The sequence below is a fragment of the Sediminibacterium sp. KACHI17 genome (assembly GCF_040362915.1).
GTDB lineage: Bacteria > Bacteroidota > Bacteroidia > Chitinophagales > Chitinophagaceae > Sediminibacterium.
The window spans coordinates 115,344-173,014 of record NZ_AP029612.1 but is presented as its reverse complement, the minus strand read 5'-3'; the positions used below and the strand labels follow the sequence as shown (position 1 = coordinate 173,014).

The 57,671-nt window shown below is 42.3% G+C and carries 39 protein-coding genes (2 of these 39 cut by a window edge); 2 read left to right on the top strand and 37 right to left on the bottom strand.

The window, feature by feature from the left end; all coding sequences use genetic code 11:
* The 25 genes from ABXG83_RS00575 to rpsJ all read right to left on the bottom strand — a co-directional run.
* Positions 1 to 1,590, bottom strand: partial view of a zinc-dependent metalloprotease gene (locus tag ABXG83_RS00575; RefSeq protein ID WP_353549563.1) — the 5' portion only. Its footprint begins 1,002 nt before the window's first position; 1,590 of the gene's 2,592 nt are visible here — the first part of the coding sequence; the start codon lies at positions 1,588 to 1,590; the stop codon falls past the left edge of the window.
* Positions 1,591 to 1,720: 130 nt separating this feature from the next.
* Positions 1,721 to 2,947, bottom strand: coding sequence for an NAD(P)/FAD-dependent oxidoreductase (locus ABXG83_RS00570; protein WP_353549562.1), 1,227 nt, complete (start codon positions 2,945 to 2,947; stop codon positions 1,721 to 1,723).
* Between the two features lie 63 nt (positions 2,948 to 3,010).
* Positions 3,011 to 3,835, bottom strand: coding sequence for a type I methionyl aminopeptidase (gene map / locus ABXG83_RS00565; RefSeq protein ID WP_353549561.1), 825 nt, complete (start codon positions 3,833 to 3,835; stop codon positions 3,011 to 3,013).
* Positions 3,836 to 3,935: 100 nt separating this feature from the next.
* Positions 3,936 to 5,285, bottom strand: a complete 1,350-nt coding sequence (gene secY, locus ABXG83_RS00560; protein ID WP_353549560.1) for a preprotein translocase subunit SecY — start codon at positions 5,283 to 5,285, stop codon at positions 3,936 to 3,938.
* 77 nt (positions 5,286 to 5,362) lie between these two features.
* Positions 5,363 to 5,812, bottom strand: coding sequence for a 50S ribosomal protein L15 (rplO, locus tag ABXG83_RS00555; protein ID WP_322195715.1), 450 nt, complete (start codon positions 5,810 to 5,812; stop codon positions 5,363 to 5,365).
* Between the two features lie 167 nt (positions 5,813 to 5,979).
* A complete protein-coding gene (gene rpmD / locus ABXG83_RS00550) occupies positions 5,980 to 6,162 on the bottom strand; it encodes a 50S ribosomal protein L30 (protein WP_178889646.1) in 183 nt (60 codons plus the stop codon).
* Between the two features lie 81 nt (positions 6,163 to 6,243).
* On the bottom strand, positions 6,244 to 6,765 hold the full coding sequence (gene rpsE / locus ABXG83_RS00545) for a 30S ribosomal protein S5 (RefSeq protein WP_178889645.1): 522 nt from the start codon (positions 6,763 to 6,765) through the stop codon (positions 6,244 to 6,246).
* A gap of 29 nt (positions 6,766 to 6,794) precedes the next feature.
* Positions 6,795 to 7,145 (bottom strand): 50S ribosomal protein L18, encoded by a 351-nt coding sequence (gene rplR, locus ABXG83_RS00540; protein WP_178889644.1) that lies wholly within the window; start codon positions 7,143 to 7,145, stop codon positions 6,795 to 6,797.
* Between the two features lie 93 nt (positions 7,146 to 7,238).
* Positions 7,239 to 7,793, bottom strand: coding sequence for a 50S ribosomal protein L6 (gene rplF, locus ABXG83_RS00535; protein WP_353549559.1), 555 nt, complete (start codon positions 7,791 to 7,793; stop codon positions 7,239 to 7,241).
* An 89-nt stretch (positions 7,794 to 7,882) separates the two neighbouring features.
* Complete coding sequence (gene rpsH, locus ABXG83_RS00530; RefSeq protein WP_178889642.1) at positions 7,883 to 8,281, bottom strand: 30S ribosomal protein S8; 399 nt, start codon at positions 8,279 to 8,281, stop codon at positions 7,883 to 7,885.
* A 68-nt stretch (positions 8,282 to 8,349) separates the two neighbouring features.
* A complete protein-coding gene (rpsN, locus tag ABXG83_RS00525; protein ID WP_026770706.1) occupies positions 8,350 to 8,619 on the bottom strand; it encodes a 30S ribosomal protein S14 in 270 nt (89 codons plus the stop codon).
* Between the two features lie 68 nt (positions 8,620 to 8,687).
* Positions 8,688 to 9,263, bottom strand: a complete 576-nt coding sequence (gene rplE / locus ABXG83_RS00520) for a 50S ribosomal protein L5 (protein ID WP_353549558.1) — start codon at positions 9,261 to 9,263, stop codon at positions 8,688 to 8,690.
* Positions 9,263 to 9,601 (bottom strand): 50S ribosomal protein L24, encoded by a 339-nt coding sequence (gene rplX, locus ABXG83_RS00515; RefSeq protein WP_178889640.1) that lies wholly within the window; start codon positions 9,599 to 9,601, stop codon positions 9,263 to 9,265. Before rplX ends, rplE begins: the two co-directional genes overlap by 1 nt.
* 113 nt (positions 9,602 to 9,714) lie before the next feature.
* Positions 9,715 to 10,083, bottom strand: coding sequence for a 50S ribosomal protein L14 (rplN, locus tag ABXG83_RS00510; protein WP_133475583.1), 369 nt, complete (start codon positions 10,081 to 10,083; stop codon positions 9,715 to 9,717).
* Positions 10,084 to 10,208: 125 nt separating this feature from the next.
* Positions 10,209 to 10,469, bottom strand: coding sequence for a 30S ribosomal protein S17 (gene rpsQ / locus ABXG83_RS00505; protein ID WP_133475584.1), 261 nt, complete (start codon positions 10,467 to 10,469; stop codon positions 10,209 to 10,211).
* A gap of 97 nt (positions 10,470 to 10,566) precedes the next feature.
* Positions 10,567 to 10,779, bottom strand: a complete 213-nt coding sequence (rpmC, locus tag ABXG83_RS00500) for a 50S ribosomal protein L29 (protein ID WP_353549557.1) — start codon at positions 10,777 to 10,779, stop codon at positions 10,567 to 10,569.
* A 17-nt stretch (positions 10,780 to 10,796) separates the two neighbouring features.
* On the bottom strand, positions 10,797 to 11,216 hold the full coding sequence (rplP, locus tag ABXG83_RS00495) for a 50S ribosomal protein L16 (protein ID WP_178889638.1): 420 nt from the start codon (positions 11,214 to 11,216) through the stop codon (positions 10,797 to 10,799).
* Positions 11,217 to 11,271: 55 nt separating this feature from the next.
* On the bottom strand, positions 11,272 to 12,066 hold the full coding sequence (rpsC, locus tag ABXG83_RS00490) for a 30S ribosomal protein S3 (protein WP_250685060.1): 795 nt from the start codon (positions 12,064 to 12,066) through the stop codon (positions 11,272 to 11,274).
* Positions 12,067 to 12,081: 15 nt separating this feature from the next.
* Positions 12,082 to 12,426 carry a 50S ribosomal protein L22 gene (gene rplV / locus ABXG83_RS00485; RefSeq protein ID WP_133475588.1) on the bottom strand — a complete coding sequence of 115 codons (345 nt, stop codon included), beginning with the start codon at positions 12,424 to 12,426 and terminating at the stop codon, positions 12,082 to 12,084.
* Between the two features lie 71 nt (positions 12,427 to 12,497).
* Positions 12,498 to 12,767, bottom strand: a complete 270-nt coding sequence (gene rpsS / locus ABXG83_RS00480; protein WP_353549556.1) for a 30S ribosomal protein S19 — start codon at positions 12,765 to 12,767, stop codon at positions 12,498 to 12,500.
* Between the two features lie 42 nt (positions 12,768 to 12,809).
* The gene (gene rplB, locus ABXG83_RS00475; protein WP_178889635.1) at positions 12,810 to 13,649 is read right to left on the bottom strand and encodes a 50S ribosomal protein L2; all 840 of its coding nucleotides are present in this window, start codon (positions 13,647 to 13,649) and stop codon (positions 12,810 to 12,812) included.
* 122 nt (positions 13,650 to 13,771) lie between these two features.
* On the bottom strand, positions 13,772 to 14,071 hold the full coding sequence (gene rplW / locus ABXG83_RS00470; protein WP_322195711.1) for a 50S ribosomal protein L23: 300 nt from the start codon (positions 14,069 to 14,071) through the stop codon (positions 13,772 to 13,774).
* A 29-nt stretch (positions 14,072 to 14,100) separates the two neighbouring features.
* Positions 14,101 to 14,733 carry a 50S ribosomal protein L4 gene (rplD, locus tag ABXG83_RS00465; RefSeq protein WP_353550748.1) on the bottom strand — a complete coding sequence of 211 codons (633 nt, stop codon included), beginning with the start codon at positions 14,731 to 14,733 and terminating at the stop codon, positions 14,101 to 14,103.
* A 21-nt stretch (positions 14,734 to 14,754) separates the two neighbouring features.
* Positions 14,755 to 15,372: a 50S ribosomal protein L3 gene (gene rplC / locus ABXG83_RS00460; protein ID WP_353549555.1), complete on the bottom strand. Its 618-nt coding sequence runs from the start codon at positions 15,370 to 15,372 to the stop codon at positions 14,755 to 14,757.
* A 327-nt stretch (positions 15,373 to 15,699) separates the two neighbouring features.
* Positions 15,700 to 16,005, bottom strand: a complete 306-nt coding sequence (gene rpsJ, locus ABXG83_RS00455) for a 30S ribosomal protein S10 (RefSeq protein WP_026770720.1) — start codon at positions 16,003 to 16,005, stop codon at positions 15,700 to 15,702.
* A 512-nt stretch (positions 16,006 to 16,517) separates the two neighbouring features.
* Between rpsJ and ABXG83_RS00450 the strand changes: the two genes are divergently transcribed.
* Positions 16,518 to 19,013, top strand: a complete 2,496-nt coding sequence (locus tag ABXG83_RS00450; protein WP_353549554.1) for an O-antigen ligase family protein — start codon at positions 16,518 to 16,520, stop codon at positions 19,011 to 19,013.
* Between the two features lie 186 nt (positions 19,014 to 19,199).
* Here ABXG83_RS00450 and fusA read toward each other — a convergent pair whose 3' ends face one another.
* The 12 genes from fusA to rpsL form a co-directional block, all read right to left on the bottom strand.
* On the bottom strand, positions 19,200 to 21,350 hold the full coding sequence (fusA, locus tag ABXG83_RS00445; protein WP_353549553.1) for an elongation factor G: 2,151 nt from the start codon (positions 21,348 to 21,350) through the stop codon (positions 19,200 to 19,202).
* Between the two features lie 234 nt (positions 21,351 to 21,584).
* On the bottom strand, positions 21,585 to 22,274 hold the full coding sequence (locus tag ABXG83_RS00440) for an FKBP-type peptidyl-prolyl cis-trans isomerase (protein ID WP_353549552.1): 690 nt from the start codon (positions 22,272 to 22,274) through the stop codon (positions 21,585 to 21,587).
* Between the two features lie 68 nt (positions 22,275 to 22,342).
* Positions 22,343 to 23,041, bottom strand: a complete 699-nt coding sequence (locus ABXG83_RS00435; protein ID WP_353549551.1) for an FKBP-type peptidyl-prolyl cis-trans isomerase — start codon at positions 23,039 to 23,041, stop codon at positions 22,343 to 22,345.
* A 99-nt stretch (positions 23,042 to 23,140) separates the two neighbouring features.
* Complete coding sequence (locus ABXG83_RS00430) at positions 23,141 to 25,441, bottom strand: hypothetical protein (RefSeq protein ID WP_353549550.1); 2,301 nt, start codon at positions 25,439 to 25,441, stop codon at positions 23,141 to 23,143.
* A 274-nt stretch (positions 25,442 to 25,715) separates the two neighbouring features.
* Complete coding sequence (locus ABXG83_RS00425) at positions 25,716 to 28,376, bottom strand: hypothetical protein (RefSeq protein WP_353549549.1); 2,661 nt, start codon at positions 28,374 to 28,376, stop codon at positions 25,716 to 25,718.
* Positions 28,377 to 28,711: 335 nt separating this feature from the next.
* Positions 28,712 to 32,491, bottom strand: coding sequence for a hypothetical protein (locus ABXG83_RS00420; protein WP_353549548.1), 3,780 nt, complete (start codon positions 32,489 to 32,491; stop codon positions 28,712 to 28,714).
* 218 nt (positions 32,492 to 32,709) lie between these two features.
* Positions 32,710 to 53,298, bottom strand: a complete 20,589-nt coding sequence (locus tag ABXG83_RS00415; RefSeq protein WP_353549547.1) for a tail fiber domain-containing protein — start codon at positions 53,296 to 53,298, stop codon at positions 32,710 to 32,712.
* Positions 53,299 to 53,308: 10 nt separating this feature from the next.
* Entirely contained in the window at positions 53,309 to 54,145 is an 837-nt protein-coding gene (locus ABXG83_RS00410) for a hypothetical protein (RefSeq protein ID WP_353549546.1), read from the bottom strand.
* A gap of 205 nt (positions 54,146 to 54,350) precedes the next feature.
* A complete protein-coding gene (locus ABXG83_RS00405) occupies positions 54,351 to 54,845 on the bottom strand; it encodes a T9SS type A sorting domain-containing protein (protein ID WP_353549545.1) in 495 nt (164 codons plus the stop codon).
* Positions 54,846 to 54,861: 16 nt separating this feature from the next.
* Complete coding sequence (locus ABXG83_RS00400) at positions 54,862 to 55,332, bottom strand: hypothetical protein (RefSeq protein ID WP_353549544.1); 471 nt, start codon at positions 55,330 to 55,332, stop codon at positions 54,862 to 54,864.
* Between the two features lie 526 nt (positions 55,333 to 55,858).
* Positions 55,859 to 56,326 carry a 30S ribosomal protein S7 gene (gene rpsG, locus ABXG83_RS00395; RefSeq protein ID WP_353549543.1) on the bottom strand — a complete coding sequence of 156 codons (468 nt, stop codon included), beginning with the start codon at positions 56,324 to 56,326 and terminating at the stop codon, positions 55,859 to 55,861.
* A gap of 36 nt (positions 56,327 to 56,362) precedes the next feature.
* Positions 56,363 to 56,743 (bottom strand): 30S ribosomal protein S12, encoded by a 381-nt coding sequence (gene rpsL / locus ABXG83_RS00390; RefSeq protein WP_026767866.1) that lies wholly within the window; start codon positions 56,741 to 56,743, stop codon positions 56,363 to 56,365.
* Between the two features lie 271 nt (positions 56,744 to 57,014).
* Here rpsL and ABXG83_RS00385 point away from each other — a divergent pair, with 271 nt between their 5' ends.
* Positions 57,015 to 57,671, top strand: partial view of a hypothetical protein gene (locus tag ABXG83_RS00385; RefSeq protein ID WP_353549542.1) — the beginning only. The gene runs 4,383 nt beyond the window's last position; the window shows 657 of its 5,040 coding nt (coding positions 1-657); it begins with the start codon at positions 57,015 to 57,017; the stop codon falls past the right edge of the window.

The following is a 57,671-nucleotide window of genomic DNA, read 5'->3' as shown; positions in this document are numbered from 1 at the left end:
TGATGAAACATTGATCGCAGGATAATCCATTACAGAGCCAATCAATCCGATAGAACGAGTGATAGCAGTATTATTGATCTCTGCAGGTGATAACATCTGACTGGCTTTCATATTGTGATTCAGTCCGAGTGTATGTCCCATTTCATGCATGATCAAATAGATCAGGAATTGCTTGTGCATTTCTTTGATCTCTCCTTCCGGTGCATCCATGGCTTCAAGTGTTGTATGTCCGGTCATAAATTGCGCTTTCAGTTCACCGGCCAATGTGCAAGCAGTATGATTTTTCATCTGCATACCCGGAAACTGGAGGTCTGTTGCATTTTGCATTGATGGGCCATTGTACAATTCGTCGAAAATTGGTGTGGCACTTCCGGAGAACCACTCTACGGTGATGTCAGCACCCAGTATTTGTCCGGTACGCGGATTGGTAAAGCTGGGTCCAATGGCGCCGTAAGGAGGATTGGCAGAAGACACCCAACGGATCACATTGTAACGGATATCTGCAGGATCCCAGGTAGCATCATCCGGCATGATCTTCATTTGAACAGCATTTTTGAATCCTGCTTTTTCAAATGCTTCATTCCATTTCAATCCAGCTTCCATGATGGTCTGACGATACTCATGTGGTGTGGTGTTTTCGATCCAAAAAACGATCGGTTCCACCGGTTCGCTGATGACTGCTGAAGGATCTTTTTTCACCAGGTTCCAGCGGTTGATCATATCCTTGTACGGAACAGGACTGGTACTGGTTTGGTTGTTTCGCTGATCTAAGAAATATCCTACACGCTGATCATCTCTGCGTGAGCGAAAATCATTCTTTGGCATTTCAATGAAACTATGCTGCATACGAACACGCACATAACGAGGATCTGTAACATCAGGTCCTCCGTTGGCGAGTGTACTTGGATTATCGTAAGATAAGTCTACTACAACATCTGTGTTATTCGGGAAAGAACGGATGTTGGCATACTTGGATTTGGTAGGATTCAATCCACCTAAATTAAAAGTGAACATCGCTAATGGACTAGGAGGGATCACCGGCTTTACAGGATCTAGTTTTTCACTCAGGAATAGCTGATCAACACTGATCAGATAACCCAATGAATCTTCAATACTGAATTTATCGTTGTAAAAAACCGCCTCAGGTTTGTCTACATCTGCGGTCTTACTTACGGGATTATTTTTATCATAGAAAAAACCGGTATTCACTTGCGAGAATTCGATCTTATCAAATGCTCTTTTCATTTTGAATACTGCTGTTGAACGGTGCATACTTTGGTGAAGAAATAAAGCAGTCGGTCCATTGATAGAAAAGCTTTGATAGATAAATTCTTTATCTAGCTGGTCTTTTCGGACATACATCTGAAGGCTTCCAGTAACTGTATCCTGGTACAGGGTGAACATTCCTTCAATCTTTTTATTGCCTTTTGTTTTTTCGGCAACAGTTGGTTTCTTAGGTGCTGCAGGGGTTTTTGTGGTATCACCCGGCGGACGGGCACCGGCAGGCATTCCGGTAGGCGGTTGTTGGGCATATAGGGTTGTGCCCACAAATACCGCACATGCAGATGCGGCGAGCAAGAGTCTTCTCATAGCGTTTCATTTAGTTGACTATTAAAATAGTGAATCCCTGTCAGGAATTTACAGCGGAATGGATAAGTGGCAATTTTTTAACAAACAGCTTTAAGGCCTACCACTATTATCGATCTTAGATAAACATATTTTATGAGGCTGATGCAATGGCCTTGGCAGCAATAAACCCACTGGTCCATGCATGTTGGAAATTAAATCCGCCAGTGATTCCGTCTACATCCATGACCTCACCTGCAAAGAATAATCCGGGCTGTTTACGGCTCTGCATGGTCTGTGGGTCGATCTCACTGAGCACAATACCTCCGGCAGTTACAAATTCATCCTTGAATGTTGTTTTACCTTTTACACTAAACTCATGTGCAGTCAGATTTTTGATCAGCCTGTTCTGTTGTTTTGAAGGAAGATCAGACCACCTACACTCTGCATCGATCTCAGATTCTTGAAGAATATGTAACCACAAACGATTGGGTAATGCAAACGGATTTTTACTGCCTAGTTTTTGAGCCCCTGCTCTTTCTCTGATCTCTTGCCACTCATCGCGCAGTATTTGTTCAGTATAAGTGGGTATCCAGTTCACTAAGATGGTAAAATGATAATTCTTATCTGCCAGCTCTCTTGCACCCCAGGCGGAAGTTCTTAAGATTGCAGGACCACTCATTCCCCAATGTGTGATCAATAAAGGACCTTCTTCTTGTAGTTTAGTACCTGCCACTTTTACGATAGCACGTTCAACGCTCACACCCATTAAAGCAGTGATGGGGTTACCCGGCATGTTGAATGTAAAGAGTGATGGAACCGGTGTTGCGATTGTATGTCCGGTTGATGTCAACCAATCAAACATGGTAGCTTTAGGAAAACCTCCTGTTGCAATGCATACAAAGTCTGCAAAGATACGATTCCCATTCGTTAACTGCAGTTCAAATTTGTTTTCTTGTTTCTGAATAGCAGTAACACCTGTTTGTAATTGTACCGCTACTTTATACTTGTCTGCTTCTTTTAATAAACAATCAATAATGGTTTGAGAATTATCTGTAACCGGAAACATTCTGCCGTCCTCTTCTACCTTTAACTCAACTCCTCTTTCTTCAAACCATTGAATGGTATCCTTGGTATAAAACTGATGAAATGATTTTTTTAAAAAGTTTTGTCCACGCGGATATTTCTTTACCAACTCCGGTATCTCGAAACAAGCATGTGTGGTATTACATCTTCCGCCTCCACTGACCTTTACTTTTGATAACAACTTATTGGATTTTTCCAATAACAACACTTTCACTGAAGGATTCATACGTGCAGCATTGACCGCACAAAAGAAGCCTGCTGCTCCTCCACCAATGACAATGAGTTGTTGTTGCATAATCAGATAAAGAAAAAGACCTTCTGATAAAGGTCTTTGTAAAAATATTAATTCGATGTTGAATTAGTTGTAATAAGAGGTATTCAGATTAGGGTTGGCTTTTTCAGCAGCCTCTATAATGCTATAATCAGAAAGTATCAGTGCTTGTCCACGTTTCACACATACATCGTGTTCAAAGTGACAAGCTGCTTTTCCATCTTGTGTACGAACGGTCCAACCATCATCTTCTGTATATACTTCTCTGGTACCGAGATTGATCATGGGTTCAATGGCCAATACAAGATTCTCTTTCATCTTCGGACCATTTCCACGTTTACCATAATTGGGGACCTGTGGATCTTCGTGTAAGTTTCGACCTAAGCCGTGTCCGACCAACTCTCTTACCACACCATATCCATGTTTCTTCTCTGCGTGTTCTTGAATTGCAAAAGAGATATCACCTACTCTATTGTTAACGATGGCTTTTTCAATGCCTTTATACAATGATTCCTTGGTCACTTTCACCAGCTGAATAATTTCAGCATCGGTTTCTCCCAGAATAAAAGTGTATGCATGATCTCCATGCCAACCATTTAAGATCACACCCATATCAACAGAAACGATGTCACCGTCTTTCAGAGGTACGTCATTGGGAAAACCGTGTACTACCACATCATTGACAGATGCACAAACATTGTAAGGATAGCCGCGATAATTATAGAATGATGGAACTGCTTTATGATCTTTTACGAAGTCTCCACAGAGCTTATCGATCTGCATCGTGGTCATTCCCGGCTTCAACACTTTTGCAACTTCTGTAAGTGTTTTACTTACCAGTAGTGCAGCTTCTTTCATCAGCGCTATTTCTGCTTCTGTTTTATAGATGATCATATTTATTCTCCTCGACATGATAAAAAAACAAACCTGTCGTCGCAATCAGCGAGACGACAGGTTTGCAAATATCGTACTTTTTGTCCATGGTCGATGGTCCATAGACCATGGTATAAAACTAGATCGTTGTTGTCGAAACAGTCTGTCTGCCTTGTACGCGACCGCCTTTCATCAGTCCATCGTATTGACGCATCAACAGGTAAGTTTCAATTTGCTGTAGTGTATCCAATACCACACCCACCATGATAAGTAATGATGTACCACCAAAGAAAGTGCTGAATCCTTGAGTAACACCTAAGCGCTGAGCGAATCCTGGCATGATACCTACCAGTGCCAAGAAGATAGCACCCGGCAAAGTGATTCTATCCATTACAGATCCGATATAATCAGCAGTAGGTTGTCCGGGCTTCACGCCTGGAATAAACCCGTTGTTACGTTTCAGGTCTTCTGCAATTTGTTTAGGGTTAAATATCAGGGCAGTGTAAAGGAAAGTAAATCCGATCACCATCACTGAATAGATCACCATATACCAGGTATTGCTGTGATCATTGAAGATCTTCACGATACCTTGTGCAGAATCAAGATTGGTAAATGATACCAGTGTAGGCAAGAACATGATCGCCTGAGCGAAGATGATCGGCATAACACCGGCACTGTTTACTTTGATAGGCAGGAACTGACGGGCACCACCGAACTGGCGGTTACCGATGATCTGCTTAGCATAGTTTACAGGTATTTTACGAACACCCTGAACCAACACAATCAATCCAAGGATGATAGCGATCAGAATAGCGATCTCGATCAAGAAGATCAACAAACCACCACCAGCTCTTTCTCCTTTGGCACTGAATTCCTGGATCAAAGACTGAGGAAGACGAGCAAGGATACCCACCATGATGATGATGGATGTACCATTACCCAATCCTTTGTCCTGGATCTTTTCACCCAACCACATTACAAACATGGTACCTGCTGTTAAAGTGATCACAGTAGAGAACCAGAAGTAAGGGGCATAAGCGGGCATGATAGCTTCCGCGTATCCTGGGCTATTGAGGTAAGCAACATATGCGCCTGCCTGAAAAGCGGTAACGATCACGGTGAGGTAACGTGTCCACTGATTGATTTTTTTACGTCCGCTATCTCCTTCCTTCTGAACTTTCTGTAACTGGGGAACCAAGATGGTCATCAGTTGCATGAAGATAGAAGCAGAGATATAAGGCATGATACCGAGTGCGAGAATAGAGGCTTGCGAAAAGGCTCCACCTGCGAACATATCGAAGATGCCTAACAGACCTCCACCGCTTTGGGCAGATTTTTGTGCTTCTTCAATTTTATTAGGATCGATACCCGGCAATACGATGTGGGTACCAAAACGATACGTAAGAACCAGTGCAAGTGTGATAATGATCTTGTTACGAAGCTCCTCTATCGTCCAAATATTCCTTAATGTCTGAACTAGTTTTTTCACTTGAATGCAATTGTAAGCGTTAATAGTCTTAAACCAAAAAAAGACGCACTTTGTGCGTCTGGCAAGTTACGATAAAATTACTTGATAATTTCAACGCTACCACCTGCAGCTTCGATAGCAGTTTTTGCTTTTTCGCTGGCTGCATTCACTTTGAAAGTTACTTTGGCTTTCAGTTCTCCGTTGGCCAATACTTTTACTTTATCGGTACGGCTGATCAGACCATTGATATAGAGATTTTCCAGGCTGAATTCGGTGAAGCCATATTTTTCAACCAGTTGGTCGATTTGACCCAAGTTGAATACTACGAATTCAACGCGATTGTTATTCTTGAATCCACGCTTAGGGATACGACGCTGGATAGGCATCTGACCACCTTCGTGAGCCATTTTGCTCTTATAACCGGCGCGGCTTTGTCCACCTTTGTTACCTTTTGTAGATGTACCACCCTTACCGGATGCTTCACCACGACCTAAACGTTTTTGCTTGTGTGTAGAACCTTCTGCAGGTTTCAGATTGTGTAGTTTCATGTTGTATTGATTTTGAACTTTCGGGGAATCACCCCTCGCAAATGATTTGAAAATGTGATGTCAGCTATTGAAAGAATTCTGATTTTTATAAACAGAAAATGAATCAAGTAAATTGACTCATTTTCATCCCGCATTGAACGGAACAAATTCTATCATTATCTGATTGGTTAAGCGATTTCCTCAACCTTCACCAGGTGGCTTACTTTATTCACCATACCCAGGATCTGAGGAGTAGCTTCTACTTCTCTTGAAGCATTCAGTTTCTTCAAACCTAAAGCGATCAAAGTTTGTTTTTGACGCTCAGATCTGTCGATACCGCTTTTAATCTGTGTGATCTTGATCTTTTTCATAACTACTTTATTGACATAGCTAGTAGCTTATAGTTCATGGCATATAGCTATAAGCCATGAACTATAGGCCATTTGCTATTATTATCCATTAAATACTTTGCTCAGCTTGATCGTACGGGTTTTGGCAACCTGAACGGGTTCACGCAACAGGCTCAACGCCTTGATGGTAGCTTTTACCACGTTGTGAGGGTTAGCAGAACCCAGGCTTTTCGCCAGTACGTCTGTTACACCTGCACTTTCCAGAACGGCACGCATGCTACCACCCGCGATCACACCCGCACCATGAGCTGCAGGCTTGATGAGGACTTTCGCAGCACCGTCTTTCGCCCACTGTTCGTGAGGAACGGTTCCATGCATTACAGGTACTTTTACCAGGTTCTTCTTGGCATCTTCGATACCCTTTGTGATAGCTTCCTGAACTTCTTTTGCTTTACCCAGACCTTGTCCAACTACACCACTTTCATTACCCACTACTACCAGTGCTGAGAAGCTGAAGGTACGTCCACCTTTAGTGGTTTTCACCACACGGTTAATGGCAACTACTTTCTCTTTCAGTTCCATGTCGCCACCGGCTTTTACCTTATTTACGTTTACTTTAGACATTTATCTAACGATTAATTGTTGTTAGCAGATTAGAATTGCAGACCACCTTCTCTTGCACCGTCGGCTACTGATTTAACACGGCCATGGTACAGGTTACCACCACGATCGAATACAACAGTATTCAATCCCAGTTCAGTGGCTTTACGTGCGATTGCCGCACCTACCAGTTTCGCTTTTTCGATCTTGGTTACTTTCTGAGCAGCGATATCTTTATCACGAGATGAAGCTGCAGCAAGTGTTTGACCATTATCATCATCGATCAACTGTGCATAAATATCAGCATTGCTTCTGAATACAGATAAGCGTGGCTTAACAGCTGTACCAGCCACTTTCTTACGAATGCGGTATCTGATTTTTTGCCTTTGAATTAATTTACCCATTTTGTTTTATTTGTTACTCCCGATTCGGCCGGAAGCATGTTTAACATCTTGTTTCAGTCCATAGACCATGGTCCATGGACCATCGACTAATTATTATTTACCTGCTGCCTTACCTGCTTTTCTTCTCAGGATCTCACCAGCGTATTTCACACCCTTACCTTTGTATGGTTCAGGCTTACGTAAGCTTCTCAATTTAGCAGCTACCTGACCGATCAGTTGCTTATCGATACCTTCTAACAGGATCTTAGGATTCTGACCTTTTTCAGTTACTGTAGCAACTTTCAATTCTTTAGGTACTTCGAAAATGATATTGTGAGAATAACCCAAAGCCAAGTCCAGGATATTTCCGGTATTAGCGGCTTTGAAACCCACACCCACCAGTTCCAGTTCTCTCTTGATACCTTCTGTAACACCTTTTACCATGTTACTTACCAGTGCACGGTATAAGCCATGCATAGCGCGGTGACGGATCTGATCAGTAGGACGTTCAAATACTACTTCATTGTCTTTGATCACAACAGTGATATCACGATCGATCTGCTGCTTCAATTCACCCTTAGGGCCTTTAACAGTAACTTCATTCTCTTTGCTAACAGTGATGGTTACACCTGCTGGGATGGTTACCGGTTTTTTTCCAATACGAGACATAGTCGTTTCTTTTTTTATTGTTCAACTAAAATCCTGACCGTGTTCAGCTCCGACTAAAAGCTTAATTGTCAGACAGGACAATAACTTAATTAAGAGATGTAGCAAAGAACTTCACCACCTACATTCTGCGCTTTTGCTTGCTTATCAGTCAGTACACCTTTAGAAGTACTCAGGATAGCAACACCCAAACCATTGATCACTCTTTTGATCTCAGCTGGTTTAGCATATTGACGCAGACCCGGACGGCTTACTCTTTCCAGAGAGCGGATCGCAGGTTGTTTAGTAGAAGGATCATATTTCAACGCGATCTTGATCAGACCTTGTTTGTTATCATCTTCGAATTTGTATTTCAGGATATAACCCTGTTCGTACAGGATCTCTGTCATACGCTTTTTCAGATTAGAAGCAGGAATTTCAACCAGTCTGTGACCAGCCATCTGTGCGTTACGGATTCTGGTTAAGAAGTCTGCTATAGGATCAGTTACCATTTTTATTAGAATTAATTCGTGTTCAAAATTTTGTGTCCATTTCCCGATATGTATCGAGATTCGGGTTTTTACCAGCTTGCTTTTTTAACACCTGGAATTTTACCATTCAGGGCCATATCACGGAAGATTACCCTTGAGAGACCGAAGTATCTCATATAACCTTTCGGACGTCCGGTAAGCTGACAACGGTTCTTTAAACGAACAGGTGACGCATTCTTAGGCAGTTTATCCAATGCTGCATAATCACCTGCTGCTTTTAAAGCTGCACGCTTCTCTGCATACTGGGCAACCAAGGCTTCACGCTTTCTTTGTCTGGCTTTTACTGATTCTTTTGCCATTGTTTTATGTTTAGATTTGAGTAGGTTCCGGATTTGATGATTACAAACCGGCTGCTACCAGTTACTTTTTAGTTATTGTCTTTTTTTGCTCCTTTGAAAGGCATCCCCAGTTCTTTCAGTAACTCATATGCTTCTTCATTGGTTTGAGCAGTAGTTACGAAAGTGATATCCATACCGGTGATTCTGTTCACTTTATCGATATCGATCTCAGGGAAGATGATCTGCTCAGTAACACCTAATGTGTAGTTACCACGACCATCAAACGCCTTATCGCTGATACCTTTGAAGTCACGTACACGAGGTAACGCAACAGATACCAATCTGTCCAGGAATTCATACATCTTCTCTCCTCTCAGTGTTACGCGAGCACCGATTGGCATTCCTTTACGGAGTTTGAAGTTGGAGATATCCTTTTTAGACATGGTAGGAACTGCTTTCTGCCCAGTGATCATGTTCAGCTCTTCTACAGCGATGTCAACCAATTTCTTATCGTTCACCGCACCATTTACGCCACGGTTGATACAGATTTTTTCCAACTTAGGAGCTTGCATTACAGTTTTGTAAGCAAACTTTTTCATTAAAGCAGGTACTACCTCTTTGGTGTACTTGTCTGCTAATCTCGGAGTGTATTTTGCAGTACTCATTACTTGATTACCTCCCCTGATTTTTTAGATATACGAACTAATTTACCTTCTTCACGATTACGCTTTACTTTGGTAGCGCTGCTCGTTTTAGCATCCCACAACATCACATTGCTGATATTGATCGGTGCTTCGATCTTAACGATACCACCCTTTGTATTCTGCGCAGAAGGCTTGGTATGTTTTGTAACGATATTAACACCTTCTACTACCACACGACCTTTATCCACGATAACTTCCAACACCTTGCGGGGCTTTTTCAAGTCCTTGTCATCACCGGCGATCACCACTACGGTGTCTCCTTTTTTGATGTTGAATTTGGGTTTAAATCTTGTACTCATTTTTTTAGGCTTAAAGCTGAATGCTAAACACTTTTATCGCTTAGCAACTATTTGTTTTATGTTTTAGGGACGATAACAAGAATTGTATCTTGTTTCTTCCTTCTTGTGTCTTCTTATAATACTTCCGGAGCCAAAGAGATGATCTTCATGTAACCTTTATCACGAAGCTCTCTCGCTACTGGTCCGAAGATACGGGTACCACGAGGCTCATCAGAGTTGTTCAATAATACCACTGCATTGTCATCGAAGCGGATATAAGAACCATCCTTACGACGCAATTTGTTTTTGGTACGAACGATAACCGCTTTAGATACAGTACCTTTTTTGATACCGCCTGCAGGAATCGCATCTTTAACAGTTACAACGATCTTATCACCGATCTTGGCGTAATCCTGACCGCTGTTACCTAATACTTTGATACAAAGTACTTCCTTAGCACCACTGTTATCAGCTACATTCAATCTACTTTCTTGCTGAATCATTGTTTTAGCTTTTAGCTTCCGACTTAGAAATTTCCTCGCCAGATTTTTTATCAATTTATCAGAGGCTACAGCTCAAATTCTTGCAGCTTGCAGCTTGAAGCTTGCGGCTTTCCGCTTGCTTATTATTATTTTGCTTTTTCTACGATCTCAACCAGTCTCCAACGCTTTGTTTTGCTCAGAGGACGAGTTTCCATGATCTTTACCACATCACCGATACCGCACTCACTTTTTTCATCATGAGCATGGAACTTCGTGGTTTTCTTTACGAACTTTCCGTAGATAGGGTGTTTTACTTTTCTTTCAACCGCAACAGTGATGGTCTTGTCCATCTTATCGCTGGTAACAACCCCGATCCTTGTTTTGCGTAAATTTCTTACTTCAGCCATTGTTTATTTTTTAAGCTATGAGCTCTGGTCAGCCTAGGCTAATTCGAGCAAAGTTTTTTTTGATAAGCTTGTTGCTTGGAGCTTGAAGCTTGTAGCTTTAAATTCCTAATTGTTTTTTCTTCAACTCAGTCTTCAGACGAGCAATATCTCTACGAAGACCGCGAATATTCATCGGGTTCTCCAATGGAGAGATCGCATGAGCGAATTCTAATTTTTTCAGTCTTAACTGATCTTCCTGAATTCTTGCCTGCAGATCTGAAACATTCATGTCTTTCAGACCTTTATTGAATTCAACTTTTTTATTTGCCATTTTGGTCAATTTGAAAATTAAGCTTGTAAGTCTCTTCTTACGATGAATTTGGTTTTGATCGGTAATTTCTGAGCAGCGAGTTCCATCGCTTCCTGAGCTACCTGCTGAGATACACCATCGCATTCGAAGATGATACGTCCTGGTTCTACTACAGCAGCCCAGAATTCAGGGTTACCTTTACCTTTACCCATCCTTACCTCAAGAGGCTTACGGGTAATGATCTTATCAGGAAATACACGAATCCACACATTACCTTCACGCTTCATGGCACGGGTCATTGCCTGACGGGCAGACTCGATCTGGCGGTTGGTTAACCAGATAGGTTCCATCGCTTTCAAAGCAAATGAACCGAATGAAATGGAAGTACCACGCTTAGCCACTTCACGAATGCGGCCTTTCTGCTGTTTCCTGTGTTTACTTCTTTTAGGCTGTAACATTTATTACAATTTGAAAATTTGAATAATTGAATTTGAAAATGGATTGATTTTCAAATTATCTTCTGTCTCTTCCGCCTCCGCCGCGGTTATCTCTTCTATCTCCACCACGACCGCCGCGATCATCTCTTCTGTCTCCGCGTCCGCCGCTTCTTTCTTCACCACCTCTTCTCTCACTCATATCATTCTTACCACCTACGAAGTTTGGATTCAGTTCGCGCTTTCCAAGTACTTCACCTTTACAGATCCATACTTTGATACCGATCTTACCGTAAACGGTTTGAGCATACACATTCGCATAGTCGATGTCCATACGGAAAGTATGCAAAGGCACACGACCCTGTTTGAACTCTTCGCTACGAGCGATCTCAGCACCACCCAAACGACCACTCAATTTGATCTTGATACCTTCAGCACCCATTCTGAGTGTAGAAGCGATCGCCATCTTAGTAGCACGCTTGAAGTTGATACGGTTCTCGATCTGACGAGCGATGGTATCTCCTACAATATTTGCATCCAGTTCAGGACGACGGATCTCCAGAATGTTGATCTGTACATCTTCCTTACCGGTTAATTTTTTCAACTCTTCTTTGATACGGTCTACTTCTCCACCACCTTTACCGATGATGATACCTGGTTTAGAGGTGTGGATTGTAACGATCAGCTTACCCAGGGTACGCTCTATTACAATTTTGGCAATACCGCCCTTGTTGATACGGGCGTTCAGGTAAGTACGGATCTTATGATCCTCGATTAACTTGGTAGCATAGTCTTTCTTACTACCATACCAGTTACTTTCCCATCCGCGGATGATACCTAACCTGTTACCAATTGGATTTGCTTTCTGACCCATATAGTGGTTTTACAATTAGTTTTTAGAATCTACGATTAATGTTACATGGTTACTGCGCTTACGTACCCTGTAGCCACGGCCTTGAGGTGCAGGGCGCATACGCTTCAGTACACGACCTCCGTCAACGAATACAGTTTTTACCACCAGACTGCTGTCTGCAGCACTGGCGCCATTATTTTTTTGCTCCCAGTTGCTGATGGCACTCTTCAGCAATTTTGCCAAAGGCACTGCATTGTGCTGTGGGTGGTGCTCGAGAATAGCCAATGCCTTCTCTACCTCCATACCACGGATCACATCAGCCAGCAAACGCATTTTGCGTGGCCCTGTAGGATAATTGTTCAGTTTAGCTACTGCTTCCATTTCTTTATTTGTTTAGGGTATCACTTCCGGTTTTGCTATTCGCTATCAACCATCAGCTTTACACCAAGTGATTACTTTTTAGTTCCTGCGTGTCCTCTGAAGTTGCGGGTTGGAGCAAATTCACCAAGTTTGTGACCTACCATGAATTCGGTTACATAAACAGGGATGAACTTATTTCCGTTGTGCACTGCAAAAGTGTGTCCAACAAAATCAGGAGTGATGGTACTGCGACGGCTCCAAGTTTTGATAACACCTTTCTTGGTTTTACCCTCATTCATACCTTCAACTTTACCTTCTAAGTTGGCATCAACGTAAGGACCTTTTTTAATCGAACGACCCATATTGAGTTATTTTGAAAATTTGTTCCGACTAAGTCGGAATGATTATTTTGCTAATTTTTTACCGTCTCTTCTTTGGATGATCAGTTTATCACTGCCCTTTCCTTTTGTACGTGTTTTCTCACCTTTTGCATACTTACCGGTTCTGCTACGTGGGTGACCACCTGAAGCTTTACCTTCACCACCACCCATTGGGTGATCAACCGGGTTCATCGCAACACCACGTACACGTGGACGGATACCTTTCCAACGATTCTTACCAGCTTTACCTGCTGTTTCAAGGTTATGGTCGCTATTAGAAACCACACCTACAGTAGCATAACAGTTGATCAATACCTTACGCAATTCGCCAGAAGGCATTTTCAATACTGCGTATTTCTCTTCTTTGTTCGCCAACTGTGCAGATGCACCAGCACTTCTTACCATTTTACCACCTTGTCCGGGCTGTAATTCAATGTTGTGAATCATAGTACCCAGTGGCATATTCTTCATCATCAAAGCATTTCCGATCTCAGGAGCTACTTCATCACCAGCGATGATGTTTGCACCCACCTGAATTCCCTGAGGAGCGATGATGTATCTTTTCTCTCCGTCAGTGTATTGAACCAATGCGATGAACGCAGTACGGTTCGGATCGTATTCGATAGATACTACTGTTGCAGCAATATCTCTCTTGTTTCTTTTGAAATCGATGATACGATAATGTTGCTTGCTACCACCACCCATATAACGCATTGCACGACGACCCTGTGAGTTACGTCCTGCAGTTTTCTTTTGCGGCTCCAACAAGCTCTTTTCAGGCTTGTTAGTAGTGATCTCAGCATAAGCATTTCCGATTCTCCAGCGCGTTCCTGCGGTCATCGGTTTGTACTTCTTCAGTGCCATTTTCTTTGTTTTACTCCTAGCTCTTTTAGGGAAACCAGGCTTTGTTTTTTAATCAACTTTTGCGGTAGTTGAACTACCATACTTTATCATTTTTCCTCCAAGTCCCTTTAGGGGCGGGGGAATTAAATGTTAGCGTACAGATCAATCGTTTCTCCTTCAGCTACGGTTACGAATGCTTTTTTATAAGCAGGTTTCGCACCTTGAATAAAACCAGCTTTTGTGTAGCGGGTTTTGTTTTTACCAGGAGCAACAGCAGTGTTCACATCGATCACATTCACACCATAAAATTCTTCTACTGCTTTTTTGATCTCGAGTTTGTTCGCCTTACGATTTACTTTGAAAGCGTATCTTCTCAACTTTTCTTGTTGAGCATTTGCTTTCTCAGTTAAAATAGGCTTTACTAATACTTCACTCAGTTTCATTGTATTTCGGTTGAAACGTTTCTAATTGGTTAAGCTACTGCCTCCTCTTCTGCGAAGATCTTGGCGGTGTTTTCTGTGATTACGAGTACATCTGCATTCATGATCTCATAAGTGTTGATGTCTGCCAATAAAGTGCTGGCAACATTTGGCACGTTACGAGTACTCAGGTACAGATTATCATTGTACTCAGGTAATACAACCAGTGTCTTTTTATCTGCGATGTTCAGGTTCTTCATCACTTCAACCAATTGCTTGGTTTTAGGTGCATCCATCTGAATATCTTCTACTACTACGATCGCGCTTTCTTTTGCTTTATAGCTCAGTGCAGAGATTTTAGCGAGATCTTTCACCTTACGGTTCAATTTGAAATCGTAAGCGTGAGGCTTTGGTCCGAAGATGGTACCACCACCCTTATACAAAGGGTTACGGATATTACCTTTACGAGAACCACCGGTTCCTTTTTGCTTATGCAGCTTACGGCTAGCACCTTTTACTTCCGCACGGGTTTTTACTTTGTGTGTACCCTGACGTCCTGCAGCCAGGTACTGTTTTACAGCCAGATAGATCACATGATCATTTGGCTCGATACCGAAAACCTCAGCCGGTAATTCAACCGTTCTGCCGGTCTTCTGTCCTTTTATATTTAATACATCTACTTGCATGGTCATTCAATTAAGTTGTGATTACTTCTGGATTAAAACGATTGAACCGTTATGACCAGGAACAGAACCGCTGATCAGGATATAGTTCTTTTCAGGGAAGATCTTCACTACTTTCAATCCCTTCATTTTTACTCTGTCACCACCCATACGTCCGGCCATTCTCATGCCCTTGAATACACGTGAAGGATAAGAAGAACCACCAATAGAACCTGGTGCACGCTGACGATCGTGCTGACCGTGAGACTGTTCACCCACACCAGAGAAACCATGACGTTTTACAACACCCTGGAAACCCTTACCCTTGGTAGTACCAACTACTTCAACGCTTTCGCCTTCAGCGAAAATGTCTACAGTAACAGTTTCTCCCAATGCTTTCTCTATGGAATAGTTGCGGAATTCTTTTACGAATTTTTTGGCGGCTGTTTGAGCTTTTGCGAAGTGATTCAGCTCGGCTTTAGTGGAGTGCTTTTCTTTTTTGTCGCCAAATGCCAATTGAAGTGCGGTGTAACCATCAGTCTCCTGGGTCTTCACCTGTGTTACGGTACATGGACCAGCTTCGATGATGGTGCAAGCTGTTTGCTTACCATCTGCCGAGAAGATGCTGGTCATCCCGATTTTTTTACCAATAATACCTTTCATCGTTTTGCGGTTTATGCCCCGCAAGGTTAAAGAGGACATCCCACCGATGAAGCGGGATTCAATCCTTGTTCGCTGCCGACCTTTTCCGTTGTTTCCCGATGTAATCGAGAGAGGAAGTACCGGAAGTAAACAAACCTCGAAGGGCCTGTTTATATGTATGATCTCAGATGACAGATGTCAGATTTGATATCTTTCACCTTTGACCGTTTATTTATTCAGAGCTGCTTTCTTCCATCGAAATGGAGTTGGCAGATGATTAATGTATTTGATAAGAACTATTGGTTTCAAACCATGCTTGCAGCTTGTGGCTTGAAACTTGCGACTTTCTTACGCCTTGATCTCAACCTCAACACCAGAAGGCAGATCCAGTTTGCTCAGTGCATCTACAGTTCTTGAAGAAGAAGTGTAGATATCCAACAAACGCTTGTGAGTAGCCAGTTGAAACTGCTCACGACTCTTCTTATTCACGTGTGGTGAACGCAGTACAGTGAAAATTCTCTTGTGTGTAGGCAAGGGAATTGGACCAGTTACTACGGCACCAGTGCTGCGCACTGTTTTTACGATTTTCTCAGCAGATTTATCTACCAGATTGTGATCGTAAGATTGTAATTTGATTCTGATACGTTGAGACATAGTCGAAACCCAATTTTCTGATTGGGGTTGCAAAGGTAAGGGACTGTATCTGAATGTTCAAGAAATTTTGGAACATTTTTAAGGAAAATGCAAAAAAAGATGAAATATTTATCCCCTGCCTCCTACTTTGTTCTTCAATCAGATGCTAAGTTATGATAACAATATCGATTCTTTAATTTCTGAAAGATGCAGGTGTCTTGCCCAATACCGGACCAAAAGTAGCTAGTGACATTCCGCCTTGTGTTCACAGTATTCACGTGAACATTGTGAACCATTATGATAATCAGCCGTTTGCATCAATAAAATGCATTTTCGAACCTTTTTTGGGCTTAGATAAGGATTAGACTACCGTATGTATACGGTATCCCCTGAGTATCCCCTGGGTATCCCCTAGGTATCATACTAGGAGCTTAAGCGGATATATAGAATAGCCTATTATGGCTTACTTGTAAATGTGCTTCCTGCTAAAAGTCAAAGCGTAAATTGCTTAATTTCACAGCAATAACCGATTTATGGCCAGGAAGAAAAACAACCACACTGCTCCTGAGAAGCAAATAGTTGATAATAAGTTACATACAAATAATAAAAATATTAATAAAAATTCCTTTATTCCATTACTGATTCTTGGGCTGTATATGGCAGTTCATTTTATCACCAATGTGAATGCCATAGATGTTATGGGGCCACAATGGCTTTATGTATCCTTATTGGATATTCTTGTGGTCATTTATATCTGGGCGAGGAAAGATCTCTATCAAGAAGCGGTGATCACCATTTTCAAACAAGGCTATACCAAGCTCTACCTATCGCTTTTTGTTCTGGCAGGATTATCCATCTTCTTTGCAATGAATCAAGTGGAAGCATGGGTATGTTATGTGAGGTTTATTGTAACGGTTGTTGCCTTTTTTAATATTGCTGTTTTATTTTTCAATGACCAGGATCTCTTCAGACTCTTATCCAGATCACTGGCAACTATTTTATTGATCGAGTCAATACAATACTTCAATAAATTTTTTGATGGCATAACTGAAACCTCCATTGGCGCTTTGATCAATTCACTCAATGGTAATACCGGCAACAAAAACATTTTTGCAGCGAGCTTGGTCATCAAAATTCCTTTTGTGCTCTATGCGCTTTACCGAGCCAAACTAGCAGAAAGGATCTTTCATATTCTCGCTCTCACTTTAGGCATTGCTACCATTTTTATGGCCAGTGCCCGCGCTTCTTATGTGAGTTTGTTTTTGGTATCGATCATTTTCCTTGTCTTTTTAATTTTTGAATTCAGAAAATACAAAAAGGTCGATCAACTATTACTTCAATGCGCCTACTTGTTACTGCCACTCTTATCTGCCTTTTTTATTACGCAAGCTATCAATACCCAAGTATCAACATTACAAGAGGCAAATAGTGGTCGCTATGGTAGCGTTATAGGCAATATCAGTTCCATCGCTTTAACCAATGACGCTTCCAGCTATCGCTTTAAACTATGGGAACATGCTTTTGACTATATCGCTGAGCATCCATTGATGGGTTGTGGATATGGCAACTGGAAACTGGCCTCCATACCCTACGAAAAAGAATATATCGATGACCTGAATGTACCGGCACATGCGCATAACGACTTTCTAGAACATGCTGCTGAGCTGGGTATACTGGGAGGATTATTGTACCTGTCGCTGTATGTATGTTTATTCTTTTTTACCATCAAGACCTTACGATCCAGGGCTTCCGAAAACACAAAACAGATCGCTTTATTTTCCTTTATGGCATTGATCGTTTATGCGGTTGATGCTGCCTTGAATTTTCCTATTGAAAGAGCCATCATGCAAGTATTCTTTGCATGTGTAACAGCCATCAATTTAGGTTCCTACATTCAAGCTTTACAAGAAACAAAAGACCCGAATACTGTAGTACCTAAAAAAGATATTACCCTTGCACATCCATTGTATGGCATAATCACAATACTACTGTTATTACCTGCGACCTACATCACCTATCTCACCTACATTTCATTGAAAGGACAACTTCGAGTAGTTCCTGATCTGAAAAATGAGCCAATGACCATTTCGCTTGCAGAAGTAAAGACCTTATTCCCTCCTATTCCGAATCTTACTTCTTCTTCTCAACCCATAGAAGCAATTTTAGGAAGATATCATTCAGAGAATAAACAGTATGATGAAGCACTTCGTTTACTCAGAAAATCCATTCCCTATAATCCGCATATTTATTACAGTCAGTTTTTGATGGCCAATGTATTTTTCATGACCAACCAAATGGATAGTGCCAAATACTATGCAGAGCTTGCCTACTATAATAAGCCCAGGGCCAATACCTATTATCAAACGCTGGTAGCTGTGCATGCCAAACGCAGAGATACTGCAGGAGTAGCCAAAGCATTTAGAACCTATACAAAATATCGCAATGAGCCTTTTGCATGGAATTTGTATTTGATGGGACTTCTCAATGCACAACAAAGAGCTACGCCTGAATTAGTGAAACTCGCTGACAGTGCATTAACACTTTTTGATCCCAAAGGAAGCAAACCTGCCAATGAAACGGATTATGCGAATTTGCTCAAAAGAAAACAAGAGATCACAAACAATTTGAATTTCACAGGCACCGTTGGTAGTAATCCGGAAGAAACAGCCGCAACTTTACAAAGAGCAACGCAGATCTATAATGAAGGGGTGGCCGCTTTCGCCAAACAAGACTACAAAACTGCGGCTGCAAAATTTGTTCGCGCTGCTGAGATCAATGCATTCAACTATGCTATTTACGAGAATGCCGGTGTCAGCTTTTTTAATATGAAACAATACCGAAGAGCGATCTACTATTTCGATAAAGTGATCGCCTTAAAAATCACCAATGATGGTAAATCTGAATTCTTCAAAGGTGTGAGTCATATCAATCTCGGTGAAAAAGAGATCGGTTGTCAAACATTACAAATTGCTAAATCAAAAAATTACAGTGACGCGAATAATATTATTGCGCAGTATTGTAATAAGTGAATAGTGAGTAGTCAGTAGATCAATAGATTTGTGAATGGTGAATGGTCAATGGGCAATGGTCAATGGTGCGTGACTGATGGAATATAAATTATTGACAATTCACCATTCACTATTCACTACTCACTTAATGACCACAAAAAAGCCCCAACATCACTGCTGGGGCTTTTTCTATTGGAGCAAGGAAGCTTATTCCTCGATCTTTACTTTTCCTTTGTTCTTCGCCATCACTTCTTCTGCAATATTGTTTGGTGCAGGAGAATAGTGAGAGAACTCCATGGTTGAAGTTGCACGACCAGAAGACAATGAACGCAATTGAGTTACATAACCAAACATTTCACTCAATGGAACTTTCGCCTTGATCACCTGCAGGTTAGCACGGCTGTCCATACCTTCCAGCATACCACGACGACGGTTCAAGTCACCGGTTACATCACCCATGTATTGATCCGGAGTCAACACTTCTACTTTCATGATCGGCTCAAGTAATGTTGGCTTAGCCTTACGACCAGCTTCACGGAAACCAGACTTCGCGCACAATTCAAATGACATTGAATCAGAATCCACATCATGATAGCTACCGTCGAATACACGAACCTTCATGTTGTTCACTGGATAACCAGCAAGAACACCTGTAGTCATTGCAGTTTCAAAACCTTTCTGAATAGCAGGGATGAATTCCTTAGGGATAGATCCTCCGAAGATATCGTTTACGAACTGGAAGTTCTTTCCTTCATTTTCTTTCAGCCACTCTTCATCAGCCGGACCGATTGAGAATTGAATATCCGCGAATTTACCGCGACCACCTGACTGCTTCTTCAGTACTTCACGGTGCTCAATAGTAGTTCCGAATGATTCTTTATAAGCAACCTGAGGCGCACCCTGGTTTACTTCTACTTTAAATTCACGACGCATACGGTCTACGATGATCTCAAGGTGCAATTCACCCATACCACGCAGGATGGTTTGACCTGTATCTTCATCCGTATTTACACGCAATGTTGGATCTTCTTCTACCAATTTAGCGATAGCCATACCCATCTTATCAACGTCTGCCTGTGTTTTAGGCTCAACAGCGATCGCGATCACAGGCTCAGGGATGAACATGTTTTCGAGTGTGATCGGATGATTTTCATCACAAAGGGTATCACCGGTTTTAATTTCTTTGAAACCTACTGCAGCTCCGATATCACCTGCTTCGATGAAGTCGATCGGATTTTGCTTATTGGCGAACATCTTCATGATACGGCTGATACGCTCTTTCTTACCACTTCTTACGTTCAATACATAAGAACCGGCGTCGAGGTGACCGCTATAACAACGGAAGAATGCCAGACGACCTACGAAAGGATCGGTCATAATCTTGAAAGCCAATGCCGCAAATGGTTCTTTTGGATCCGGCTTACGGGTAATGGTTTCTCCTGTATCAGGATCTGTACCTACAGTAGCTTCGATATCAACAGGAGAAGGCAGGTAACGACAAACTGCATCCAGTGCTGTTTGTACACCCTTGTTCTTAAATGAAGAACCGCACATCATTGGAACGATGCTCAGATCGATACAAGCTTTACGAATCGCTTCATGTACTTCATCTTCAGAAATGCTGTTTGGATCATCGAAGAATTTCTCCATCAATGTATCATCATATTCAGCTACTGCTTCGATCAGATTCTGTCTCCAGAATTCTACATCTTCTTTCATATCAGCAGGAACATCGATCTCATCGAAAGTCATTCCCTCTGTTTCCATGTGCCAGATGATCCCTTTCATTTTGATCAGGTCAACTACACCTTTAAAATTATCTTCTGCTCCGATAGGCAATTGCAAAGGCACAGCTTTAGCACCCAGCATTTCCTTCACCTGATTCACTACGTTCAGGAAGTCAGCACCAGAACGGTCCATTTTGTTTACGAAACCGATACGTGGAACTTTGTAACGGTTTGCCTGACGCCAAACTGTTTCAGACTGGGGCTCAACGCCATCCACAGCAGAAAACAGGGCGATCAGTCCATCCAGTACACGCATAGAACGCTCTACCTCAACAGTAAAGTCTACGTGACCCGGAGTATCGATGATATTGAAATAATATTTTTTGGTATTGGCATCAGCTTTACCCTTTACAGTAGGGAAATTCCACTGACAGCTTACAGCAGCAGAAGTAATAGTGATACCTCTTTCTTTTTCCTGCTCCATCCAGTCAGTTGTAGCGGCACCATCATGTACCTCACCAATTTTGTGAATCATACCGGTGTAGCGCAGGATACGCTCGGTAGTAGTGGTTTTACCTGCATCGATGTGTGCGGCAATACCAAAGTTGCGTTGAAATTTCAAGTCAGCCATAAAAGTGCTTGTTTAAATATTTTTTTGCCGGAAGCATACGCTTCCATTTTCGAGGCGGCAAAGGTAGGAATAATACCAATTCCCTAATAACAGGCGTCAGATTAAATTATCCCCGAAAAAAAAGCCCCGGGCAAAAACCCGAGGCTTTAATCAAATATTTGATAATCAATTGATTAGATAAATATCGAAGGATTGTAGCAATTCAGTTTCACCATCGTCAAGACCTATCAGGTATTATTTAGCCTTGGCCGGACGAACCGAGATCAATCCGATATCATATACCAATGGAGTATAGGGAGGAACGGTAGAACCATTACCCGATGCACCAAAACCCAATGCCGCCGGAACGAATACACGCCATACAGAACCTTCTTTCATTCTTAGAACAGCATCTTGTAAACCTAAAACGAGGTCTTTTACCAGGATCAGAAAAGATTGTTTGTTCTTATCTGAATCAATAAATACAGTGCCATCCGGTAACTTACCAACGATATTGATGAGCACGGTATCTTCTGGTTCAGGATTTCTTCCTGTGCCTTTCGTTACTACTGCATAGTTAACACCGCTTGGCATACGAACAATTCCTGATTGTTTATTCAATTCTGCAAAGAGCATTTGCTCCATCATCAATCCTTTTTCAGAATTAATCGCATTTTGAAAATTATTGATTCTGGATTCAGCACTTCCTTCACTGATCATGAGTTTCTTCTTGGTCAACACATCATCCACTGCTTTTTGGAACATAGCAGGGTTGGAAATAATCACGCCATTTTTTTGCAGTGATTTCACCATATAAACACCCAATGCATATTGAAGTGTATCAGCATCTGCTTTTTCTTTCGCAAGTTGTGCAGGTGTTTTGGTTTGAGCATACATGGTTACACTCATCCCAGCGGAGAGAATAATAAATAATAACTTTTTCATGTTTTATAGTTTAGTAAGCGTTGAGATATATTAAATATACCACCTGTATAGTATAACAACAATTTTGATCACTCTTTTTTAGGACTCGTGATGTTTAATAATTCAATCTCCAGCACCAATGCACTATTTGGCGGTATCACGGCTGTTCCTTTATCAGCATAAGCCAACATGGCCGGTACATAGATTTGCCATTTAGATCCTACTGGCATCATTTGTAAAGCTTCACTTACGCCAGGCACCATTTCAGCAGGTGTGATCTTCACCGGTGATTTACGATACGTGTCTTCAAATACGGTACCATCTGCCAAGGTTCCTCTCAACTGAATGGTAACCGTGTCAGTAGGCAATGGTCTTTGTCCCTGTGCAGATTTCAAAATAAAATAGTGAACGCCATTTGGCAGGATTCCCAAACCCGGTCTTTGTTTGATATTGGTAAACAGTTGCTGTTCCAATTTCAAAGAACGATCTTTTTGGGTTACCTGCTGATAAGCTGTGATCATCACCGGAACTACAGAATCCGGAATTAATCGGGGTTTATTTTGAAAGACATCATCCATGCCTTTGATATAGAGTGCAGGATTACTAATGATGAACCCATTGTTATTGATCCATTGTGCAACAAATGCGCCAATGGCATATTGTATGGAATCATTGATATTACTCAGTTTAACGGGCGCTGATGTGGGGGAAGATTTGGGAGATGTTGTTTTTTGGGCAATAACACCCAAAGACAACATTCCGCTAATTAAAAGCATAAATAATTTCATATACTTAATGACTGTGAATCTAAGATACACATAAATGCATCTTTCTTTGATCCGTTTATAAATATTAATGGATCATTAAGTTCACGTTATTTCAGGATATTAAAGGAAATTCAGTTGAGCCGTACCTTCAATATTTAGCTTGGCATCATCGAGTATATCTAACCCAGTGCAATTAACAATACTGCCGGTTTCAATGATTTTTGTGCCACTGCTACTGATGATTAGTATATTGTAATCAAAGGGAACGATGATCTGCGGATCAGTTCCATTGTAGTTAAAAGTATTACCGGTTACGATATAACTAACAGAGGTTGCTGTTAATGAAAAAATACCGGAGACCCCAATAGTACCACCATTTACAAAACTAATCGTATTGCCCGATCTGTTCCCGGAAACAGTAAGATTCGAAAAATTAAAATCGGGTATTGATTGATCGCCTGTTCCATTGAAATCAATAGTACTACCGGTAACAGTGTATACACCTGACCCTGGTGTAAAGACTCCCGAGATACCGATGATACCCGTATTACTCAAAACACGATTACCACCGGAGAGATTCAAATTGTTATAATTACCACTTACAACCGTTTGCTCTGATGCAGCATTATAGAATACATTTCCAACCCATGTGAGCCCAGAAGAAATAGGTGTTGCTGAAGTATTTTGAGTTTCTAAAATTCCATTATGATTCACATTTGACGCCGATAGTTGAAAGCTCCCCATATTAAAAGTACCTCCTGCTGTTGTATTAAGCACCGAGGCTGTAATATTATTAGCTGCTGTTTGTGTACCAGTGCTGTTGTTGAGAGTAAGAATATTATAGGTCACTCCTCCTACCGTTTGTCCTCCTGAATTGTTAGCATACACTACAGATCCAGAACCGGGTGTAAAGCTGCCGCTGTTCAACCAGTTACCATTGATCTGAATGGTTCCACTACCTGAAGTAATGTTTCCTGTACCTGAAAGATCTCCAGTTAGATTTACATCTGCATTATTGCTATTTAATAAAGTAGTTCCTCCATTGATATTCCAGTTACCATTTACAGTTAATATTCCAGAAGTAACTGTTTTAGTGCCTACCCCTGAAAATATGAGTTGCTGATAGTTGGGTGTTGTTGAAACTGATTGAGCAACGCCAGACAAATATTCAATACTACTGCCACTAGATAATAGGTTGGTAGAAAAATTAGGATAGGTTGTGGCATTACCTGCACTTCCTAATCTAAAAGCACCTGAATTAATTTCAAAGGCCCCAGTTGATGTAAGTTGAAAGCCTCCGTCATTCAGAATACTGTTCAGAGTATCCATACCTATTCGCAAGGGGTTTGCTCCTAAACTTCTGGCAGATCCTAAAGTAACCCCAGCAGCATTTTCAATCACCACTCCTCCTGTTCCTGGAAACGGTGTTATGAATTCATTACCGGTTGTTTGAGGAGCATTACTTCGGTAGACCAATGTAGACGAAGCGCCTAATGAGGGTGTTCCTGTAACAGTGGCTGTTCCAGATCTTGTAAGTGTACCAGTTACAGTGACTCCCGTCAGTGTTTTAGCGCCACCACCTCGTAATGTTAGATTAAAATAGTTGCCTCCAAAAACAGTTTGAGCACCTGCATTACTATAAATATATGTAGTGCTAGATCCCAATGTAACTATACCATTTGTATTGGAAAAAACATTGCCGGCTGCACCAAATGTTATCGTGCCTGCACCTCCGCTGAAATCTAGTATTGCATTGGTGGTTCTATTGCTTCTTGCATTGAGCGCTACTGCTCCTGTAAAAGTAATGGAACCGTTACCTAAGGTTATTGCAGTAACCCTTCCTGTCGTATTTGTATTTGCACTGAGTGTACATGTACCTCCAACTGCAAGCGAGCCATTGGCAACACTAATGGAATTAGTACCATTAGCTGATGGAAAACTCATCACAAGATTACCAGTACAATTTAAAGCACTATTATCATTGAATAAAAGTGTAGTCCCCACTGTTGTGCCAATTGTCAAAGAAGCACAAGTAAATATCCCATCTACTGTTACATCATGTCCTGAGTTAATGGTAATGACATCTACCGGTCCAACACCTTGTGAACGATATGCAATACTTGTATTGTTGGAAGCAGCATTACTTGTTAGGGTAAGCGATGTATTACTATTAATAGCGGCAATAGTACCAATCACTACATTACTTGTATTCTTAATGATATTACCGACACTTAATTCTGTGAGAAATAAAGTGCCGGTTCCTGTAACTGTTAATGATCCCGTTGAAGTGGTGATAGTACCGGTTCTGCCTGTATTCGGCCATGCTGTTGCACTCCAGTTACCAGTTGCTGCACTCGTTACATTGGCAGCATCTATGGACTGTACTTGAAAGAAAAAGAGATAACAGCAACATACTATCACTCCTATTTTTTTCCTTAGTGCCGATTTGAACAATAATTTATTTATCTCACACATTGGCATATACAACATCTAGGCAAGCATGATAGCTTACAGTTAGTAAATGGAATATATGCTCAGGATAAAGTGATCGGTAATGATTGTGTTTACCGCGGTATAGGATTTTCAATGCCTTTGGTTAGGTATCATCAACGATGAAGGCATTACTTTTAAGGAGTACAAATTTAATTAGCAGGATTGAGTCACAAGAAATAATAGATTAGATTTCTGTTAGATTTTACTGCGTTACATTGAATGTAGCAGTATCCGGTAGTGTTAGTACAGCTGCATCATTCAATGTAATGGTCAGACAGTTAACGATAGTACCTGCCAAAACAGTTTTGGCTCCTGCATTACTAATGATAAGGTTATTGTAAGTAAATGCGGCGATGGTTTGTGCACCACTTCCATTATAATCAAAGTTATTACCGGTTACTACATAGCTAGTAGTAGTAGCAGTTGGCGTAAACACGCCAGATACTCGTATGGTACCTCCATTCTCAAAAGTGACTGTTCTTGTTCCGTTGGTACTGATGGTAAGGTTACCATAATTCTGGGCATCTACCGTTTGTGCACCTGCACCGATATAGTTGACGGTAAGATCAGTCAATGTTTTATTGGCAATAGTATACTGCGCTCCAAAACTAGGTACAGCAGCCGTTCTGGTAACCCTTACTGTACCGGTTCCTACAAGTGTTCCTGCCCCAGTGATAATACTTGCTGCAGCAGGTGCGAATGTGCTGTTAACCGTCATTGTATTTGCTACGCCAAAGTTACCCGTACTACTAATAATGGTGCCGTCAATGATTAAACTATTAAAAGTTAGTGTGCCGGATGGATTACTAATGATGCCACTTACTCCAGACATTGTTATAGTACCCCCCGTTGGCGCGAATGTGATAGCGCCATTGGTAGCAAAGGTTCCTGCCACATCAAAACTAGTGTTGTATTGAGATTGCGCTGTTGGGGTGGCACTGATGGTCAGATTATTGAATGTGAGTGTACCTGCATTACTAATAGAGGATGCCGGATCATTCATAGTTATAGTACCCCCTGTCGGTGCAAAAGTCACACTAAATGCTACTGTAAGCACCCCAGAAACATTATAACTTGTATTGTATTGTGATTGTCCGTTAGGCGTGGCCGCAATCGTCAATCCATCGAATGTTAATGTACCATCATTTACAATAGATGATGTAGCGGCACTCATGGTAACGATTCCTGCAGATGCTATCAGACTGCGGCCCGTTAAAACAGATAACACTCCCACTACCGAAAAACTTGCAGAAGTAGTAGCTCCGGTTGCATCAATTTCTAAATTTCCATAAGCTACTCCACCATTAGGAGCAGTTACTACATTCGTTGTACCGTCATATTCAATTGTGCTGGTAGCTCCAATAATATGTGTATTGTAGTTTGTAGGTAGAGAGTTGGTACCACCGATGATGAGTCTTGTTCCATTTGAAATAGTCATAGTACCACCTGCAGCAGTTCTATTTGCAGTAAAGGCCCCTAAATCCAGAATTCCATTCGTAAGTGTTAAGTTGCCGGTAGTCGTAATACTATTATTCAAGGTTACAATATTAGAGCCCCCTCCACCAGTATTATTTATAGTTAAGCCTCCAACAAACAATGCTGTTCCGGTAATAGATTGATTGTTCGTACCATCCATTGTAAATAATCCCGTACCTGATGTAAAAGTTCCACTGTTCACAAAATCACCTCCTAAATTCGTTGTGGGATTGTTGGTACTCCCAAGAAACGTCGTATTGACACCAATATTTAAATCTCCCCTAATCGTAAGTGTACCTGCCAAGATAACTCTCGATCTGGCTACAGAGGAAGAGAAAACAAGGTTTGCATATTGTGGTGTTGTTGAAACGTTTTGATTGGCATTGATGTGGGCATATTCCACCGTTGTCCCTAAATCGATATTATTAGTACTAAAAGCGGGATAGGTTGTGGCTGTTCCAGTAGTTCCAGAATATCGTCCCAAAATAAAAGTACTTCCATTTTGAAGGTTGAATGTACCGGTTGATGTAATGCTATTTCCACTATCCTTTAAAACACTATTTGCAGTGATGTCTCCAATGGTCAAGGTAGAAGTTCCTAATGCAAGTGTTCTTCGTAAAATAACTCCTGCCGCATTATTGATTTTAAATGTACCACTGTAAACAGGTGCATTTTGCGTGAAGAAGTTTTGTGGGAGCGTTCCATTGAGATTAATGATACTTCCCGCTGGAGGATCAGTAAATCCACCTCCTGTTGTTGTTCCGGTAGCATTCGCCCCAATATTTCCTCCAATATTAATTTGTGCATTTCCTATTAAATCAACATGGTGTCTTAAGAACGCAGAAGCCATTATAAGATTACCTGTTATGTTCACAATACCATTTGTACCAATATCTAATTCTATATCTCTTGTATCACCCCCACTTGCTTGCATAGTAAAGCTACCATCACAATCCAAAGTACCCAATACATTGAATATTCTATTTCGGCCATTGGTAGTAGTTGTGCCCAATGTAATATTACCGGATACTGTGAGTGTAGACCCTGCATTAATGGTAAAAGTTCTTGTTGCGGTAGGATTGCCAGTCCATGATAAACTTAGGCAACTCACATTTGTTCTAACCGTAATGGTTGCGCTTGCTTCAATAATAACATCATCACCCGGGCCAGGCACTACCCCACCCACCCATGTTCCTGCAACATCCCAGAAACCAGTGACCCCAGTATTAGATGTAATGGTTGCCGCTTTGATGGCAGTGTTTATTAATAAGCATAGAGAGAAAATAATCAAACGAAAAAGCTGGCTATACTTCGCAATATGATCCTTTCTAAAGAAGAGATAAATAATAAAGAAGCGTTTATAAAACGCATTCAAAGCTTTAGTCATAACAAGATGTTCAGGGTCTGATAGATCTGTTATTACTGTAGCTACAACTATGGAGATAATTGTTTACTACATAACATAAAGAATGTGTCCGTTGTCATAAACAGACAATGGGTCATCATGCTTTTAAGTTATGCTCAGGATTTGTTTATGTACCTTCTGTGGATATTGAGAAAGTATTTCAGAAGGAATTTGCTCCTTGTAAAAATACGGCATTCCCACATAAAACAAGTTTTACAAGGCATTTTACACATTAGAAATTCATTAGAGAATGTACTTATCCCCTTTCTAGGAAACTCTATTTGAATGATTATCTATCTTGAAAAGATATATTTTCATCATCCTTGAACGTTCAGCACACTGGTATCAGGTAAGGTTAATACTGCTGAGTCGTTAATTTCAATTGTTTGACAATTTACTGTTGTGCCTGCCAACACAGTTTTTGCACCAGCATTACTGATGATAAGATTATTGTAAGTAAAAGCCCGAATGGTTTGTGCCCCACTTCCATTATACTCAAAAGTATTTCCTGTTACTACATAAGTAGTGGTAACGGTGGTTGCATTAAATACACCGGATACTCTAATAGTACCACCATTCACGAGTGTAACAGTTCTGGTACCATTTGTACTGATTACGAGGTTACCGTAATTCTGTGCATCAACTGTTTGTGCACCGGCCCCACTAAAATCTACTGTTAGATCAGTAAGCGTTTTATTGGTAATGGTATACTGAGCCCCAAACGAGGGGGTTGCTGCAGTTCTTGTGACATATACTCTACCATTACCTGTTAATGTTCCTGCACCGCTTATTACACTTGTTGCTCCCGGATTGAACTCTCCTGTCACGTTCATTGTCAATACAACACTGAAATTTCCCGTTGCAGTAACAGAGCTCCCACTAATAGTAAGATTTTGAAACGTTAATGTACCCGACGCGTTATTAATAGCCCCTGAACCTCCTGACATGGTAATGGTTCCTCCGGTAGGTGCAAAAGTAATGGCGCCACTAGTCGCTAATGTTCCTGCCACAGTAAAACTAACATTATATTGAGCCTGAGAAGTAGGTGTTGCACTCACAGTAAGATTATTGAATGTAAGAGTACCCGAATTGTTGATCGAAGAGCCTACCGCATTCATGGTAATCGTTCCTCCCGTTGGGGCAAAAGTGACACTACCATTAATGGTAAAAGCTCCTGCAACAGAGAAACTAGTATTGTATTGTGATTGCGAAGTCGGTGTTGCTGCAATCGTTAAATTTTGAAAAGTCGATGTTCCACTGTTACTGATAGAAGAAGCTACATTACTCATGGTAATCGTTCCTCCTGTTGGGGCAAAAGTGACACTACCATTAATGGTAAGAGCTGCTGCAACAGAGAAACTAGTATTGTATTGTGATTGTGCAGTTGGTGTAGCGGCAATCGTCAACCCACTAAAAGTTGTTGTACCACTATTTGTTATTGCTGAACTTGCAGCACTCATAGTGATGGTTCCTCCGGTTGGAGCAAATGTGACGCTACCATTAATAGTAAGAGTTCCTGCAACAGAAAAACTAGTATTGTATTGTGATTGTGCAGTTGGCGTAGCGGCTACTATTAAATTTTGAAAAGTTGTAGTACCGCTATTAACAATGGTTGATCCAGCATCGCTCATGGTAATAGTACCGCCTGTTGGCGCAAATGTTACACCACCATTGATCGTCAAAACGCCTATTATACTAAAACTAGTATTGTATTGTGACTGAGCAGTTGGCGTTGCAGCAATTGTCAGATTATTGAATGTTTTTGTTCCTGTATTGGCAATAGAGGATCCAGCAGCACTCATCGTTATAGTACCCGCAGTTGGCGCAAAGGTTACACCTCCGTTGATCGTTAAAGTGCCAGCTACACTGAAACTCGTATTATACTGAGATTGGGCTGTTGGCGTTGCCGCTATGATTAAATTTTGAAAAGTAGTAGTACCACTATTGACGATAGAAGCACCCACATCATTCATTGTAATAGTTCCGCCAGTAGGAGCAAATGTTACACCGCCATTAATTGTCAAGGCTGATAAAACATTAAAACTTGTATTGTATTGAGTCTGTGCAGTTGGCGTAGCTGCTATGGTTAAACTTCGAAAAGAAGTAGTACCACTATTGGCAATTGAAGATGATGCAGCACTCATAGTGATGGTTCCTGCGGCAGGGGCAAATGTCACACTTCCATTAATCACCAATGATCCTGCCACACTAAAATCATCACTGTACTGAGCTTCTGCAGCTGGTGTTGAGGCTATGGTTAGACTATTAAATGTTGCGCTTCCATTATTTACAATTCCTGACGCAGCAGTGTTCATGGTGATAGTGCCACCTGTTGGTGCAAAAGTAACCCCTACATCAACTGTAAAAGTTCCACCCACATTATAGCTTGCATTGTATTGTGACTGCGCAGTTGGTGTTACCGCTATGGTTACGGCTCGCAAAGATAGTGTTCCACTGTTGGTAATGCCTGATGCTGCAGTACTCATCGTAATAGTTCCTGCACTGACAACAAAACTTCCGGTGACTGTCAATGTACCAGCTATAGAAAAAGTAGCAGATGATGTTGCACCACTAGCGCTAATGACCAGATTTCCATATGCCTGAGAAGAGTTGGGAGCAATCACAGTATTCGTTGTACCATCATATTCTATTGTACTTGTAGCGCCAATAACATGTGTGGAATAATTGGAAGGCAAGGTATTGGTACCACCTATTATGAGCCGAGCTCCATTTGATATTGTCATAGTACCCCCTGCCGCAGTTCTATTTGCAGTAAATGCCCCCAGATCAAAAACACCGGCTGTAACGGTGAGGTTACCGGTTGTAGTAATGTTATTCGCCAGTGTAACCGTATTTGAACCTCCACCTCCTGTATTATTGATCGTCAATCCACCTGAGAATACAGCTGTTCCTGTTATAGATTGATTCGTGGTACCATTCATGGTAAACAACCCTGTACCTGATGTAAATGTTCCGCTATTACTATAATTACCGGCTAGTGTTATAGCAGGATTATTTGTAGCACCGCTTAAAGTCGCAGTGGCATTAATAGTCAGGTTACCGTTTACATCCAATGTTCCTCCTGTTCCAATTGTCTTGGTATTACCATTGGTAATGGTAAGATTTGAATATGCTGGTGTTACTGAAACAGTTTGCGCAACTGCCGCATCATATTCAACAGTTGTTCCTGCACTGATATTTCTTGTACCAAAAGCCGGGAATGTGGTTGCCGTAGTTCCAGAACCGAGTTTAAACGTGCTATTATTACTTAAATTAAGGGTGCCCGTACTAGTGACTTGAAAACCATTGTCATCAAAAATACTGTTAGCTGTGACATCCCCAATGGTAAGTGTTGCCGTCGTTAACGTTGATCTATTAACAACTCCGGCTGCGTTATTGATTTTTAGAATACCTAAAGAAGATGCTCCACCATATAGGAAAACATTCTGAGCTGCTGACCCATTTAAGTTGATGGTACTGGTTGAAGGCGGTGTCGTGAACCCTCCACCTACAGCTGTGGGCGTAGCTGCATTACCTATATTCCCTCCAATATTGATCACCGCGTTCCCGGTCATATCAATATGGTGACGCGCAAAAGCAGATGGCATAACCAAGTTACCTGTAATATTAACGATACCAGCGGTACCGATAGCCAATACAACGTCATTTCCGTTTGCACCAGACGTACCCATAGAATATGAAGCACAATTCAATGTACCCAATACATTGACCGTCCTATTAAAATTCGCTGCTGGAGTATTTATAGTAATAGCACCTGAAACATTTAATGTAAATCCTGCATTGATTGTTAAAGTTCTGGAAGCTGTAAGGGTACCCGTCCATAGAAGCGTAGCACATGCAGCATTTGCTGTTACTGTCACAACTGCATTTGCTGCGATAGTTACATCATCACCGGCAACTGGCACGACTCCACCCACCCAAGTGGTAGTTAGATTCCAGTTACCCCCTGCTGCAGTAGAGGTAATGGCTGCGGCATTTGATTCATATTGAGATGCCAAAAGAAAAGCTACTGCTAACACCAAGCGACTTACAGCAAAATTTGCTTTGCCACTGAGAATAATTAAAAGGCTTTTCATATAAAGTTGTTTTGAAGCACTTTACTTCTTGGTTTCAGCTAGGTACACCCTGAAAACAAATCAACTTTATAAATAACATACATAGCCAAGCTAATGCCAATAGCTTGACGAATCTGTTTTACACAGCTATACTTTGCTTCAGGATTCCCCTGACTTGATCATGATGCAATTCACTTTTAGTTTGTTACACCGCATCATGATCAAATACAGAGATAGTTTTATTCAGAGCCTTTTGCAGGCTTTGGATCTTTGCTAATAGCTTCCAACAGTTTCTTGATTCCTGCGATCTCCTCTTCCAGCTTCTTAATTCTATCCGCATCAGATTTCAAGAGGGTAATATCTGTCTTCTGCTTTTCAATGATTTTCTGTTGCTCTTTAATTGCCTCCAACAATAAAGCTACCAGTTTAGAATATTCAACCGTTTTATACCCCTTATCATCTGTCTTCACAACTTCCGGAACGATCTTTTCTACTTCTTGTGCTATCAACCCTAACTGCTTAGAAGTATCGAATCCTCGGTTCGGGAATTCATCTGTTCTCCAGAGATAATTCACACCACGCAGTGCATTTACTTTATCCAATGCATTTTCAACGGTCACAATATCTTTCTTATAACGCATGTCGGAAGTTTCATTGATCGCATTGGTCTTTAATTTACCAAATACTTCCAGTTTATAAGAACCACCCGGAGCTCCACCGATACCTACTTCATTTGAACCTCCACCGATTGTTACATCACTGGTACTGCTTCCTGTATTGATATTGGTAACGGCATTATTATTATTATTCAGATTGATGGTACCATTTACAGTTAAGCCTGTTAATGTTCCAACGGATGTTAAAGAAGATCCTGTTACACCAGAGGCAAGTGTTGAACCTGTCAGTGATCCAGCCGCCGCAGTTACAGCTGTCGTTGTTACACCTGTCACCAATCCTTTGCCGTTCACAGTAACTACAGGAATCAATGAACCACTACCAAATGTACCCACGTTACTGTTCACCGTTGCTAAGGTAGTGGCAAGGTTACCTGCACTTGTAGTCACATCACCTGTCAATGTTGGGAATTGAGCTGCCGCCAATGTACCTGTTAAAGATGAAGTGGCAATATTCGTTAATGTATTCAAAGAACCGCTGATGGTTTTATTGGTGAGTGTTTCAGAACCTGCCAAAGTTGATAAAGTACCTGTAGTAGGTAAAGTAACGTTGGTTGCACCGGTTACAGTCAAGGTCGTATTGAATGCACCACTGGTCGTTAAGTTACCACCTAAAGTGATGGTTCTTGAACCATTGTTCACACCCGTACCACCATAGGTTGGGTTAATTACCGCACCATTCCAAGTACCAGTTCCAATAGTTCCCAATGTAGTAAGATTGGTGCTACCTGCCCATGTAGATAATGCTGTATTTTCTACGTTTCCTAAACCAACATCTGTTTTGCTTAATGCAAGCATTGCTTTCGCTACTGCCGGACTTAATTCCTCGATCACTCCAGTACCAGATGTATTTCTACCCAATAGTGTTGCGGTAGCGATATTTTGAATCTTTCCAAAAGTAACATTTGAGTTCAGGATCTTATTGGTAGTAACAGCATCGTCAGCTAAAGTAGTTGCTAAGGATCCAGCTGTAGTAGTAATCGCACCAGTCAGTGCAGGGAATCTTCCCGCAGCTAATGTACCGGTAGCATTTGTACCACTTAGGTCGATCGCATTCGCTGTGATTTGCTGTCCAGACAATGATAAATAATTCTGTCCCGTCAATGTTACATCACCTGTATTGGTTCCACTCAAGTTTGAACCTGTAACAGTTCCGCTAGCAGCTACAGAACTTGGTGTTATCGCACCTAATGAAAGTGTAATGGTACCACTCGTCGTGATTGGAGAACCAGATACACCGATTCCATTAGAACCGCTCACCGAAATGGAAGTGACTGTACCGTTTCCAGTACCAGTAGCACTTAACTCTCCTCCTACTAATTGTAGACCAGTACCGATGGTGATCTGTTCAACATCACCAGTTCCGGCAGTACTTCTACCCAACAATCTGGCCGTACTGATCTGTTGGATATTACCCAATGCTACAGTGTTTGATAACAATGAGCTACCTGCAATATTCGTAAGTGTGTTGGATGCACCACTGATCGTTTTATTTGTAAGTGTTGCCGTACCCGAAAGTGTTGCCACTGTTCCCGATGTCGGTAAAGTAACATCAGTAGGTCCTGTTGCCCTAAAGGTGATATTATTACCTACTGTTGTTAAACTTCCCGCAGTATTAATATTACCACCCAAAGTAATAGTATTGAAACCATTATCCACACCTGTACCACCATAAACAGGATCTATGATCGTTGCATTCCATGTACCGGTCGTGACGGTACCAAGTGTCACCAGATCCGTATTACCCTCTCTCGGTCGCGTTGCCAAGACATTACGAATACTTGGGAAAGAATCCCTTTCATGGTAATTCAGTCTAAGCCTGTAAGCTGTTAACATATCAGCTGTATCTACATACCTCAAGAAGTTATCGTCTACCAGACTGTTCAGTTCATAGTACTTCACCACATCATCAAAACGGGCATAACCGGTTCTTGGCGGACTAGGTCCCGCGAATCCAGGATAATAAATAGATCCTCCTAACATCATCGCTGTATCTGATACTTTGATACGCGATGTAAAGGCAGAAGTATCATCTATATTGAATTTAGTATCAGACAGGAAGTTTGCAAATGCTTTTGTTGACATTGCAATAGTATCTGCTCTGAATGTTACCGCTTGTCCACCATTGTATGTAGTTGATGTAAGGTTATTAGCTAATAACCCAAAGCCTACCGATAAAGGATTCGCCAATGAACCACTGAATGTATTCGCGGTAATGGTACCTGTGGTATTGATACTATTAAAGTTACCTGTACTACCGTTCACAGTTGTTGCGCTTACTGTATTAGCAGTAGCAGTTCCTGTGATATTTGCATTCGTCAAGTTCGCTGTTGTAGCACTTACAGTAGTACCCTGAATAGTACCATTTACTGTTAGCGCTGTTAAACCATTAATAACATTGGTATTGATTGTACTTGCACTTAAAGTTCCAGCTTGTACAGTACCTGTAACACTTAGGTTAGTCAACCCTGTCAGGTTTGTAATATTGGCATTGGTAATGCTCGCAGACGTTACTGTTATCGTTGATAAATTAGCCAGACTTGTGATACTATTTAATGTGCTGGCAGATAAAACACCGCTGAAGGTTCCACCAGTAATGGTTCCAGTTACATTCAAGTTGGTAAAGTTACCGGTCGCTGCTTGGATCGCATTTGTTACGCTCAGGTTTGTTAGACCTGCCAGATTACTAATGTTCGCCGTAGTGAAGTTACCGGTAGTGGCACTCATTGTTGCTGCATCTACTGTGCCGGTTACACTTAAGTTAGTCAGACCTGTCAGGTTCGTAATGTTCGCATTCGTGATGCTTGCATTTGTTGCTGTCAGACCGGTTACATTCGCCAGACTGGTGATGCTGTTCTGTGCACCTGCACTCAAGGTTCCACTGAACGTTCCACCAGTGATCGTGCCGGTTGCATTGATATTTGTAAAGTTACCAGTGGTAGCACTTACTGTCGCTGACTGGATTGTGTTCGTTACACTTAGGTTAGTCAGTCCAGCAAGGTTGCTGATGTTCGCTGTAGTGAAGTTACCGGTAGTGGCACTCATTGTTGCAGCATCTACTGTTCCGGTCACACTCAAATTAGTCAGACCTGTCAGGTTCGTAATGTTCGCATTCGTGATGCTTGCATTTGTTGCTGTGATAGCACTGATGTTTGCAAGATTTGTAATGCTATTCTGTGCACCTGCGCTCAAAGTTCCACTGAACGTACCACCAGTGATCGTACCTGTCGCATTGATATTTGTAAAGTTACCTGTAGTAGCACTTACTGTCGCTGACTGGATTGTGTTCGTTACACTTAGGTTAGTCAGTCCAGCAAGGTTGCTGATGTTCGCTGTAGTGAAGTTACCGGTAGTGGCACTCATTGTTGCTGCATCTACTGTTCCGGTAACACTCAGGTTAGTCAAGCCAGTCAGGTTCGTAATGTTCGCATTCGTGATACTTGCATTTGTTGCTGTGATAGCACTGATGTTTGCAAGATTTGTAATGCTATTTTGTGCACCTGCGCTCAAAGTTCCACTGAAGGTTCCGCCAGTGATCGTGCCGGTTGCATTGATATTCGTAAAGTTACCAGTGGTCGTACTTACTGTTGCTGACTGGATTGTGTTCGTTACACTTAGGTTAGTCAGACCAGCCAAGTTGCTGATGTTCGCTATAGTGAAGTTACCGGTAGTGGCACTCATTGTTGCAGCATCTACTGTTCCGGTCACACTGAAATTAGTCAGACCTGTCAGGTTCGTAATGTTCGCATTCGTGATGCTTGCATTCGTTGCCGTGATAGCACTGATGTTTGCAAGATTTGTAATGCTATTCTGCGCACCTGCACTTAAAGTTCCACTGAACGTTCCTCCAGTGATCGTGCCTGTTGCATTGATATTTGTAAAGTTACCAGTAGTAGCACTTACTGTTGCTGACTGGATCGTATTTGTTACACTCAAATTTGTTAAGCCAGCCAGGTTGCTGATGTTCGCTGTAGTAGCACTGATAGTTCCTGCATCTACTGTTCCGGTTACACTCAAGTTAGTCAGACCAGTCAGATTACTAATGTTCGCATTCGTGATGCTTGCATTCGTTGCCGTGATAGCACTGATGTTTGCAAGATTTGTAATGCTATTCTGCGCACCTGCACTTAAAGCTCCACTGAACGTTCCTCCAGTGATCGTGCCGGTTGCATTGATATTTGTAAAGTTACCAGTGGTAGCACTTACTGTTGCTGACTGGATCGTGTTCGTTACGCTCAAGTTCGTAAGACCAGCCAAGTTGCTGATGTTCGCTGTAGTAAAGTTACCAGTCGTTGCACTCATTGTTGCTGCATCTACTGTTCCTGTTACACTTAAGTTAGTTAGACCAGTCAGGTTCGTAATGTTCGCATTTGTGATGCTTGCATTTGTTGCTGTCAGACCAGTTACGTTTGCCAGACTGGTGATGCTGTTCTGTGCACTTGCTTCTAAAGTTCCACTGAAGCTGCCACCAGTGATCGTTCCTGTTGTGTTGATATTCGTGAAGTTACCAGTCGTCGCACTTACAGTTGCTGACTGGATCGTGTTCGTTACACTTAGGTTAGTCAGACCAGCCAAGTTGCTGATATTCGCTGTAGTGAAGTTACCAGTAGTTGCGCTCATTGTTGACGCATCTACAGTTCCTGTTACACTCAAGTTAGTCAGACCTGTCAGGTTCGTAATGTTCGCATTCGTGATACTTGCATTTGTTGCTGTGATAGCACTGATGTTTGCAAGATTTGTAATGCTATTCTGTGCACCTGCACTCAAAGTTCCACTGAACGTTCCGCCAGTGATCGTGCCGGTTGCATTGATATTTGTAAAGTTACCAGTGGTCGCACTTACTGTTGCTGACTGGATCGTATTTGTTACGCTCAAATTTGTTAAGCCAGCCAGGTTGCTGATGTTCGCTGTAGTGAAGTTACCGGTAGTTGCACTCATTGTTGCTGCATCTACAGTACCGGTCACACTCAGGTTAGTCAGACCTGTCAGGTTCGTAATGTTCGCATTCGTGATGCTTGCATTCGTTGCCGTGATAGCACTGATGTTTGCAAGATTTGTAATGCTATTCTGCGCACCTGCACTTAAAGTTCCACTGAACGTTCCTCCAGTGATCGTACCTGTTGCATTGATATTTGTAAAGTTACCTGTGGTCGCACTTACTGTTGCTGACTGAATCGTGTTCGTTACGCTCAAGTTAGTCAAGCCAGCCAGGTTGCTGATGTTCGCTGTAGTAGCACTGATCGTTCCTGCATCTACTGTTCCGGTTACACTCAAGTTAGTCAGACCAGTCAGATTCGTAATGTTCGCATTCGTGATGCTTGCATTTGTTGCTGTGATAGCACTGATGTTTGCAAGATTTGTAATGCTATTCTGTGCACCTGCACTCAAAGTTCCACTGAACGTTCCGCCAGTGATCGTGCCGGTTGCATTGATATTCGTAAAGTTACCAGTGGTAGCACTTACTGTTGCTGACTGGATCGTGTTCGTTACGCTCAAGTTAGTCAAGCCAGCCAAGTTGCTGATGTTCGCTGTAGTAGCACTGATTGTTCCTGCATCTACAGTTCCTGTTACACTCAAGTTAGTCAGACCAGTCAGGTTACTAATGTTCGCATTCGTGATGCTTGCATTTGTTGCTGTCAGACCGGTTACGTTCGCCAGACTGGTGATGCTATTCTGTGCACTCGCTTCTAAAGTTCCGCTGAAGCTTCCACCAGTGATCGTACCTGTTGCATTGATATTTGTAAAGTTACCTGTAGTAGCACTTACTGTCGCTGACTGGATTGTGTTCGTTACACTTAGGTTAGTCAGACCAGCCAAGTTGCTGATATTCGCTGTTGTGAAGTTACCGGTAGTTGCACTCATTGTTGCAGCATCTACTGTTCCGGTCACACTCAAATTAGTCAAGCCAGTCAGGTTCGTAATGTTCGCATTCGTGATACTTGCATTTGTTGCTGTGATAGCACTGATGTTTGCAAGATTTGTAATGCTATTCTGTGCACCTGCACTCAAAGTTCCACTGAAGGTTCCGCCAGTGATCGTGCCAGTCGCATTGATATTTGTAAAGTTACCAGTGGTCGCACTTACTGTCGCTGACTGAATTGTGTTCGTTACACTCAAGTTTGTTAAGCCAGCTAGATTGCTGATGTTCGCTGTAGTGAAGTTACCGGTAGTTGCACTCATTGTTGCTGCATCTACTGTTCCGGTAACACTCAGGTTAGTCAAGCCAGTCAGGTTCGTAATGTTCGCATTCGTGATACTTGCATTTGTTGCTGTGATAGTACTGATGTTTGCAAGATTTGTAATGCTATTCTGAGCTCCTGCACTTAAAGTTCCACTGAACGTACCGCCAGTGATCGTGCCGGTTGCATTGATATTTGTAAAGTTACCAGTGGTCGCACTTACTGTCGCTGACTGGATCGTGTTCGTTACACTCAAGTTTGTTAAGCCAGCTAGATTGCTGATGTTCGCTGTTGTGAAGTTACCGGTAGTTGCACTCATTGTTGCAGCATCTACTGTTCCGGTCACACTCAAATTAGTCAAGCCAGTCAGGTTCGTAATGTTCGCATTCGTGATACTTGCATTTGTTGCTGTGATAGCACTGATGTTTGCAAGATTTGTAATGCTATTCTGTGCACCTGCACTCAAAGTTCCACTGAAGGTTCCGCCAGTGATCGTGCCGGTTGCATTGATATTCGTAAAGTTACCAGTGGTAGCACTTACTGTTGCTGACTGGATCGTATTTGTTACACTCAAATTTGTTAAGCCAGCCAGGTTGCTGATGTTCGCTGTAGTAGTACTGATAGTTCCTGCATCTACTGTACCGGTTACACTCAAGTTAGTCAGACCAGTCAGATTACTAATGTTCGCATTCGTGATGCTTGCATTCGTTGCCGTGATAGCACTGATGTTTGCAAGATTTGTAATGCTATTCTGCGCACCTGCACTTAAAGTTCCACTGAACGTTCCTCCAGTGATCGTGCCGGTTGCATTGATATTTGTGAAGTTACCTGTGGTTGCACTTACAGTTGCTGACTGAATCGTGTTCGTTACGCTCAAGTTAGTCAAGCCAGCCAAGTTGCTGATGTTCGCTGTAGTGAAGTTACCGGTAGTGGCACTCATTGTTGCAGCATCTACTGTTCCTGTTACACTTAAATTAGTCAGACCAGTCAGATTACTAATGTTCGCATTCGTGATGCTTGCATTTGTTGCTGTCAGACCGGTTACGTTCGCCAGACTGGTGATGCTATTCTGTGCACTCGCTTCTAAAGTTCCGCTGAAGCTTCCACCAGTGATCGTACCTGTTGCATTGATATTTGTAAAGTTACCTGTAGTAGCACTTACTGTCGCTGACTGGATTGTGTTCGTTACACTTAAGTTAGTCAAACCAGCCAAGTTGCTGATGTTCGCTGTTGTGAAGTTACCGGTAGTTGCACTCATTGTTGCAGCATCTACTGTTCCGGTCACACTCAAATTAGTCAAGCCAGTCAGGTTCGTAATGTTCGCATTCGTGATACTTGCATTTGTTGCTGTGATAGCACTGATGTTTGCAAGATTTGTAATGCTATTCTGTGCACCTGCGCTCAAAGTTCCACTGAAGGTTCCGCCAGTGATCGTGCCGGTTGCATTGATATTTGTAAAGTTACCAGTGGTCGCACTTACTGTTGCTGACTGGATTGTGTTCGTTACACTTAGGTTAGTCAGACCAGCCAAGTTGCTGATGTTCGCTGTAGTGAAGTTACCGGTAGTTGCACTCATTGTTGCTGCATCTACAGTACCGGTCACACTCAGATTAGTCAGACCTGTCAGGTTCGTAATGTTCGCATTCGTGATGCTTGCATTTGTTGCTGTCAGACCTGTTACGTTTGCCAGATTAGTGATGCTGTTCTGTGCACTCGCTTCTAAAGTTCCACTGAAGCTTCCTCCAGTGATCGTACCTGTTGCATTGATATTTGTAAAGTTACCAGTGGTCGCACTTACTGTCGCTGACTGGATCGTATTTGTTACGCTCAAATTTGTTAAGCCAGCCAGGTTGCTGATGTTCGCTGTAGTGAAGTTACCGGTAGTTGCACTCATTGTTGCTGCATCTACAGTACCGGTCACACTCAGATTAGTCAGACCTGTCAGGTTCGTAATGTTCGCATTCGTGATACTTGCATTTGTTGCTGTGATAGCACTGATGTTTGCAAGATTTGTAATGCTATTCTGTGCACCTGCACTCAAAGTTCCACTGAACGTACCACCAGTGATCGTGCCGGTTGCATTGATATTTGTAAAGTTACCAGTGGTAGCACTTACTGTCGCTGACTGGATTGTGTTCGTTACACTTAGGTTAGTCAGTCCAGCAAGGTTGCTGATGTTCGCTGTAGTGAAGTTACCGGTAGTGGCACTCATTGTTGCTGCATCTACTGTTCCGGTAACACTCAGGTTAGTCAAGCCAGTCAGGTTCGTAATGTTCGCATTCGTGATACTTGCATTTGTTGCTGTGATAGCACTGATGTTTGCAAGATTTGTAATGCTATTTTGTGCACCTGCGCTCAAAGTTCCACTGAAGGTTCCGCCAGTGATCGTGCCGGTTGCATTGATATTCGTAAAGTTACCAGTGGTCGCACTTACTGTTGCTGACTGGATTGTGTTCGTTACACTTAGGTTAGTCAGACCAGCCAAGTTGCTGATGTTCGCTGTAGTGAAGTTACCGGTAGTGGCACTCATTGTTGCTGCATCTACTGTTCCGGTCACACTCAAATTAGTCAGACCTGTCAGGTTCGTAATGTTCGCATTCGTGATGCTTGCATTCGTTGCCGTGATAGCACTGATGTTTGCAAGATTTGTAATGCTATTCTGTGCACTCGCTTCTAAAGTTCCACTGAAGCTTCCTCCAGTGATCGTACCTGTTGCATTGATATTCGTGAAGTTACCAGTGGTCGCACTTACTGTTGCTGACTGGATTGTGTTCGTTACACTTAGGTTAGTCAGACCAGCCAAGTTGCTGATGTTCGCTGTAGTGAAGTTACCGGTAGTGGCACTCATTGTTGCTGCATCTACTGTTCCGGTCACACTCAAATTAGTCAGACCTGTCAGGTTCGTAATGTTCGCATTCGTGATGCTTGCATTCGTTGCCGTGATAGCACTGATGTTTGCAAGATTTGTAATGCTATTCTGCGCACCTGCACTTAAAGTTCCACTGAACGTTCCGCCTGTGATTGTGCCGGTTGCATTGATATTTGTAAAGTTACCAGTGGTCGCACTTACTGTTGCTGACTGGATCGTGTTCGTTACGCTCAAGTTCGTAAGACCAGCCAAGTTGCTGATGTTCGCTGTAGTAAAGTTACCAGTCGTTGCACTCATTGTTGCTGCATCTACTGTTCCTGTTACACTTAAGTTAGTTAGACCAGTCAGGTTCGTAATGTTCGCATTTGTGATGCTTGCATTTGTTGCTGTCAGACCAGTTACGTTTGCCAGACTGGTGATGCTGTTCTGTGCACTTGCTTCTAAAGTTCCACTGAAGCTGCCACCAGTGATCGTTCCTGTTGTGTTGATATTCGTGAAGTTACCAGTCGTCGCACTTACAGTTGCTGACTGGATCGTGTTCGTTACACTTAAGTTCGTAAGACCAACCAGGTTGCTGATGTTCGCTGTAGTGAAGTTACCGGTAGTGGCACTCATTGTTGCAGCATCTACAGTACCGGTCACACTCAGATTAGTCAGACCAGTCAGGTTCGTAATGTTCGCATTCGTGATACTTGCATTTGTTGCTGTGATAGCACTGATGTTTGCAAGATTTGTAATGCTATTCTGTGCACCTGCACTCAAAGTTCCACTGAACGTTCCGCCAGTGATCGTGCCGGTTGCATTGATATTTGTAAAGTTACCAGTGGTCGCACTTACTGTTGCTGACTGGATCGTATTTGTTACGCTCAAATTTGTTAAGCCAGCCAGGTTGCTGATGTTCGCTGTAGTGAAGTTACCGGTAGTTGCACTCATTGTTGCTGCATCTACAGTACCGGTCACACTCAGGTTAGTCAGACCTGTCAGGTTCGTAATGTTCGCATTCGTGATGCTTGCATTTGTTGCTGTGATAGCACTGATGTTTGCAAGATTTGTAATGCTATTCTGTGCACCTGCACTCAAGGTTCCACTGAACGTTCCTCCAGTGATCGTACCTGTTGCATTGATATTTGTAAAGTTACCGGTGGTCGCACTTACTGTTGCTGACTGAATCGTGTTCGTTACGCTCAAGTTAGTCAAGCCAGCAAGGTTGCTGATGTTCGCTGTAGTAGCGCTGATCGTTCCTGCATCTACTGTTCCAGTTACACTCAAGTTAGTCAGACCAGTCAGGTTACTAATGTTCGCATTGGTGATGCTTGCATTTGTTGCTGTCAGACCGGTTACGTTTGCCAGATTAGTGATGCTATTCTGTGCACTCGCTTCTAAAGTTCCACTGAACGTTCCGCCAGTGATCGTGCCTGTTGCATTGATATTTGTAAAGTTACCAGTGGTCGCACTTACTGTTGCTGACTGAATCGTGTTCGTTACACTTAGGTTAGTCAGACCAGCCAAGTTGCTGATGTTCGCTGTAGTGAAGTTACCAGTAGTTGCACTCATCGTTGCTGCATCTACTGTGCCTGTAGCACTTAAGTTATTTAAGCCGGTCAGATTCGTGATGCTTGCATTCGTTGCACTCAATGTACCTGCACTGATCGTTCCAGTTGCAGTGATCGTATTGATGTTCGCAAGGTTATTGATACTGTTTTGTGCACTTGCTTCTAAAGTTCCACTGAAGCTTCCACCAGTGATCGTACCTGTTGCATTGATATTCGTAAAGTTACCAGTCGTTGCACTTACTGTTGCTGACTGGATTGTGTTCGTTACACTTAGGTTAGTCAGACCAGCCAAGTTGCTGATGTTCGCTGTAGTAGTACTGATTGTTCCTGCATCTACAGTTCCTGTTACACTCAAGTTAGTCAGACCAGTCAGGTTACTAATGTTCGCATTCGTGATGCTTGCATTCGTTGCTGTCAGACCAGTTACGTTTGCCAGACTGGTGATGCTGTTCTGTGCACTTGCTTCTAAAGTTCCACTGAAGCTGCCACCAGTGATCGTTCCTGTTGTGTTGATATTCGTGAAGTTACCAGTCGTCGCACTTACAGTTGCTGACTGGATCGTGTTCGTTACACTTAGGTTAGTCAGGCCAGCCAAGTTGCTGATGTTCGCTGTAGTGAAGTTACCAGTAGTTGCGCTCATTGTTGACGCATCTACTGTGCCGGTCACACTCAAGTTAGTCAGACCAGTCAGGTTCGTAATGTTCGCATTCGTGATGCTTGCATTTGTTGCTGTCAGGCCGGTTACGTTTGCCAGATTAGTGATGCTATTCTGCGCACCTGCACTCAAGGTTCCACTGAACGTACCGCCAGTGATCGTGCCAGTTGCATTGATATTTGTAAAGTTACCAGTGGTCGCACTTACTGTTGCTGACTGAATCGTGTTCGTTACGCTCAAGTTTGTTAAGCCTGCTAGGTTGCTGATGTTCGCTGTAGTAGCACTGATCGTTCCTGCATCTACAGTTCCAGTTACACTTAAATTAGTCAGACCAGTCAGATTACTAATGTTCGCATTGGTTGCAGTCAATGTACCACTTACAGTTGCATTACTAATATTAGCCGTTGTAATATTTGCACTTGTCGCAGTTAAACTTGTTAAGTTAGCTAGACTAGTGATACTATTTAAAGTACTCTCACTCAAGGTTCCACTGAACGTTCCACCAGTGATCGTGCCAGTTGCATTGATATTCGTAAAGTTACCTGTGGTCGCACTTACCGTTGCTGACTGGATCGTATTCGTTACGCTCAAGTTAGTCAAACCAGCAAGGTTGCTGATGTTCGCTGTAGTGAAGTTGCCAGTAGTTGCACTCATCGTTGCTGCATCTACTGTTCCGGTCACACTCAAGTTAGTTAGACCTGTCAGGTTCGTAATGTTCGCATTCGTGATGCTTGCATTTGTTGCTGTCAGACCGGTTACGTTTGCCAGACTCGTGATGCTATTCTGTGCACTCGCTTCTAAAGTTCCGCTGAAAGTTCCGCCAGTGATTGTACCTGTTGCATTGATATTTGTAAAGTTACCTGTGGTCGCACTTACTGTTGCTGACTGGATTGTGTTCGTTACACTTAGGTTAGTCAGTCCAGCAAGGTTGCTGATGTTCGCTGTAGTAGCACTGATCGTTCCTGCATCTACTGTTCCGGTTACACTCAAGTTAGTCAGACCAGTCAGGTTACTAATGTTCGCATTCGTGATGCTTGCATTTGTTGCTGTCAGACCAGTTACGTTTGCCAGACTGGTGATGCTGTTCTGTGCACTTGCTTCTAAAGTTCCACTGAAGCTGCCACCAGTGATCGTTCCTGTTGTGTTGATATTCGTGAAGTTACCAGTCGTCGCACTTACAGTTGCTGACTGGATCGTATTTGTTACGCTCAAGTTAGTCAAACCAGCAAGGTTGCTGATGTTCGCTGTAGTAGCACTGATTGTTCCTGCATCTACAGTTCCTGTTACACTCAAGTTAGTCAGACCAGTCAGGTTACTAATGTTCGCATTCGTGATGCTTGCATTTGTTGCTGTCAGACCAGTTACGTTTGCCAGACTGGTGATGCTGTTCTGGGCACTTGCTTCTAAAGTTCCGCTGAAGCTTCCTCCAGTGATCGTACCTGTTGCATTGATATTTGTAAAGTTACCTGTAGTAGCACTTACTGTCGCTGACTGGATTGTGTTCGTTACACTTAGGTTAGTCAGTCCAGCAAGGTTGCTGATGTTCGCTGTAGTGAAGTTGCCAGTAGTTGCACTCATCGTTGCCGCATCTACAGTTCCTGTTACACTCAGGTTCGTAAGACCAGTTAGGTTCGTAATGTTCGCATTCGTGATGCTTGCATTTGTTGCTGTCAGGCCGGTTACGTTTGCCAGATTAGTGATGCTATTCTGCGCACCTGCACTCAAGGTTCCACTGAACGTACCGCCAGTGATCGTGCCAGTTGCATTGATATTTGTAAAGTTACCAGTGGTCGCACTTACTGTCGCTGACTGGATTGTGTTCGTTACACTCAAGTTTGTTAAGCCTGCCAGGTTGCTGATGTTCGCTGTAGTAGCACTGATTGTTCCCGCATCTACAGTTCCGGTTACACTTAAGTTATTCAGACCAGTCAGGTTACTAATGTTCGCATTGGTTGCAGTCAATGTACCACTTACAGTTGCATTACTAATATTAGCCGTTGTAATATTTGCACTTGTCGCAGTTAAACTTGTTAAGTTAGCTAGACTAGTGATACTATTTAAAGTACTCTCACTCAAAGTTCCACTGAACGTTCCGCCAGTGATCGTGCCGGTTGAATTGATATTCGTAAAGTTACCAGTGGTCGCACTTACTGTTGCTGACTGGATCGTATTTGTTACGCTCAAATTTGTTAAGCCAGCCAGGTTGCTGATGTTCGCTGTAGTGAAGTTACCGGTAGTTGCACTCATTGTTGCTGCATCTACAGTACCGGTCACACTCAGGTTAGTCAGACCTGTCAGGTTCGTAATGTTCGCATTCGTGATGCTTGCATTTGTTGCTGTCAGACCAGTTACGTTTGCCAGACTGGTGATGCTGTTCTGTGCACTTGCTTCTAAAGTTCCGCTGAAGCTGCCACCAGTGATCGTTCCTGTTGTGTTGATATTCGTGAAGTTACCAGTCGTCGCACTTACCGTTGCTGACTGGATCGTATTTGTTACGCTCAAGTTAGTCAAACCAGCAAGGTTGCTGATGTTCGCTGTAGTAGCACTGATCGTTCCTGCATCTACAGTTCCAGTTACACTTAAGTTAGTTAGACCAGTCAGGTTACTAATGTTCGCATTCGTGATGCTTGCATTTGTTGCTGTCAGACCAGTTACGTTTGCCAGATTAGTGATGCTATTCTGTGCACTCGCTTCTAAAGTTCCACTGAACGTTCCGCCAGTGATCGTGCCTGTTGCATTGATATTTGTAAAGTTACCAGTGGTCGCACTTACTGTTGCTGACTGAATCGTGTTCGTTACACTTAGGTTAGTCAGACCAGCCAAGTTGCTGATGTTCGCTGTAGTGAAGTTACCAGTAGTTGCACTCATCGTTGCTGCATCTACTGTGCCTGTAGCACTTAAGTTATTTAAGCCGGTCAGATTCGTGATGCTTGCATTCGTTGCACTCAATGTACCTGCACTGATCGTTCCAGTTGCAGTGATCGTATTGATGTTCGCAAGGTTATTGATACTGTTTTGTGCACTTGCTTCTAAAGTTCCGCTGAAGCTTCCACCAGTGATCGTACCTGTTGCATTGATATTCGTGAAGTTACCAGTCGTTGCACTTACTGTTGCTGACTGAATCGTATTCGTTACACTTAAGTTAGTCAGACCTGCAAGGTTGCTGATGTTCGCTGTAGTAGCACTGATAGTTCCTGCATCTACTGTACCGGTCACACTCAGATTAGTCAGACCTGTCAAGTTCGTAATGTTCGCATTCGTGATGCTTGCATTTGTTGCTGTCAGACCTGTTACGTTTGCCAGACTGGTGATGCTGTTCTGTGCACTCGCTTCTAAAGTTCCGCTGAAGCTGCCTCCAGTAATTGTACCGGTCGTGTTGATATTCGTGAAATTACCAGTCGTTGCACTTACGGTTGCTGACTGGATCGTGTTTGTTACACTTAAATTAGTAAGACCAGCCAAGTTGCTGATATTGGCATTTGTTGCGCTGATCGTACCCGCATCTACTGTTCCTGTTGCACTTAAATTATTTAAGCCGGTCAGGTTTGTGATACTAGCATTGGTTGCACTCAATGTGCCTGCACTGATCGTTCCTGTTGCAGTGATCGTATTGATGTTTGCCAGGTTATTGATGCTGTTCTGTGCACTCGCTTCTAAAGTTCCGCTGAAGCTGCCGCCAGTAATTGTACCGGTCGTGTTGATATTCGTGAAATTACCAGTCGTTGCACTTACGGTTGCTGACTGGATCGTGTTTGTTACACTTAAATTAGTAAGACCAGCCAAGTTGCTGATATTGGCATTTGTTGCGCTGATCGTACCCGCATCTACTGTTCCTGTTGCACTTAAATTATTTAAGCCGGTCAGGTTTGTGATACTAGCATTGGTTGCACTCAATGTGCCTGCACTGATCGTTCCTGTTGCAGTGATCGTATTGATGTTTGCCAGATTATTGATGCTGTTCTGTGCACTTGCTTCTAAAGTTCCACTGAAGCTGCCGCCAGTAATTGTACCGGTCGTGTTGATATTCGTGAAATTACCAGTCGTTGCACTTACGGTTGCTGACTGGATCGTGTTCGTTACACTTAAGTTAGTCAAACCAGCCAAGTTGCTGATGTTCGCTGTAGTAGTACTGATTGTTCCTGCATCTACAGTTCCTGTTACACTCAAGTTAGTCAGACCAGTCAGGTTACTAATGTTCGCATTCGTGATGCTTGCATTCGTTGCTGTCAGACCAGTTACGTTTGCCAGACTGGTGATGCTGTTCTGTGCACTTGCTTCTAAAGTTCCACTGAAGCTGCCACCAGTGATCGTTCCTGTTGTGTTGATATTCGTGAAGTTACCAGTCGTCGCACTTACCGTTGCTGACTGGATCGTATTTGTTACGCTCAAGTTAGTCAAACCAGCAAGGTTGCTGATGTTCGCTGTAGTAGCACTGATCGTTCCTGCATCTACTGTTCCAGTTACACTTAAGTTAGTTAGACCAGTCAGGTTACTAATGTTCGCATTCGTGATGCTTGCATTTGTTGCTGTCAGACCAGTTACGTTTGCCAGATTAGTGATGCTATTCTGTGCACTCGCTTCTAAAGTTCCACTGAACGTTCCGCCAGTGATCGTGCCTGTTGCATTGATATTTGTAAAGTTACCAGTGGTCGCACTTACTGTTGCTGACTGAATCGTGTTCGTTACACTTAGGTTAGTCAGACCAGCCAAGTTGCTGATGTTCGCTGTAGTGAAGTTACCAGTAGTTGCACTCATCGTTGCTGCATCTACTGTGCCTGTAGCACTTAAGTTATTTAAGCCGGTCAGATTCGTGATGCTTGCATTCGTTGCACTCAATGTACCTGCACTGATCGTTCCAGTTGCAGTGATCGTATTGATGTTCGCAAGGTTATTGATACTGTTTTGTGCACTTGCTTCTAAAGTTCCGCTGAAGCTTCCACCAGTGATCGTACCTGTTGCATTGATATTCGTGAAGTTACCAGTCGTTGCACTTACTGTTGCTGACTGAATCGTATTCGTTACACTTAAGTTAGTCAGACCTGCAAGGTTGCTGATGTTCGCTGTAGTAGCACTGATCGTTCCTGCATCTACTGTACCGGTCACACTCAGATTAGTCAGACCTGTCAAGTTCGTAATGTTCGCATTCGTGATGCTTGCATTTGTTGCTGTCAGACCTGTTACGTTTGCCAGACTGGTGATGCTGTTCTGTGCACTCGCTTCTAAAGTTCCGCTGAAGCTGCCTCCAGTGATCGTGCCTGTTGCATTGATATTTGTAAAGTTACCTGTAGTAGCACTTACTGTTGCTGACTGGATCGTGTTTGTTACACTTAAATTAGTAAGACCAGCCAAGTTGCTGATGTTCGCATTTGTGGCGCTGATCGTACCCGCATCTACTGTTCCTGTTGCACTTAAATTATTTAAGCCGGTCAGGTTTGTGATACTAGCATTGGTTGCACTTAAAGTATTCGCACTGATCGTTCCTGTAGCAGTGATCGTATTGATGTTTGCCAGGTTATTGATGCTGTTCTGTGCACTCGCTTCTAAAGTTCCGCTGAAGCTGCCTCCAGTGATTGTGCCTGTTGCATTGATATTTGTAAAGTTACCTGTAGTAGCACTTACTGTTGCTGACTGGATCGTGTTTGTTACACTTAAATTAGTAAGACCAGCCAAGTTGCTGATGTTCGCATTTGTTGCACTGATTGTTCCTGCATCTACTGTTCCTGTTGCACTTAAATTATTTAAGCCGGTCAGGTTTGTGATACTAGCATTGGTTGCACTTAAAGTATTCGCACTAATCGTTCCTGTTGCAGTGATCGTATTGATGTTTGCCAGGTTATTGATGCTGTTCTGTGCACTCGCTTCTAAAGTTCCGCTGAAGCTGCCGCCAGTAATTGTACCGGTCGTGTTGATATTCGTGAAATTACCAGTCGTTGCACTTACGGTTGCTGACTGGATCGTGTTTGTTACGCTTAAGTTAGTCAGTCCAGCAAGGTTACTGATGTTCGCATTTGTGGCGCTGATCGTGCCCGCATCTACTGTTCCTGTCGCACTTAAATTATTTAAGCCGGTCAGATTCGTGATACTAGCATTGGTTGCACTCAACGTTCCTGCACTGATCGTTCCAGTTGCAGTGATCGTATTGATGTTCGCCAGGTTATTGATACTATTCTGTGCACTTGCTTCTAAAGTTCCACTGAAGCTGCCACCAGTGATTGTACCGGTCGTGTTGATATTCGTAAAGTTACCAGTCGTTGCACTTACCGTTGCTGACTGAATCGTGTTCGTTACGCTTAAGTTAGTCAGTCCAGCAAGGTTACTGATGTTCGCATTTGTGGCGCTGATCGTGCCCGCATCTACTGTTCCTGTCGCACTTAAATTATTTAAGCCGGTCAGATTCGTGATGCTTGCATTCGTTGCACTCAACGTTCCTGCACTGATCGTTCCAGTTGCAGTGATCGTATTGATGTTTGCCAGGTTATTGATGCTGTTCTGTGCACTCGCTTCTAAAGTTCCGCTGAAACTTCCACCAGTGATCGTCCCGGACGTGTTGATATTTGTGAAGTTACCCGTAGTCGCACTTACTGTACTTGCTTGTGCAGTTCCTGTTACACTCAGGTTTGCAAGACCACTCAAATTTGTAATCGTTGCATTCGTCGCACTTACTGTTCCTGCATCTACTGTGCCGGTTACACTTAAATTATTGACACCTGTTAGATTCGTGATGCTTGCATTGGTTGCACTTAAAGTATTCGCACTGATCGTTCCTGTTGCATTTAAGTTCGTGAAGTTACCAGTCGTTGCACTTACTGTACTTGCTTGTGCAGTTCCAGTCACACTCAGGTTTGCAAGACCACTCAAATTTGTAATCGTTGCATTCGTCGCACTTACTGTTCCTGCATCTACTGTGCCGGTTACACTTAAATTATTGATACCTGTTAGATTCGTGATACTTGCATTGGTTGCACTTAAAGTATTCGCACTGATCGTTCCCGTAGCAGTGATCGTACTGATGTTCGCCAGGTTATTGATCGTATTCGCTGCTCCCGGACTGATCGTTCCACTAAAGGTTCCGCCAGTGATCGTGCCTGTTGCATTTAAGTTCGTAAAATTACCGGTCGTCGCACTTACTGTACTTGCTTGTGCGGTTCCTGTCACACTCAGGTTTGCAAGACCACTCAAATTTGTAATCGTTGCATTCGTCGCACTTACTGTTCCTGCATCTACTGTGCCGGTTACACTTAAATTATTGATACCTGTTAGATTCGTGATGCTTGCATTGGTAATGTTCGCATTTGTTGCAGTCAGACTTGTGATGTTCGCCAGATTATTGATCGTGTTCGCTGCTCCCTGACTGATTGTACCACTAAAGGTTCCACCAGTGATCGTTCCTGTTGCATTTAAGTTCGTGAAGTTACCGGTCGTTGCACTTACGGTTCCCGCTTGTGCTGTACCGGTTACACTTAAATTGGTTAGACCGGAAAGGTTTGTAATATTAGCAGTAGTAAAATTACCCGTGGTCGCACTTAGTGTTCCAGCTTGTGCAGTGCCAGTAACTGTTAATCCACTTAAACTACCAACAGAAGTAATATTTGGTTGTGCTCCTGTAGTAAGTGTACCACTAATTTGATTACCATAAATAAAATTAGTGACCGTTATATTGGTGAACGTTCCGGTGTTTTGTAAGCTTGCCATTAATGCAGGAGACAATGTTCCACTAAACATCCCTCCTTCAATAACACCTGTTACACTTAAATTTGTAAGTGGTCCAAGTGCGGTAATATTAGGCTGTGGACCGCTTGACAATGTTCCACTTAATGTATTTGCACTGATCGTTCCTCCTGCTGATATATTATTTGCAACTGACAGATTGGTCAATGTTCCAACAGAAGTAATATTAGGTTGCGCACCCGTTCTAAGTGTTCCTGATAAAGTATTGGCTGTTATATTACCTGTAGCTGTTAATGCCTGCAGATTCGCAAGATTGGTGATGCTTGCTTGTGCGCCATTAGATAAAGTTCCACTGAAGGTTCCGCCAGTGATCGTTCCTGTAACAACAAGATTTGCCAAAGTATCAATTCTTTTGATACTTGCTCTGATCGCACTTAAAGAATCCAAAAACCTTTGTTCACGAACATAGCCGCTTAACATAGCGGCTGTATCTGCAACAAAAAGAATATCCGAAGAGGCAATTTTTCGTAGTGTTCCATTTAATGTTGTGACTAGAGAATCAGACCGTTGTCCATTAACTGTTGGTGCTGTTAAATTACCAATCGATTTTGGTTCCCAAACCTGTGTGGTTGCATTATAAACATATACTTGTCCGTTTGCAGGAACTGTCCCTGATATTTGGCGCCCCATCAATCTATTCGCACTCCAAATACTCATGGTATTATTCGCACGAACTACCCAATCATTACCACTGGTATTGGTAACAGTAATAGTAGTGCCATCTCCATTCATATTAATCGTTCCTACCTGTCCATTAAAAGATACCACTCCATTGTTTCCCGCACTGCCAAAAGCTTTCCAAACCCCAGCCTGACGATAATAGAATTTATCATCTGCCAAACTATATACCAACATACCATTCACGGCATTTGCATCGGGTATCGCCAATGTATCTGAAACACGAGGTAATAATAGGGCCTTATCTAATCCATCAATTTGAAGGGCAATATTGTTATTGAGAATACGTGCAGTTCCGATAGCGATACCTTGGGCATTGACAATTCTGAAATTGTTCATGCGCAGCGTATCAGTAGCTCTGTGGTCTCCAAGATTATCACCAAATTTCTGTGCTTTGGTAGTTGAAACCAATGCAAAGATCATCACTATACCTATTACTAAGTATTTGTGATTCTTTACAATTTTCTCATATGCTTTGTAGATAGACCCCACGTATTCTTATTTATTTTACTAGAACTATTTTATATTGACTGCCCAGTACGGTAACTGGCTGTGCTGTGAAATTTGCAAAACGAATGGAAACCACTCCGTCTCTTTTACACCAAGCTCCATATACCGTCCAGAACTGATAATCATCTAAAGCCGTGATCAAAATAGGATCTCCCACTTTTGCGTTGGATACCTGGACCTCCACAACAGTTGTAGTATTCGCTCCGATTCTTGCATCCGTACCACTTGTCTGACTTAGGTTTGCATTGGTCACTTGCGTTACATTTACTTGCGCTGCCTGTGGAGGTGTCCAGTTTACATTTCCTAAACTATCTGTAGTTAAGAATGTATTGGGCGGACCTGGAGTGATATTTGTGTTCACATTTGTTACGCTTGCATTCCCTGCATAAATAGCATATACAGCACTCAAGATTTGCTGTGTTCCTAAATCCACAAAATTATTGGCAGGTATCCACCAGGGTGCAGGAATTGATGGAGCGATCGCAATTTTTTGATTCATGAAATAGGGTCCGGTTGCCCAATCAATTCTTGATAAAGAATCTTTTAGTGCAGGGTTATTACTTCTGATCCCTCTGCCAACAACGACTTCATAAACCCCATCATTGTTAGATTGTACACGATGCGACTCTTGATACACGAGCGTGCCATTGACAGCTCTTCCCTGGTAAATGGATAATTCGTAGTGAATAGTACGATTACGTGCAGGGTTGCCTTGGTTATCTTTTGCAACTCCTGTTAGATAAAAAGCTCCGGGTGGTTGTGCGAACAAACTACCAGTCAGTAAAACCAACACCAGCAGTATGTTCACTTTTAAAATGGTACTTTTCATACACGTTACTTTAAATACGATGGCCATTAAGTTTTAGACTTAAAGGTTTTTCATAGGATATGGCTTTCAATAGTTGTTCAGAGGACATGACATTTAAAAGTGGTTTTTCATAGGATATGTCAATGTCTTTATATTCGCTGGTATACAGTAAGTTACGGTTTTTCTACTTACAAAAATACCATATAATCACCCCTTTATCGAATTACTACAATTTAATTAACCTTAAACTATAGCGCTTATTCATCAGCTCCACCATCACTGTGTAATTACCCGCTGCCCATGCATTTCCATTGATCATATACCCCTTCTTCACATCTTTCATAGGCACCATCTGACCGAATAGTATTTTACCATCCATGGCGATCACTTTTACCAAACAAGAGAGTTTCTCATCAAAATCACCAGTAGCTTTCAACATGGTTGAACCTCTGGTAGGATTCGGATACACATTTAACGATAAAGAAAATGTTGTAGTATCCGCAACAGGAGCCTTTTCTGTACATCCTGAACCAAATAAACCGATACCATTGTTAGCGATATTCAATGCAGAAGCGTATCCTCCAACAGTCAAACATTTCGCTGAACCAGATACCGGCATAGTAGGAGTTGTAATAATTCCGCCATTTCCACTTAGGAAACTAGTTCCAATAGAGGATACCTGAGCCTTACCTGCTGCACAGGTAAGTATCAGGAACAGCATGAAATATGTTAACTTCTTAATTGGCATAATAAACTTCTCTCACGATCTTCGCTGGCAATCCGGGAGGGTTGGTCACCTGGATATCTAATGTTTTTTCAGTGAGCTCTCTCACTACATAATCACGAGTAGCCGCTCCTAATGGGCCATTGGTAATCACTTCTTTTAACTGGATGACGCTTAACAAATAAGCTTCTCCTCTGTTTCCATCATCATCCAGAAAAGTTGCAGTAAATGGGCTTTGTGTGCGAGTGTACGTTTTGTAATACCGCTTCTGGGCATCAGTAAGGGGCACTAACACTCCGTTTTCATAAATTGCTTTCAGGAACCATTGCTTGTTTCCTAACGTACTCGTCAGGTTATCAAACAACTTTTCATGCTCTGATTTAGGAACAATTTGATCTCCTTTACCACATCCTGAAAAAAGTAAAGCACCTGACACCAATAGGGTGATCAAAATAAATGCCCTCATTTTTTGAACTGGTTTCATCTTTTGTTGATTTCCTTGGGATTTGTTTGGGTTGCGCTCAAATCGGATCATCCGACCGAACGGGCCTTGCAGAGGATAACGTCTTATTCGTCTTCTATTCGGTGGGCAGTTGGAATAGCCCGGATACCGTACAGATCAAAAAAGCCGTGGATGGATTGGATCGGTTGGTTTCAAAGGATTGGGACAAGTCAGACATGATATTAACCAGTGATGATACCGGCGTTTATCTACGCTGTCTTCAGAGAATAGGATTTTTCGAAATCGCGAAGTATTGATTATCAATAACTCGCATAGATACAATACAGCTTTTCGAGGACTGGATTGTGGTGTAGATTTCAAATGAGGGGTTACTCATTTGGTGTGTCAAGGCGCGGATTAAAAGCTTTGGTGCTTTGTAGGATTGGATATTACAATGCAAATATATTACGATATCCGTGTAGTAAAAACACTACCCTTAGGTTTTAAGGGAATTATAATTCATAAAAAAAGCCCTCCGAAGAGGGCTTTTATATAAAAATTAAATTATTTATACTTTAAAGTGTGAGAACGCTTTGTTAGCTTCTGCCATTCTGTGCGTATCTTCCTTTTTCTTGAACGCAGCACCTTCACCTTTACTTGCAGCTACGATCTCATTTGCCAGTTTATCGGCCATGGTACGACCATTACGCTCACGGCTGTAACGAATCAACCATTTCATACTTAATGAAATCTTACGATCTGCACGTACTTCAGATGGGATCTGGAAGGTAGCACCACCAATACGACGGCTTCTTACTTCTACAGAAGGCGTTACATTCGCGATCGCTTTTTTCCAGGTTTCATAACCATCTTCACCGGTCATTTTTGTAACCTTATCCACTGCATCATAAAAAATATTGATTGCAGTACTTTTCTTACCATCCCACATAAGGTTATTGATGAAACGGGTTACCAGTTTGTCATTGAAACGACCGTCTGGTGCAAGAGGTAATTTTTTGGCTTGTGCTTTACGCATGACGTATAGTAATTAGCTGATTAACAGATTATTAGGTTATTTTTTTGCCTTTTCTTTCTTAGTTCCGTATTTAGAACGACTCTTCTTACGATCCTTAACACCGGCAGTATCAAGGCTACCACGAACGATGTGGTAACGTACACCCGGAAGATCCTTTACACGACCACCGCGGATCAATACGATCGAGTGCTCTTGCAGATTATGACCCTCACCAGGAATATAAGCGATAACTTCTACTTTATTGGTCAAACGCACTTTCGCTACTTTACGCAGAGCTGAGTTAGGCTTCTTTGGAGTTGTTGTGTATACACGTGTACATACACCACGACGCTGCGGACAAGCATCCAAAGCCCTTGATTTACTTTTGGCCCTGATAATTTCGCGACCTTTTCTAACTAATTGCTGTATTGTAGGCATTATTTACCGTTTAAAATTTCGGACGGCAAAGGTAATGGCTGCAACTGAAAAATCAAAAACTTTTCAAAAGTTTTGATTCAAACTGTGGATAAGCATTCTTTTTTCAGGCGATTTGGGCATAAATAGCCCTTATCTCCTTCCCTTTGGGTTCTATTTTTTCTACTGATCAAGTAAAAATACCCAGGAATTCTTTGAAAAAATACGTGAGTAACACCTGTTCATACAATAAGAGTATTCGGAGGTCTAGATTTAAGCCCTAAGACCTCATTTCATGAATAAATCGCCTCTTTTTTTAGTCCTTATTTTCAAATCAGCCACCCTTTTTGGTCAATTTTCTGCGGTTTCATATCCCATAGCAGGCGCTATCTATCAACAGGATTTTGACCAACTTCCATTATCCGGTTCTTTTACCCTTAATGGCAAAGGCCCCCATGCACTTGATCAAGCTCCTCTTTCAATGACCGCACTTAAAGGCTGGCAAGTATTTCAAATATCGGGTAGTCAGCCCAATACCAACATCCTTACTGGCACCGGATCCGGAACAGGGAGTGGCATTTATAGTTATGGACTTTCCGGGAATAACAACCGAGCATTGGGATCACTTGCCTCCGGTACCGGAGTATATGGATTTGGTGTGGTCCTTGAAAATCAGACAGGAAGCCCACTGAATAAAATATCCATCCAGTATAAAGTCACACAGTGGCGCAAAGGAGGATCTGGAAATACCAATACTTGGCAATTTTCTTATCAAACCCGACAATCAAACAGCATTGACACAACATTTCTGCTCAAAAAATTGGAAGCAAATCTTATTTCCATTCAAAATTCTACCGGTAGCGCTACTTTGAATGGACATCTTTCTGCAAACCAATACAGCATCAATATTACCATTAAAGATATCATCTGGAGACCCGGAGAAAAACTGATC

Bases quoted from the DNA above. Each gene is read 5' to 3' on its own strand.
- ABXG83_RS00570 (WP_353549562.1), bottom strand. From the start codon at position 2,947: ATGCAACAACAACTCATTGTCATTGGTGGAGGAGCAGCAGGCTTCTTT.
- map (WP_353549561.1), bottom strand. From the start codon at position 3,835: ATGTCGAGGAGAATAAATATGATCATCTATAAAACAGAAGCAGAAATA.
- rplO (WP_322195715.1), bottom strand. From the start codon at position 5,812: ATGAAACTACACAATCTGAAACCTGCAGAAGGTTCTACACACAAGCAA.
- rpmD (WP_178889646.1), bottom strand. From the start codon at position 6,162: ATGAAAAAGATCAAGATCACACAGATTAAAAGCGGTATCGACAGATCT.
- rpsE (WP_178889645.1), bottom strand. From the start codon at position 6,765: ATGTCTAAAGTAAACGTAAATAAGGTAAAAGCCGGTGGCGACATGGAA.
- rplR (WP_178889644.1), bottom strand. From the start codon at position 7,145: ATGGGTAAATTAATTCAAAGGCAAAAAATCAGATACCGCATTCGTAAG.
- rplF (WP_353549559.1), bottom strand. From the start codon at position 7,793: ATGTCTCGTATTGGAAAAAAACCGGTAACCATCCCAGCAGGTGTAACC.
- rpsH (WP_178889642.1), bottom strand. From the start codon at position 8,281: ATGGTAACTGATCCTATAGCAGACTTCTTAACCAGAATCCGTAACGCA.
- rpsN (WP_026770706.1), bottom strand. From the start codon at position 8,619: ATGGCAAAAGAATCAGTAAAAGCCAGACAAAGAAAGCGTGAAGCCTTG.
- rplE (WP_353549558.1), bottom strand. From the start codon at position 9,263: ATGAGTACTGCAAAATACACTCCGAGATTAGCAGACAAGTACACCAAA.
- rplX (WP_178889640.1), bottom strand. From the start codon at position 9,601: ATGAGTACAAGATTTAAACCCAAATTCAACATCAAAAAAGGAGACACC.
- rplN (WP_133475583.1), bottom strand. From the start codon at position 10,083: ATGATTCAGCAAGAAAGTAGATTGAATGTAGCTGATAACAGTGGTGCT.
- rpsQ (WP_133475584.1), bottom strand. From the start codon at position 10,469: ATGGCTGAAGTAAGAAATTTACGCAAAACAAGGATCGGGGTTGTTACC.
- rpmC (WP_353549557.1), bottom strand. From the start codon at position 10,779: ATGGCAAATAAAAAAGTTGAATTCAATAAAGGTCTGAAAGACATGAAT.
- rplP (WP_178889638.1), bottom strand. From the start codon at position 11,216: ATGTTACAGCCTAAAAGAAGTAAACACAGGAAACAGCAGAAAGGCCGC.
- rpsC (WP_250685060.1), bottom strand. From the start codon at position 12,066: ATGGGTCAGAAAGCAAATCCAATTGGTAACAGGTTAGGTATCATCCGC.
- rplV (WP_133475588.1), bottom strand. From the start codon at position 12,426: ATGGAAGCAGTAGCTAAACTGAACAATTATCCTACAGGGCCACGCAAA.
- rpsS (WP_353549556.1), bottom strand. From the start codon at position 12,767: ATGGGTCGTTCGATTAAAAAAGGTCCTTACGTTGATGCCAACTTAGAA.
- rplB (WP_178889635.1), bottom strand. From the start codon at position 13,649: ATGGCACTGAAGAAGTACAAACCGATGACCGCAGGAACGCGCTGGAGA.
- rplW (WP_322195711.1), bottom strand. From the start codon at position 14,071: ATGAAACTGAGTGAAGTATTAGTAAAGCCTATTTTAACTGAGAAAGCA.
- rplD (WP_353550748.1), bottom strand. From the start codon at position 14,733: ATGCAAGTAGATGTATTAAATATAAAAGGACAGAAGACCGGCAGAACG.
- rplC (WP_353549555.1), bottom strand. From the start codon at position 15,372: ATGAAAGGTATTATTGGTAAAAAAATCGGGATGACCAGCATCTTCTCG.
- rpsJ (WP_026770720.1), bottom strand. From the start codon at position 16,005: ATGTCTCAACGTATCAGAATCAAATTACAATCTTACGATCACAATCTG.
- ABXG83_RS00450 (WP_353549554.1), top strand. From the start codon at position 16,518: ATGGCCAGGAAGAAAAACAACCACACTGCTCCTGAGAAGCAAATAGTT.
- fusA (WP_353549553.1), bottom strand. From the start codon at position 21,350: ATGGCTGACTTGAAATTTCAACGCAACTTTGGTATTGCCGCACACATC.
- ABXG83_RS00440 (WP_353549552.1), bottom strand. From the start codon at position 22,274: ATGAAAAAGTTATTATTTATTATTCTCTCCGCTGGGATGAGTGTAACC.
- ABXG83_RS00435 (WP_353549551.1), bottom strand. From the start codon at position 23,041: ATGAAATTATTTATGCTTTTAATTAGCGGAATGTTGTCTTTGGGTGTT.
- ABXG83_RS00425 (WP_353549549.1), bottom strand. From the start codon at position 28,376: ATGACTAAAGCTTTGAATGCGTTTTATAAACGCTTCTTTATTATTTAT.
- ABXG83_RS00420 (WP_353549548.1), bottom strand. From the start codon at position 32,491: ATGAAAAGCCTTTTAATTATTCTCAGTGGCAAAGCAAATTTTGCTGTA.
- ABXG83_RS00410 (WP_353549546.1), bottom strand. From the start codon at position 54,145: ATGAAAAGTACCATTTTAAAAGTGAACATACTGCTGGTGTTGGTTTTA.
- ABXG83_RS00405 (WP_353549545.1), bottom strand. From the start codon at position 54,845: ATGCTGTTCCTGATACTTACCTGTGCAGCAGGTAAGGCTCAGGTATCC.
- ABXG83_RS00400 (WP_353549544.1), bottom strand. From the start codon at position 55,332: ATGAAACCAGTTCAAAAAATGAGGGCATTTATTTTGATCACCCTATTG.
- rpsG (WP_353549543.1), bottom strand. From the start codon at position 56,326: ATGCGTAAAGCACAAGCCAAAAAATTACCTCTTGCACCAGACGGTCGT.
- rpsL (WP_026767866.1), bottom strand. From the start codon at position 56,743: ATGCCTACAATACAGCAATTAGTTAGAAAAGGTCGCGAAATTATCAGG.